The 56,039-nt window shown below is 66.8% G+C and carries 56 protein-coding genes and 1 tRNA gene (2 of these 57 running past the window's edge); 15 read left to right on the forward strand and 42 right to left on the reverse strand.

Annotation, left to right across the window (positions count from 1 at the left end; genetic code table 11):
- Together TS85_RS08740 and TS85_RS08745 are read right to left on the reverse strand one after the other, a co-directional pair.
- Nucleotides 1-270, reverse strand: partial view of a hypothetical protein gene (locus tag TS85_RS08740; protein ID WP_155006347.1) — the 5' portion only. 147 nt of this gene lie to the left of the window's left edge; only the first 270 of its 417 coding nucleotides appear in the window; it begins with the start codon at nt 268-270; the stop codon falls past the left edge of the window.
- Nucleotides 248-451, reverse strand: coding sequence for a helix-turn-helix transcriptional regulator (locus tag TS85_RS08745; RefSeq protein ID WP_044331664.1), 204 nt, complete (start codon nt 449-451; stop codon nt 248-250). The genes TS85_RS08740 and TS85_RS08745 overlap by 23 nt, the downstream gene beginning before the upstream one ends.
- A 168-nt stretch (nt 452-619) precedes the next feature.
- Here TS85_RS08745 and argJ point away from each other — a divergent pair, with 168 nt between their 5' ends.
- Together argJ and TS85_RS26405 are read left to right on the forward strand one after the other, a co-directional pair.
- Complete coding sequence (gene argJ / locus TS85_RS08750) at nt 620-1,846, forward strand: bifunctional glutamate N-acetyltransferase/amino-acid acetyltransferase ArgJ (protein WP_044331665.1); 1,227 nt, start codon at nt 620-622, stop codon at nt 1,844-1,846.
- A gap of 249 nt (nt 1,847-2,095) precedes the next feature.
- Nucleotides 2,096-2,380 carry an SEC-C metal-binding domain-containing protein gene (locus tag TS85_RS26405; RefSeq protein ID WP_227698792.1) on the forward strand — a complete coding sequence of 95 codons (285 nt, stop codon included), beginning with the start codon at nt 2,096-2,098 and terminating at the stop codon, nt 2,378-2,380.
- On the opposite strand, the gene trxA is transcribed toward TS85_RS26405, so the two are convergent.
- From trxA to TS85_RS08770, 4 genes are read right to left on the reverse strand one after another with little or no spacing between them, the layout of a single operon-like run.
- On the reverse strand, nt 2,263-2,583 hold the full coding sequence (trxA, locus tag TS85_RS08755; protein ID WP_044331666.1) for a thioredoxin: 321 nt from the start codon (nt 2,581-2,583) through the stop codon (nt 2,263-2,265). The two genes, TS85_RS26405 and trxA, sit on opposite strands and share 118 nt — an antisense overlap.
- Nucleotides 2,584-2,638: 55 nt before the next feature.
- Nucleotides 2,639-6,070, reverse strand: coding sequence for a double-strand break repair helicase AddA (addA, locus tag TS85_RS08760; protein ID WP_044331667.1), 3,432 nt, complete (start codon nt 6,068-6,070; stop codon nt 2,639-2,641).
- Complete coding sequence (addB, locus tag TS85_RS08765) at nt 6,057-8,993, reverse strand: double-strand break repair protein AddB (RefSeq protein WP_044331668.1); 2,937 nt, start codon at nt 8,991-8,993, stop codon at nt 6,057-6,059. Before addB ends, addA begins: the two co-directional genes overlap by 14 nt.
- Complete coding sequence (locus tag TS85_RS08770; protein WP_044331669.1) at nt 8,984-9,244, reverse strand: hypothetical protein; 261 nt, start codon at nt 9,242-9,244, stop codon at nt 8,984-8,986. Before TS85_RS08770 ends, addB begins: the two co-directional genes overlap by 10 nt.
- Nucleotides 9,245-9,537: 293 nt before the next feature.
- On the opposite strand from TS85_RS08770, the gene TS85_RS08775 reads away from it, so the two are divergent.
- Complete coding sequence (locus TS85_RS08775; RefSeq protein WP_162184708.1) at nt 9,538-10,923, forward strand: hypothetical protein; 1,386 nt, start codon at nt 9,538-9,540, stop codon at nt 10,921-10,923.
- A 9-nt stretch (nt 10,924-10,932) separates the two neighbouring features.
- The gene (locus TS85_RS08780) at nt 10,933-12,111 is read left to right on the forward strand and encodes a vWA domain-containing protein (RefSeq protein ID WP_044331671.1); all 1,179 of its coding nucleotides are present in this window, start codon (nt 10,933-10,935) and stop codon (nt 12,109-12,111) included.
- A gap of 23 nt (nt 12,112-12,134) precedes the next feature.
- Here the strand turns inward: TS85_RS08780 and TS85_RS08785 are convergent, their stop codons facing one another.
- Nucleotides 12,135-12,428, reverse strand: a complete 294-nt coding sequence (locus tag TS85_RS08785) for an Hpt domain-containing protein (protein ID WP_044331672.1) — start codon at nt 12,426-12,428, stop codon at nt 12,135-12,137.
- Nucleotides 12,429-12,517: 89 nt separating this feature from the next.
- On the opposite strand from TS85_RS08785, the gene TS85_RS08790 reads away from it, so the two are divergent.
- Nucleotides 12,518-14,812 carry a coiled-coil domain-containing protein gene (locus TS85_RS08790; protein ID WP_044331673.1) on the forward strand — a complete coding sequence of 765 codons (2,295 nt, stop codon included), beginning with the start codon at nt 12,518-12,520 and terminating at the stop codon, nt 14,810-14,812.
- A 123-nt stretch (nt 14,813-14,935) separates the two neighbouring features.
- Entirely contained in the window at nt 14,936-15,718 is a 783-nt protein-coding gene (locus tag TS85_RS08795; RefSeq protein ID WP_044331674.1) for an SDR family oxidoreductase, read from the forward strand.
- 214 nt (nt 15,719-15,932) lie between these two features.
- On the opposite strand, the gene TS85_RS08800 is transcribed toward TS85_RS08795, so the two are convergent.
- The 25 genes from TS85_RS08800 to TS85_RS08920 all read right to left on the reverse strand — a co-directional run bounded on the left by TS85_RS08800 (nt 15,933) and on the right by TS85_RS08920 (nt 38,230).
- Complete coding sequence (locus tag TS85_RS08800) at nt 15,933-16,193, reverse strand: DUF1467 family protein (protein WP_044331675.1); 261 nt, start codon at nt 16,191-16,193, stop codon at nt 15,933-15,935.
- Nucleotides 16,194-16,195: 2 nt separating this feature from the next.
- Nucleotides 16,196-17,830 (reverse strand): ribonuclease J, encoded by a 1,635-nt coding sequence (locus TS85_RS08805; RefSeq protein ID WP_044331676.1) that lies wholly within the window; start codon nt 17,828-17,830, stop codon nt 16,196-16,198.
- 115 nt (nt 17,831-17,945) lie between these two features.
- Nucleotides 17,946-18,743 carry a type III pantothenate kinase gene (locus TS85_RS08810; RefSeq protein ID WP_044331677.1) on the reverse strand — a complete coding sequence of 266 codons (798 nt, stop codon included), beginning with the start codon at nt 18,741-18,743 and terminating at the stop codon, nt 17,946-17,948.
- Between the two features lie 11 nt (nt 18,744-18,754).
- Entirely contained in the window at nt 18,755-19,453 is a 699-nt protein-coding gene (locus tag TS85_RS08815; protein WP_155006348.1) for a biotin--[acetyl-CoA-carboxylase] ligase, read from the reverse strand.
- Nucleotides 19,454-19,461: 8 nt separating this feature from the next.
- On the reverse strand, nt 19,462-20,907 hold the full coding sequence (gene nuoN, locus TS85_RS08820; protein ID WP_044331679.1) for an NADH-quinone oxidoreductase subunit NuoN: 1,446 nt from the start codon (nt 20,905-20,907) through the stop codon (nt 19,462-19,464).
- Entirely contained in the window at nt 20,907-22,481 is a 1,575-nt protein-coding gene (locus tag TS85_RS08825) for an NADH-quinone oxidoreductase subunit M (RefSeq protein WP_044331680.1), read from the reverse strand. Before TS85_RS08825 ends, nuoN begins: the two co-directional genes overlap by 1 nt.
- A gap of 7 nt (nt 22,482-22,488) precedes the next feature.
- Nucleotides 22,489-24,600: an NADH-quinone oxidoreductase subunit L gene (nuoL, locus tag TS85_RS08830; protein WP_044331681.1), complete on the reverse strand. Its 2,112-nt coding sequence runs from the start codon at nt 24,598-24,600 to the stop codon at nt 22,489-22,491.
- Nucleotides 24,600-24,905: an NADH-quinone oxidoreductase subunit NuoK gene (nuoK, locus tag TS85_RS08835; protein WP_044331682.1), complete on the reverse strand. Its 306-nt coding sequence runs from the start codon at nt 24,903-24,905 to the stop codon at nt 24,600-24,602. The genes nuoL and nuoK overlap by 1 nt, the downstream gene beginning before the upstream one ends.
- The gene (locus tag TS85_RS08840; RefSeq protein WP_044336083.1) at nt 24,902-25,513 is read right to left on the reverse strand and encodes an NADH-quinone oxidoreductase subunit J; all 612 of its coding nucleotides are present in this window, start codon (nt 25,511-25,513) and stop codon (nt 24,902-24,904) included. The genes nuoK and TS85_RS08840 overlap by 4 nt, the downstream gene beginning before the upstream one ends.
- Before the next feature lie 132 nt (nt 25,514-25,645).
- Entirely contained in the window at nt 25,646-26,131 is a 486-nt protein-coding gene (nuoI, locus tag TS85_RS08845; RefSeq protein WP_044331683.1) for an NADH-quinone oxidoreductase subunit NuoI, read from the reverse strand.
- A complete protein-coding gene (nuoH, locus tag TS85_RS08850) occupies nt 26,128-27,174 on the reverse strand; it encodes an NADH-quinone oxidoreductase subunit NuoH (protein WP_044331685.1) in 1,047 nt (348 codons plus the stop codon). The genes nuoI and nuoH overlap by 4 nt, the downstream gene beginning before the upstream one ends.
- 103 nt (nt 27,175-27,277) lie before the next feature.
- The gene (nuoG, locus tag TS85_RS08855; protein WP_044331687.1) at nt 27,278-29,290 is read right to left on the reverse strand and encodes an NADH-quinone oxidoreductase subunit NuoG; all 2,013 of its coding nucleotides are present in this window, start codon (nt 29,288-29,290) and stop codon (nt 27,278-27,280) included.
- A complete protein-coding gene (nuoF, locus tag TS85_RS08860) occupies nt 29,290-30,588 on the reverse strand; it encodes an NADH-quinone oxidoreductase subunit NuoF (RefSeq protein ID WP_044331689.1) in 1,299 nt (432 codons plus the stop codon). Before nuoF ends, nuoG begins: the two co-directional genes overlap by 1 nt.
- Before the next feature lies 1 nt (nt 30,589).
- Nucleotides 30,590-30,763, reverse strand: a complete 174-nt coding sequence (locus TS85_RS08865) for a hypothetical protein (RefSeq protein ID WP_155006349.1) — start codon at nt 30,761-30,763, stop codon at nt 30,590-30,592.
- Nucleotides 30,760-31,431 (reverse strand): complex I 24 kDa subunit family protein, encoded by a 672-nt coding sequence (locus TS85_RS08870; protein ID WP_044331691.1) that lies wholly within the window; start codon nt 31,429-31,431, stop codon nt 30,760-30,762. Before TS85_RS08870 ends, TS85_RS08865 begins: the two co-directional genes overlap by 4 nt.
- Nucleotides 31,431-31,769, reverse strand: a complete 339-nt coding sequence (locus TS85_RS08875; protein ID WP_044331692.1) for a nuclear transport factor 2 family protein — start codon at nt 31,767-31,769, stop codon at nt 31,431-31,433. Before TS85_RS08875 ends, TS85_RS08870 begins: the two co-directional genes overlap by 1 nt.
- On the reverse strand, nt 31,766-33,001 hold the full coding sequence (locus TS85_RS08880; RefSeq protein ID WP_044331695.1) for an NADH-quinone oxidoreductase subunit D: 1,236 nt from the start codon (nt 32,999-33,001) through the stop codon (nt 31,766-31,768). Before TS85_RS08880 ends, TS85_RS08875 begins: the two co-directional genes overlap by 4 nt.
- On the reverse strand, nt 32,998-33,807 hold the full coding sequence (locus TS85_RS08885; protein ID WP_044331697.1) for an NADH-quinone oxidoreductase subunit C: 810 nt from the start codon (nt 33,805-33,807) through the stop codon (nt 32,998-33,000). Before TS85_RS08885 ends, TS85_RS08880 begins: the two co-directional genes overlap by 4 nt.
- A complete protein-coding gene (locus TS85_RS08890) occupies nt 33,804-34,340 on the reverse strand; it encodes a NuoB/complex I 20 kDa subunit family protein (protein WP_044331698.1) in 537 nt (178 codons plus the stop codon). Before TS85_RS08890 ends, TS85_RS08885 begins: the two co-directional genes overlap by 4 nt.
- A complete protein-coding gene (gene ndhC, locus TS85_RS08895) occupies nt 34,331-34,705 on the reverse strand; it encodes an NADH-quinone oxidoreductase subunit A (protein WP_044331700.1) in 375 nt (124 codons plus the stop codon). Before ndhC ends, TS85_RS08890 begins: the two co-directional genes overlap by 10 nt.
- A 217-nt stretch (nt 34,706-34,922) precedes the next feature.
- On the reverse strand, nt 34,923-35,738 hold the full coding sequence (locus TS85_RS08900) for an inositol monophosphatase family protein (protein WP_044331702.1): 816 nt from the start codon (nt 35,736-35,738) through the stop codon (nt 34,923-34,925).
- A complete protein-coding gene (locus TS85_RS08905) occupies nt 35,738-36,055 on the reverse strand; it encodes a cupin domain-containing protein (protein WP_044331703.1) in 318 nt (105 codons plus the stop codon). Before TS85_RS08905 ends, TS85_RS08900 begins: the two co-directional genes overlap by 1 nt.
- Entirely contained in the window at nt 36,055-36,618 is a 564-nt protein-coding gene (gene efp, locus TS85_RS08910; RefSeq protein WP_044331705.1) for an elongation factor P, read from the reverse strand. The genes TS85_RS08905 and efp overlap by 1 nt, the downstream gene beginning before the upstream one ends.
- Nucleotides 36,619-36,661: 43 nt before the next feature.
- Complete coding sequence (locus tag TS85_RS08915) at nt 36,662-37,258, reverse strand: M23 family metallopeptidase (protein WP_044331707.1); 597 nt, start codon at nt 37,256-37,258, stop codon at nt 36,662-36,664.
- Between the two features lie 3 nt (nt 37,259-37,261).
- Complete coding sequence (locus tag TS85_RS08920; protein ID WP_173426269.1) at nt 37,262-38,230, reverse strand: L,D-transpeptidase family protein; 969 nt, start codon at nt 38,228-38,230, stop codon at nt 37,262-37,264.
- A 134-nt stretch (nt 38,231-38,364) separates the two neighbouring features.
- On the opposite strand from TS85_RS08920, the gene TS85_RS08925 reads away from it, so the two are divergent.
- On the forward strand, nt 38,365-39,447 hold the full coding sequence (locus TS85_RS08925) for a potassium channel family protein (RefSeq protein WP_044331712.1): 1,083 nt from the start codon (nt 38,365-38,367) through the stop codon (nt 39,445-39,447).
- On the opposite strand, the gene thiE is transcribed toward TS85_RS08925, so the two are convergent.
- From thiE to TS85_RS08940, 3 genes are all read right to left on the reverse strand, one after another.
- A complete protein-coding gene (gene thiE, locus TS85_RS08930) occupies nt 39,444-40,133 on the reverse strand; it encodes a thiamine phosphate synthase (RefSeq protein ID WP_173426221.1) in 690 nt (229 codons plus the stop codon). The two genes, TS85_RS08925 and thiE, sit on opposite strands and share 4 nt — an antisense overlap.
- Nucleotides 40,134-40,535: 402 nt before the next feature.
- Nucleotides 40,536-40,949 (reverse strand): putative quinol monooxygenase, encoded by a 414-nt coding sequence (locus tag TS85_RS08935; RefSeq protein ID WP_077228533.1) that lies wholly within the window; start codon nt 40,947-40,949, stop codon nt 40,536-40,538.
- Nucleotides 40,946-41,863, reverse strand: coding sequence for a class I fructose-bisphosphate aldolase (locus tag TS85_RS08940; RefSeq protein ID WP_044331714.1), 918 nt, complete (start codon nt 41,861-41,863; stop codon nt 40,946-40,948). Before TS85_RS08940 ends, TS85_RS08935 begins: the two co-directional genes overlap by 4 nt.
- A gap of 155 nt (nt 41,864-42,018) precedes the next feature.
- Here TS85_RS08940 and TS85_RS08945 point away from each other — a divergent pair, with 155 nt between their 5' ends.
- On the forward strand, nt 42,019-42,540 hold the full coding sequence (locus tag TS85_RS08945; protein ID WP_044331715.1) for a TlpA family protein disulfide reductase: 522 nt from the start codon (nt 42,019-42,021) through the stop codon (nt 42,538-42,540).
- A 36-nt stretch (nt 42,541-42,576) separates the two neighbouring features.
- Here TS85_RS08945 and TS85_RS08950 read toward each other — a convergent pair whose 3' ends face one another.
- The 4 genes from TS85_RS08950 to tkt all read right to left on the reverse strand — a co-directional run bounded on the left by TS85_RS08950 (nt 42,577) and on the right by tkt (nt 48,866).
- The gene (locus TS85_RS08950; RefSeq protein WP_227698730.1) at nt 42,577-44,349 is read right to left on the reverse strand and encodes a methyl-accepting chemotaxis protein; all 1,773 of its coding nucleotides are present in this window, start codon (nt 44,347-44,349) and stop codon (nt 42,577-42,579) included.
- A gap of 153 nt (nt 44,350-44,502) precedes the next feature.
- Nucleotides 44,503-45,693: a phosphoglycerate kinase gene (locus tag TS85_RS08955; RefSeq protein WP_044331716.1), complete on the reverse strand. Its 1,191-nt coding sequence runs from the start codon at nt 45,691-45,693 to the stop codon at nt 44,503-44,505.
- Between the two features lie 244 nt (nt 45,694-45,937).
- Entirely contained in the window at nt 45,938-46,945 is a 1,008-nt protein-coding gene (gene gap, locus TS85_RS08960; protein ID WP_044331717.1) for a type I glyceraldehyde-3-phosphate dehydrogenase, read from the reverse strand.
- A gap of 19 nt (nt 46,946-46,964) precedes the next feature.
- On the reverse strand, nt 46,965-48,866 hold the full coding sequence (gene tkt, locus TS85_RS08965; RefSeq protein WP_407082122.1) for a transketolase: 1,902 nt from the start codon (nt 48,864-48,866) through the stop codon (nt 46,965-46,967).
- Between the two features lie 204 nt (nt 48,867-49,070).
- Here tkt and TS85_RS08970 point away from each other — a divergent pair, with 204 nt between their 5' ends.
- The 4 genes from TS85_RS08970 (at nt 49,071) to TS85_RS24570 (ending at nt 50,507) form a co-directional block, all read left to right on the forward strand.
- Nucleotides 49,071-49,262 (forward strand): hypothetical protein, encoded by a 192-nt coding sequence (locus TS85_RS08970; RefSeq protein WP_044331719.1) that lies wholly within the window; start codon nt 49,071-49,073, stop codon nt 49,260-49,262.
- The gene (locus TS85_RS08975) at nt 49,262-49,564 is read left to right on the forward strand and encodes a cell division protein ZapA (RefSeq protein WP_044331720.1); all 303 of its coding nucleotides are present in this window, start codon (nt 49,262-49,264) and stop codon (nt 49,562-49,564) included. Before TS85_RS08970 ends, TS85_RS08975 begins: the two co-directional genes overlap by 1 nt.
- A gap of 182 nt (nt 49,565-49,746) precedes the next feature.
- Entirely contained in the window at nt 49,747-50,301 is a 555-nt protein-coding gene (locus TS85_RS08980) for a 5-formyltetrahydrofolate cyclo-ligase (RefSeq protein ID WP_044331721.1), read from the forward strand.
- Nucleotides 50,298-50,507, forward strand: a complete 210-nt coding sequence (locus TS85_RS24570) for a DUF2842 domain-containing protein (RefSeq protein WP_227698731.1) — start codon at nt 50,298-50,300, stop codon at nt 50,505-50,507. Before TS85_RS08980 ends, TS85_RS24570 begins: the two co-directional genes overlap by 4 nt.
- A gap of 135 nt (nt 50,508-50,642) precedes the next feature.
- Here the strand turns inward: TS85_RS24570 and TS85_RS08990 are convergent.
- Nucleotides 50,643-50,719: transfer RNA gene (locus tag TS85_RS08990), tRNA-Asp, on the reverse strand.
- A gap of 45 nt (nt 50,720-50,764) precedes the next feature.
- Nucleotides 50,765-51,952 (reverse strand): AI-2E family transporter, encoded by a 1,188-nt coding sequence (locus TS85_RS08995; RefSeq protein WP_044336088.1) that lies wholly within the window; start codon nt 51,950-51,952, stop codon nt 50,765-50,767.
- Between the two features lie 227 nt (nt 51,953-52,179).
- Here TS85_RS08995 and TS85_RS09000 point away from each other — a divergent pair, with 227 nt between their 5' ends.
- On the forward strand, nt 52,180-52,533 hold the full coding sequence (locus TS85_RS09000) for a hypothetical protein (RefSeq protein WP_044331722.1): 354 nt from the start codon (nt 52,180-52,182) through the stop codon (nt 52,531-52,533).
- Between the two features lie 3 nt (nt 52,534-52,536).
- On the opposite strand, the gene TS85_RS09005 is transcribed toward TS85_RS09000, so the two are convergent.
- Nucleotides 52,537-54,240, reverse strand: a complete 1,704-nt coding sequence (locus tag TS85_RS09005; protein WP_227698794.1) for a class I adenylate-forming enzyme family protein — start codon at nt 54,238-54,240, stop codon at nt 52,537-52,539.
- A gap of 212 nt (nt 54,241-54,452) precedes the next feature.
- Here TS85_RS09005 and TS85_RS09010 point away from each other — a divergent pair, with 212 nt between their 5' ends.
- Both TS85_RS09010 and TS85_RS09015 read left to right on the forward strand, forming a co-directional pair.
- Nucleotides 54,453-55,667 carry a serine hydrolase domain-containing protein gene (locus TS85_RS09010; protein ID WP_407082115.1) on the forward strand — a complete coding sequence of 405 codons (1,215 nt, stop codon included), beginning with the start codon at nt 54,453-54,455 and terminating at the stop codon, nt 55,665-55,667.
- Between the two features lie 18 nt (nt 55,668-55,685).
- On the forward strand, nt 55,686-56,039 hold the start of the coding sequence (locus TS85_RS09015; RefSeq protein ID WP_044331727.1) for a 3-hydroxyacyl-CoA dehydrogenase NAD-binding domain-containing protein. The gene runs 1,674 nt beyond the window's last position; only the first 354 of its 2,028 coding nucleotides appear in the window; its start codon is at nt 55,686-55,688; its stop codon lies off the right edge, out of view.

Here is a 56,039-nt window from a genome sequence, read left to right on the forward strand (position 1 = left end):
CGCCGCGGCATGGATCGCGCGGCGGCGTTCCAGTTCGTCGGTCTGGCGCCACAGCACCAGTCCGCCGATGAGGATCGCCACGGCATAGCCGAGCGAGAGCAGGAATTTGACCAGCGCGGCGTCCGGCCCCGGCGGCACCAGCCGGGGTGCAAACACCCCAAAACCGATCGCGCCCACCACCATCGCGGCGCGGATCGCCCGCCGCCGCCGGTCGCGCGCGCTCAGCCGGCGCTCGCCCCAATTCGCGTCATCCATTCTGGTGCTCGTCATCGAAAATCTCCTCGATCGGCAGCGCGAAGAGTCGCGCGATACGGAACGCCAGCGGCAGCGACGGATCGAACTTCCCCGTCTCGACCGCATTGATCGCCTGGCGCGAGACGTCGAGCCGGCCCGCCAGTTCGGCCTGGCTCCAGTTATGCTCGGCACGCAGGACCTTGAGCCGATTCTTCATCGCGAAAGTCGCTCCACACTGGTCAGGTAAACGCGACTCGATGTCATGTTTACCTGACCAACATGCCGATCCTGGCACAGGCTGTCAATAACACCTGACAAAAGGTCATGCAGACCTGTCTGCCGCACCCCCTTCCCCCCGGCGTCGTGCGCGCCTATTCGGGCGGCCATGTCGACCGATCGCTCCCCGCTCGCCCTTCCTTTCCCCGCGCTGCCCGCCATTGCCGGCGTCACGCCGCATGTCGCGCGCGCGCACTACAAGAGCTGGGACCGCTGCGACCTGACCTTCATCACGCTCGATCCCGGCACCGCCGTCGCGGGCGTGCTGACCCAGAGCAAATGCCCGTCGCCCGAAGTCGAATGGTGCCGCAAGGCGCTGGTGCTGGGGCAGGCGCGCGCGCTGGTGGTGAATGCGGGCAACAGCAACGCCTTTACCGGCAACCGGGGCCGCGCCGCCGTCGAGGCCATCGCCGCGCGCATCGCCGGGAGGATCGGCTGTTCGCCATCGGACGTGTTCGTCGCCTCGACCGGGGTGATCGGCGTGCCGCTGCCGATCGACAAGGCCGAGGCCGGGCTCGACGCCGCCTTCGCCGCCGCGCCGTGCAGGTGGGAAGACGCCGCCGCGACGATCATGACCACCGACACCTTTGCCAAGGGTGCAACGACGCAGGCGGTGGTCGGCGGGCGCACGGTCAACCTGGTCGGGATCATCAAGGGTTCGGGGATGATCGCGCCCGACATGGCGACGATGCTGGGCTTCATCTTCACCGACGCGGCGGTGGACTCCGCGTTCCTCCAGAGCGCGCTGGCGCATGCGAACAACCGCAGCTTCTCGTGCATCACCGTCGATGGCGACACGTCGACCAGCGACACGGTGCTGGCGTTCGCGACCGGCGCTGCGGGCAATGCCCCGATCGTCAGCGCCGAGGACGACGGTGCCGACGCCTTCTTCGCGGCGCTGGCGGATCTGTGCCGCCAGCTCGCGCTGCTGGTCGTGCGCGACGGCGAGGGCGCGCAGAAGCTGATCGAAATCACCGTCGAGGGCGCGACAAGCGACCGCAGCGCCCACCGCATCGCAATGTCGATCGCCAATTCGCCGCTGGTCAAGACCGCCATCGCGGGCGAGGACGCCAATTGGGGCCGCGTCGTGATGGCGGTGGGCAAGGCCGGCGAACCCGCCGAGCGCGATCAGCTAGCGATCCGCTTCGGCACGACGCAGGTCGCGCGCGACGGGCTGGCGGTGGAAGGCTATGACGAAGCGCCGGTGGCGGCGCATCTCAAGGGCCACGAGATCGAGATCGGCGTCGAACTGGGGCTGGGCGAGGGCCGCGCGACGGTGTGGACGTGCGATCTGACGCACGGCTATATCTCGATCAACGCGGATTATCGGAGCTAAGGGTATCGCTAGCCGGCACGGAAACTGCCGGTCAGCCCAGCCCACAAAGATGCTTGAACTCCGCCCGTTTCATGGCAGATACGCGCACCGCCTGTATTGGGCGGCAACTAAAGGAGGCTCACATGGCTAACCTTACGCATCGCGACGACCTCCCCTGCTTTCGAGACGACAAGTAAGCGTCGTAGGGGATACCCCTCTGAAACCAGAGTAAAGCGCGGCCTGCGCTTCGTGCATGGCGACGTGGAGCTGGTGGAAAAACTCGGTCGCAATGACCCGTGTCCGTGCGGGTCAGGAAAGAGCTTTCAAGCGCTGCTGCCTAAAATCCGGCCGGTTTCGACGGGCGGGAGCGGCATGACTATTGGCGCGAATAATGGACAAACCGGCCCGGACATGTTGCCCGGGCCGGTCAAACCGCATCAAAGCTCGCGTTCGATCCACTGCTTGATCGCGTTCTTCGGCATCGCGCCGACCTGGGTCGCCGCCTGCTGGCCGTTCTTGAACAGGATCATCGTCGGAATGCCGCGCACGCCATAGCGCGTCGGCGCATCGGGGTTCGCGTCAATGTCGAGCTTCACGATCTGGATCTTGTCGCCAAGCTCTTCGGCGATTTCTTCCAGCGCAGGCGCGATCATCCGGCACGGGCCGCACCATTCGGCCCAGAAGTCGACCAGAACGGGGGTGTTCGCCTGGAGGACGTCGGTTTCGAAGCTGGCATCGGTGGTCGCCTGGGTGGCCATGCAATTTCTCCTGAGAAGGTCTTGGGCTCTTATCTATGTGCGCAGCGCGCCCGGCTCAAGCGCGCAGGGCCAAGCTTTGCTCCGAAGGGGCCAAGCCGGGCTTGTGCGCCGCCAGCAGCGCCGGCGGCAGGATGTGGAGCACCGGCCCCGCGCTGTAGAGCAACGCTGCCTCCACCACCCGCCCCGGAAAGATCACCTCCAGCGCGGCGGCATAGGCCGCCATCTGGCGCAGATGATAGGCTGGGATCGCCTCGGGGCTCGCGGGGGCGCGGCGGCCGGTCTTGAAATCGACCACGCGCACCCGGTCCGCCTCGACCACCAGCCGGTCGACCGTTCCCGCCACCACCAGCCCGCCGACCACCGCTGCGATCGGTGCCTCGGCCAGCGACTCCGGCCCGAACAGCGCGGCGAAGCGCGCATCCTCGGTCACCGCCAGCGCCGCCGCGACCAGCGCGGCGCGCGCGCCCGCATCCGCCACGCCCGCCGATCCAGCGAGCCAGCGCTCCGCCGCCGCCGCGCGCTCCGCTGGCGCCACGGCGGGCAGCCGCTCGAACAGCCCGTGGAGCAGCCGCCCCCGCTCCGCCGCCGCGCGCATCGCCGGGTTGGGCGGCGGATCGGCGACGCTGTCGTCACCCAGCGACGACGGCGCGAGCGGACGCGGCGGGCGGGCCTCGAGCGGGGCGGGTCGGCGCGCCCAATCGGGCAGCGCGGCAACCGGCGCCGCCGCCTTCGCATCGCGCGCCTTCGCCGCGACCGGGGCCAGCATCATGCTGCCCCGAAACTCCCGCGCGCCTTCCTCCTGCGGCACGCCCAACGCATCGAGCGCCCGCGCGCAGGCGGCGTACCAGCTCTTCTCCGGCGGCACGCCCTTGGCCATCGGCCCCAGCGCACCCGCGACCACCAGCCGCTCCTCGGCGCGCGTGGCGGCGACGTAGAAGAGCCGCCAATGTTCCTGCAATTCGCGCGCGTCGACCGCCTCGACCACCGGATCGAGCGCCCCGCCCCGCTCGCTGGCGCGCGGGCGGAAGATCGGGAAGGCCGGGCCGTCATGCCCCGCGGGCGCCCAGAGCAGGAAATCGCGCGGGCTCCGCGTCGGGTCCACGGTCGCATCGGCAAGGATCACCAGCGGCGCCTGCAGCCCCTTCGCCCCATGCGCGGTCATCACCCGCACCGCGCCCTGCGGCTGCGCGGCGTCGCGCACGATCTCCACATCGCCGCGATCGAACCAGTCGAGAAAGCGCTGGAGCGACGGCGTCGCGACGCTTTCGAAATTGAGCGCGGCGTTGACCAGTTCCTCGATCGGGTCGCGCGCCTCTTCGCCCAGCCGGTGGAGCAGCTTGCGCCGCCCCTGCATCGGCCCCGACAGGATTTCCTCGAGGAAACGATGCGGCGTCGCGACATCCGCCCGGCGGAGCAGCTCGTACAGTGGCGCCAGCCGTTCCTCAGGCTGGGTCGCGCGCAGATGCCGCCACAACCCGCCGCGATCGCGCACCGCCGCCGCCATCAATTCGTCCTGGCTCCACCCGATCAGCGGCGATACCAGCAGCGACGCGAGCGACAGATCATCCTCGGGTTGCAACGCAAAGCGCATCGCCGCCAGCAGATCCTGCACCGCCAGCGGCGCGTTGAGCCGCAGCCGGTCGACCCCCGCCACCGGCACCCCCTCGGCATAGAGCCGCGCGACGATCAGCGAGGCCAGTTCGCCGCGCCGCTTGACGAGGATCATCACATCCTCGGGCGCGAGCGGGCGGCCCTTGCTCTCGAGCATCAGCCCCTGGTCGAGCCAGCCACGGATCGCGCGGGCAATGTCGCCCGCCAGCTTCCGCGTGGCGTCGCCGACCCATTCCTCTTCCTCGGCCTCGCTCCCGCCCTCGACCGTGACCGGCCACAGCGTGACGCTCCCCGGTCCCGGCACTTCGCTGGCGTGCGGCTCGAGGTCGGTCAGCGCGCCCATGCCGGGATCGGGCAGCGCCCCCAGCGCGGCGTCGACGAATTCGAGCACGGGCCGAGTCGAGCGGAAACTATGCGTGAGCGACAGCGGCTCCAGTTCGCCCATCTCGACATCGAACTCGGGCCGGATGCGCGACTTGGCGAGGAACCGCTCGAACGCCGCGCGGAAATAGATCGGGTCGGTGCCCTGGAAGCCGAAGATCGCCTGTTTGTAATCGCCCACGGTGAACAGCGTGCGGACCCGGTCGCCGCGTGCGCCCTGCCCGGCGAAGAATTCGTCGGCGATGGCGCTGACGATCGCCCATTGCTGGGGGTTGGTATCCTGCGCCTCGTCGATCAGGACATGCTCGGTCACCTGGTCGAGCTTGAAGCGCACCCATTCGCCCATGCCGGGCTGGCCGAGCAATTCGACGGTGCGGCGAATCAGGTCGTTGAAATCGACGGCGCCCACCCGCCTCTTGGCCTGGGCATAGGTCCGCGCATAGGTCCGCCCCGCCTCCAGCCCACGCGCCAGCAGGTCCGCGAACGCCGCCTGCACGCGCAGATTGACCAGCGCGGCGCAGTGCCCGTGGAGCCGCATCGCCAGCTCGGCATAATCGGGGTCCTTCGGCGCCTGCCCCTTGCCGAACGAGCGGGGTTCGCCCTTGGCGGTGGACCATACGCTGTGCAGTTCGCCCAGACGAAGCGCACGCTTCGCGGGCGACAGCGTCAGCCACATCGCGATTTCCTCGGCGCGCGCCAGCCCCGATTTGGTCCCCCAATCGGCGTTCATCCGCGCAATCTGTCGCAGCGTTGCGATGTCAAACGCATCGTCGCAGCACGCCGCCTCGACGGCCTCGCCAATGTCGCCGCTGGGCAGCCCCATTTCGCGGCGCAGGAACGGCTGGATGCCGATCGGCAGCGCATCCATCGCCTCCGCCGCGTGCGCGCAGGCCTTCAGGAACGCCTCCGCCTTGCCCTCGCCCAGCCTCAGGCTCAGCGCGCCGACCGCATCGATCAGCCCGCTGCGCCCCTCGCGCTCGGCATCGACCAGCATCTCGGCCAGCGCCTCGCGCGCCAGCACCGCCTCTTCGCGCTGGTCGAGCGGGCGGAAGCCGGGCACCAGCCCCGCCTCGACCGGGAAGGCGGCGAGCAGCGACTGGCAGAAGCTGTGGATCGTCTGGATACGGATGCCGCCGCCGGGCGCGTCGAGCACCTTGGCGAACAAGGTCCGCGCCCGCGACCGGCCCTCGGGCGAAATGCTTTCCCCCAGCGCGGTGAGGTCGGCGACCAGTTCGGCGTCGCTCGCACGCACCCAGCGCGCCAGCCGCCCGGTAATCCGCTCGGACATTTCCGCCGCGCCCGCCTTGGTAAAGGTCAGGCACAGGATCGCGCCGGGATCGGTCCCCGCGAGCAACAGCCGCCATACCCGCGCGGCCAGCACCTGCGTCTTGCCCGTCCCCGCCGATGCGGAGAGCCAGACATGGCGCGTGGGATCGCTGGCGCGCTTCTGGTTGCCCTTCAGCGCATGGAGCGCGCGGACTTCAGTCACGGCCATACCATTCGTCGCGGCGCATCAGCTGGTCATACTCGGCATAGGGCGCATAATCGGGGTGGAGCTTGGCGGTGAAGGGTTCGTCCCCCGTCAGCCACATCCGCGCCGCACCCTCGAACTGCGCGACCGCCGCATCGACGAAATCGTCGGCGGGCAGGTAATCGCGCCGCCGCGTGTCGCACGGACTCTCGACATAGCCAAATCCGCCGCGCGGGTTGCGCGACAGCGACCAATATTCGAACGCGCTCGCCCGCCCTTCGACCCCCTCGAACCCGCCGCGCTCGGCGATCAGCCCGAGCAGCCCGAGCTGGAGGCTGAACCCCTCGCGCACCGCTGCCAGGCTCGGCGGCTTGCCGGTCTTGTAGTCGACGATCGCCAGGCTGCCGTCCGCCAGCCGGTCGATACGGTCGAACGTCCCGCTCAGCTCGACCCCTGCAAACGGGATCACCCCGCGCGTCTCGACCGCAATAACCTTGCGCGAAGGATCGGCGGCGATCTGCGCGGCGATCCAGTCGATCGCCTCCATCAATCGCGGCTGCCACAGCGCGCGCATCATCGGGTGGGTGGGCTCATCGACCAGCATCGCCTCGGCACGGGCACGCAGCTTTTCGGGCGCGCAGCCGTCCAGCTCGAACCAGCGCTGGAGCACCGCATGGACCGCCGTCCCGCGCCACGCCGCGCTGGGATCGGCGTCCACGGGGTCGAGCGGCATCAGCCGCAGCATCCGGCGGGCGTAAAAGGCGTAAGGATCGGCCTTGAGCCGGTCGACCTCTGTCACCGACAGCGCCTTGGGCCGCGCCGCCACCGGGGGCGCGGGCGCGGGGCGCGGGGCAGGTTCAGCGACGCCGCCATCGTCGATCGCGCGCAGCCATGCGGCCAGTTCGCCCGCGCGCTCCAGCCCCCCCGACAATGCCTCCAGCCGCAGCCAGAAGCGCGAGGCAATCGTCGGCGCGCTCGCGTCGCGTCGGGCGCGGGTCAGCAGCACCTGCTTCGCACCCAGCGCACTCGCCAGATCATGCGCCGAAAGCCCGATCCGCCGCTCCAGCCCCGGCAGCCCCAGTTCGGCGCGGATGCGCGGCGCGAGCCACGGATCGGGCGCGGGCAGCCCCGGCCATACGCCTTCGTTGAGCCCGCCCAGGATCATCAGGTCGGCGGTCTGCAACCGCGCCTCGAGCAGCCCCAATATCGCCAGCCGGGGGTGCCCCCCCTGTGGCGGGCGCACCGCCGTCTCGGCCATCAGCGTGCGCAGCAGCGGCGCCAGCGCCTCGGGCTCGGCCAGCGCCGGGCCATGCACCGCCTCGCGCTCCAGCGCGTCGAGCAGGTCCGCCGCCGCGCGGCCATCGGCCCGGCTCCACAGCGCATCGCCGCCCAATGCCTGCGCCGCCTCGCGCAGCGCCGCCACCAGCGCGGGCAGCGGTGCGGGCCCACCCGCGAACAGCGCCTCCAGCGGCGCCAGCAGCGCGCGCGCGGTCGGCCACCAGCGCTCGGCGGCGGCGCGCAAATGCCCCTCGCGCCCGTCCTGCTCGGCCAGATGACGGTCGACTCCGGCCAACCCCGGCGCGGGGCGCGGCCCACGCAGCGCGCGGTCGAGCGTGCGCGCACCCTCCAGCCACGCGAGCCGAGCGTCGGGCATCACCAGCGGATGCTTGAGCAACGTCAGCAGCGGCAGCGGCGCAAAGCCCTGCGCGGCGGCATCGGCGATGGCGAGCAGCAGCGTGCCCGGCGGCAGCATCGATAGCGGCTGCCCCGCCGAATCGTCGATCACCAGCCCCCAGCGCGCGCAATGCGCCGCCACCCGCCGCGCGAGCACGCGGTCTGGAGTCACCAGCGCCGCAGTCCGCCCCGGCGTCTCCAGCGCCTCGCGCAGCGCCAGCGCAATCGCCTGCGCCTCCTCCGCCGGGGTCGCGACTTCGAGCGCGCGCACCCCGTCCAGCCGCCGCTCGGCGGCGGGCAGCGCGGTCCAGCCATGCGTCAGCTCGGGCGGCGCCATCGCGGAGGCAATCGCCTTGCTGCGCGCAGGCGGGGCGTCATGGTCGCTGGCGACGCGCCACGGGTCGAACTCGCTGCGGTGGACGCCCATCCGCTCCAGCAGCAGCTTGAGGTGGAATTGCGGATGGCTCTCGATATTGCGCCGCCGCCGACCGCTGACCGGATCGGGGGCGTGCGGGCCGAGCAAATCCCATTCGGCATCGCTGATCGCGGTCGACAGCCCGGGGAGCACGACCATCCCCTGCGGCAGCTCCGCCACCGCGCGCAGCAGCCGCGCAATCGCGGGCGCCGATCCGGTGACCCCCGCCGCGCAGACGAACCCGCCAGGTGGGGTGGCGCGCCAGCGTCGCTCGAGCCGGTCGATCAGGCGGATACGCCGCTCGACCATGTCGATCCGCCCCAGCCGCTCCAGCTCGGCGGGCCATGCGTCGAGCACCGCATCGAACAGCGCCAGCGACCGCTCCCAATGCGCGGATAATTCTTGTGCAATTTCAATGGTATGAAGGGTGTGCGGGGCAACCTCCTCGACCAGCAACTGGTCGAACGTCGTCGCCAGTTCGCCCGCCAGCCGCACCGCCTCCGCCGCATCCACCGGCGCCCCCGCCGCCTGGATCAGCCGCGCGAGGATCATCCGTCGCTGGAGCGGATCGATCGCGGGCGGCACCGGCGCCTCGCTCGCGGCATCGAACACCGCCTCGTCCAATTCGGGATCGCCCACCGCGACCAGCCGGGGCAGTAACAGCCCGCCGCCGCTGGCCCGCACGAACGCCTCCTGAATCGCCCGCTTGGCGCGATTATTGGGCACCAGCACCAACCCGCGCGCCAGCTTCAGCGGATCGCCCCCGAACCGCCGGATCAACCCGATCGCCAGCGCGTCGGCAAAGGCGCGATGCGGGGGGATGGTGTAGAGGTGGAGCGACCTGGGCACTATCGACATGCCCTGGCGAGCAGGCGTTCATAGTCCTGCACCGCCACTGCCAGTTCTCCGCGACGGCGGCGTAGGGCAGAAGCCAGGAACTCGTTCCGCAGCAGCAAAAGTGCGGCCAGGGCTCCAAGGATCAGGGACTGGCGCGCGCGATCTCCACTGTCACTGGTCGTGATCATGAAGCAGCCGATGAAGAACAGGGTCGCCGTCACCCGGGTGGTCCAAATCTCGAGCGAGAGGTTTCTCCAACTGTCGGGAGCCATTGGCTTTCCGCTCCGGGGATCGTGGGTATGGGGCGGGGGGAGGCCGAACACGTGACGAGCTTGCCACACTAGCGACGCGGCAAGCAACCGCCCCTGGCACCTCGGTCAGCATCGGGCGGGGCATTTAGCCGGCCTCGACTCTCTCTGCGTTTGGGAGAAGGCGTTGGGTAAGCGGCATCGTAAATAATCCTCACCCGCCAGGGAGGGGGGAAACCCATCGCCCGGCGGGCGCTTCCGCCCCCTTGTGCCCACATCGCCCGCGCGGCATCACGCCCGCGATGATGGGGGAAATCATGGAGCGTCGCCGCTGGTGGCTGTGGCTCGGCGTGATCGCCGCGGTCGGGTTCGGGTTGCGGCTGGCGGGGGCGCTGGGCGGGCTGTGGCTGGACGAGGCCGCATCGGCGATCCAGGCGCGCGACGCCGGGACCGCAATGGGCGTGTTCCTTCAGATCAACCACGACAATAACCATCACCTGAACTCGCTCTGGATGCAGGCAGTCGGCTTTGGCGCTGCCCCGCCGCTCGCGCGTGCGCTCTCGATCGCCACCGGTACCGCGATGATCCTCGTCGCCGGAGTGCTTGGCGCCCGGCGCGCGCCGCTGCTGGGCCTGATCACTGCGATTGCCTTCGCCCTCTCGCCGATCCTCGTCACGCTGGGCAGCGAGGCGCGCGGCTATGCGCCGATGGCGTTCGCAATGCTGGTCGCGATCCTCCTTACCGATCGCTGGCTTGCAGGCGATGCCGAACGCAGCCCCGCGACGGCGCTGGCGCTGTGCTTCTTCCTCGGCGCCTTCTCGCAACTCATCATGGTCTTCGGCTTCTGCGCGCTGGCGGGTTGGGTGTTCCTGGCACTTTGGCAACGCAAGGGACTGCGCGGCGCGCTCGCGGGATCGGCAAAGCTGCTCGCGCCCAGCGTCGTCGCCCTCCTGCTGGTCGCCGCGATTATCTGGGGCGCGGCGATGGGCACCCCCAGGGGGTTTACCTTCGGCGCCTGGTCCCCCTTCACCTGGACCCAGTATCTGCAAGGGTTGTCGGACATGGCGGGCTACACGCTCGGCGTTCCGGCTCTCGGAATCGCCTGGCTCGCCATCGTCCCGGCGCTGGTGATCGTGGCGCGGTGCATGGGTGCCTCGCGCTTTTGGTTCTCGGCGCTCGCGATCCTCGCCTTCCCCGCCGCGATCGCGCTGCTCCATCCGGGCAATGTCGTCTTTGCCCGCTATTATCTGCTCGTATCGCTGGCGCTGCTGCTGCTCGTACCCGAAATCGCGTGGATCGGGCTCATCGCGGGCGGATGGAAGCGCTGGGCGGCGGCATCTGGGCTGGCGGCCTTCGCCGTCGGCAGCCTCGCGTGCGACATCGACCTGATCCGCAACCAGCGCGGCGATCCCGGCGCGGCGATCCGCGCGCTGCAGGCGCGGGCACCCGCAGGCGCACGGGTGTTCATCGAACGCGAACAGGGGTTGCCGATCCTCGTCTATGCGGCGGCGGCGGCGCGGTTCCCGCTGGCCATCGCCAAGGCGGACTGCCCCGCGCCGCGCTTCCTGTTCATCGATCGCTTCGAGGGCCAAGACTTTCCCGCGACCCCCGTGCGCTGCGGCAGCCGCTATGTCCCGATCGCCCAGGCCCGCGCACGCGGCCTCTCCGGCAGCCACTGGACGCTGTATGAGGTACGGCCCTAGACTGGCGCGATGTTCCTGTCCTTCATCGACGCGCTTCGCGCCGCCGGCATCCCCGCCAGCCTGAAGGAGCATCTCGTCCTGCTCGAAGCGCTCGACCGCGACGTGATCGAGCGCACGCCCGAGGCATTCTACTACCTCGCCCGCGCGACCTTCGTGAAGGACGAAGGGCTGCTCGACCGCTTCGACCAGGTGTTCGCCAAGGTATTTCGCGGCGTCGCGACCAGCTATGGCACCGCCCCCGCCGACATCCCCGAGGACTGGCTGAAGGCGGTGGCAGAGAAATTCCTGACCCCCGAGGAAATGGCGCGGATCGAATCGCTGGGGTCGTGGGATGAGATCATGGCGACTCTCAAGCAGCGGCTGGAGGAGCAGCACGCCCGGCATGAGGGCGGCAGCAAATGGATCGGCACCGGCGGCACCTCCCCCTTCGGCAATGGCGGCTATAACCCTGAGGGCGTCCGGATCGGCGGCGAAGGCAAGCACGGCCGCGCGCTGAAAGTGTGGGAAGGCCGCGAGTTCCGCAACCTCGACAACAGCCGCGAACTCGGCACCCGCAACATCAAGGTCGCGCTACGCCGCCTGCGCCGCTTCGCGCGCGAAGGCGCGGCGGACGAGCTCGACATCGACGCCACGATCGCCGGCACCGCGCGCCAGGGCTGGCTCGACGTCCAGATGCGTCCCGAGCGCCACAACGCCGTCAAGCTGCTGCTCTTCCTCGACGTTGGCGGGTCGATGGACCCCTTCGTCAAGCTGTGCGAGGAGCTGTTCTCCGCGGCGACGGCAGAGTTCAAGAACCTGGAGTTCTTCTACTTCCACAACTGCGTCTACGAAGGCGTGTGGAAGGATAATCGCCGGCGCCATGCCGAACTCACCCCGACCTGGGACATCCTCCACAAATATGGCCATGACTATAAGCTGATCTTCGTCGGCGATGCGTCGATGAGCGCCTATGAGATCAGCCACCCCGGCGGATCGGTCGAGCATTTCAACGACGAGCCCGGCGCGGCGTGGATGCAGCGGCTGGTGAACACCTATCCCGCCGCCGTCTGGCTCAACGTGCTGCCCGAGGCGCATTGGAGCTATACCCAGTCGGTCCGGCTGATCCGCGAACTGATGCAGGACCGGATGTACCCGCTGACGCTGGCCGGGCTGGACGCGGCGATGCGCGAGCTTAGCCGGAAGCGTTAATTGTCGGCCAGCAGGACCGGCGCTTACAGCCTCTCGAAAGCGCGGTGCAATCGTCGCAAGACGGCGCTGTCATGCGGCTGCCCGGTCGCCGCCTCCGACGCCGCCGACATCAGCCGGATCGCGCCGAAGCTCGCCGCGAGGCCTTTCAGCCGAAGCGCGGACGTCGTCCAGGCATCGGCGTTGTCCGCAGACTTCATCGTTTCGAGACAGCGCCGCACGCCGTCCAGAAACGCCTCGCGCAACTCCGCGATCAGCGCAGGCTCGTCGCCGACTGCCGCGGCCAGTGTCGCATCGATAGCACCGGGATCATAAGCCATGCGACTCGGATAGCCGATTAGCCTTAATCCTTCGTTTCCATCGAGCGCCCCCCTGTTGGTGCGGCTGCAAACTGTGGTAAATGCATCCCATGATTGGGGGACAACCGGCGATATCCATTCGCGAAGCCACGCACGACGACGTGCCGCAGCTCCTTTCGGAGGCGGAAGCCTTTGGCGGCGCAGAGCCGTTGGATTTCACCTTCGACGAAGCGGAAGCGACTGCGGGCACGCTGCGCTGGATATTCCCGGCCCTCGCGTTGCTGGTCGCGATCGCGTGCATCGGCGGGATGCTCGCACTGGCCTGGCCCTCGCTCCAGGCGGGGCTTCCCCCCGTGGCGACGGTGCAACTGATCGGCGCGCTCTGCGTCCCGCCTGCGCTGATCGCGCTGCTCTACCTGATCGCGCTCCGAACCAGCCGCGCCGAAGCCCGCCGCTTCGGCGCCAGCGCCCGCGCGATGCGCGAAGAGGCGGCGATGCTCGAGCGCGTCGTCGGCACGCTGGCGCGCCGCATCGACGCAAACCGCGCGGCGCTGTCCGAACAGACCAACATCCTGATCGCAATGGGCGATCGTGCTGCCGAGCGGATCGAGGCGGTAACGCACAGCATCAGCGCGCAGTCGCGGGCCATCGACGCAAGCACCCGGGCGCTGGGCGACGCCACGACCGACGCCGAACGCCGCGTGGACGTCGTGCTGTCGTCGCTGCCCAAAGCGCAGGACGAGATGCGCGGGCTGGCCGAGCGCGTCGATACCGCCGGGCTGCTCGCCAGCCAGCACGCCTCGGCGCTCGACGCGCAATTGACGGCGCTGGCCGAGCGCGGGCGCGAGGCCGATGCAGTCGCTGGCGGCGCTGCCGAGCGGCTGGCCGCGCACATCGCGCGCATGGAAGCGACCAGCGAGACCGCGAGCGCGCGGCTGGAGCGCGTGACCGAGCAAATGTCCGCCGAGGTGGATATCGTGCTGGATCGCGCCGCCCATGCCGTCGACGAGGCGCGGCGGGGCATCGCCGCGCAGGGCGAGGCGATCCTGGCGATGCTCGGCGCCAACCAGGCCGCGCTCGATCGCGCGGGGCGCGACACCGCCGATGCGCTGGCCGAGCGGCTGCGCACGATCGAGGACGCGATCGGTCGCGTCGGCACCCGCCTCGCCGAGGAGCAGGGCCGCGGCGATACGCTGTTCGCCGGTCTGTCCTCGGGCGTCGACCGCCTCGACCGCGAGCTTCAGGCGCTCCACACTGCGGGCACGGGCCGCACCCGGGACCTTGCCGCCTCGATCAGCGCGCTCCACGGCTCGGTCGACGCCATGTCCGAAGCGATGGTGACGGGCGACACCCTGGCGCGGCAGGTGATCGGCACCGCCGACCATCTGCTGACCGCGCTCGACGCATCGGCGCGCGAGATCGACGAAACCCTGCCCGAGGCGCTGGCCCGGCTCGACGACCGGATCGCGGCGAGCCGCAAGGTGGTGGCGGGCGCCAAGCCCGAACTGCTCGCGCTCGTCACCGCCGCCGAGAGCACGCATGACGCGATCGAGGCGATTGCCGATGTCGTCGCCCAGCAACGCGATACCCTCGCCAAGACCCAGGCTTCGCTGCTCGATACGCTCGCGACCGGCGGCGAGCAGGCCGAGATGCTGGGCCAGATCGTCGACGAGACGATCGCGACGACGCGCAGCTTCGCCGACACTGCGGCACCGCAACTGGCGGAGGCGCTGCTCCGCGTGCGCGAGACCGCAACCGCCGCCGCCGAACATAGCCGACAGGCGTTGGTGGGCATCGTCCCCGGCGTCGCGCGCGCATTGGAAGAGGCGAGCGGGACCGCGCTCCAGCGCGCGATCGACAATTCGATCCGCCGCCAGCTCACCGAACTGGCCGACACGACCGAGGCAGCCGTCCACGCCGCCGCGCGCGCCTCCGAAAAGCTGGCCCAGCAGATGCGGTCGCTCGCCGAATCGACCGCGCAGGTCGAGGCGCAGATCGCAGCGGGGCGCGCCGAACGCGAAGCCGCCGACAGCGACCAGTTCGCGCGGCGCGTATCGCTGTTGATCGAAGCGATGAACTCGGCGTCGATCGACATCGCCAAGGCATTCTCGGTCGACGTCACCGACAGCGCCTGGTCGGCCTATCTCAAGGGCGATCGCGGCGTCTTCACCCGCCGCGCGGTGCGCCTGCTTGACCCCGGCGACACGCGCGAGATCGTCCGGCTATATGACGAGGACAGCGATTTCCGCGACAACGTCAATCGCTACATCCACGATTTCGAAGCGATGCTGCGCCAGATACTGACGCTGCGCGACGGCTCGCCGCTCGGCGTCACGTTGCTGTCGTCCGACATGGGCAAGCTCTATGTCGCGCTGGCCCAGGCGATCGAGCGGCTGCGGGGATAGGTCACGGCAGGGCCGTATCGCAGAAGAAGGAGTCTTTCGACGATGATCCAGCGGCACCGCTGAGGCGGAATCGGTAAACGCAGCCAACGGGTCGCGCCCCCGCACATCCTCTGAAAGACCAACATGCAAAGACTACAAGACAAGACCTGCGTCGTCACCGGCGCAGCGCGCGGCATCGGCCACGCCATCGCCGCCCGCTTCCATGCCGAAGGCGCGGAGGTGATCCTCACCGATAGGGACCAAGAAACCGGACACGCTGCCGCCGCGGCGATCGGCTGCTGCTTCGTCGCGCTCGACGTTGCCGAGGAACGCGACTGGGAGCAACTCGCCCGCCTCGTCCCCACTGCCGACGTCGTGGTGAACAATGCCGGGATCACCGGCTTCGAGGACGGCCCGGTGCCGCACGATCCCGAACATGCCTCGCTCGAACAGTGGCGCGCGGTGCATCGCGTCAACCTGGATGGCACCTTCCTGGGCTGCCGCTATGCGATCGGCGCGATGAAGGCCCGGCGGGCGGGCTCGATCATCAACATCTCGTCGCGCTCGGGGCTCGTCGGGATACCGATGGCCGCAGCCTATGCCGCGTCGAAGGCGGCGGTGCGCAACCACAGCAAGAGCGTCGCGCTCTATTGCGCGCAGCAGCGATGGCAGATTCGCTGCAACTCGATCCACCCCGCCGCGATCCTGACGCCGATGTGGGAGCCGATGCTGGGCACCGGGCCGGACCGCGAAGCGCGCATGGCGGCGCTGGTGGCCGATACGCCCTTGCGCCGCTTCGGACTGCCCGAAGAGGTGGCCGCGGTCGCCGCAATGCTGGCTGCGGACGAGTCCGCCTATGTCACCGGCGCCGAATTCACCATCGATGGCGGCCTGCTGGCGGGGTCGAGCGCGACGCCCGGCGGGTGAGGCAACGCCCTGGGCTGCGCGGAAGCGGAACCGCATATGGCGTTGGGCAACCCATAGACGCCGTCATCCCAGCGAAGGCTGGGATCCATTCAGCCGCTCCGCTCCTTGAAAAAGCGCAGACGGAGCCCCGAATGGATCCTGACTTTCGTCAGGATGACAATCTGTTCTCCCTATGCGATTGCCCCGCCCCTACGCGGCGAGGCGCACCCTATCCTCAATGCACCCAGTCGAGCATGTCCGCCGTCACCCAGCCAAACACATAATTGCAGTAGAAGATCAGGAACAGCACCGTCGCGACGATCGTGGTGCGCAGAAAAATCTTGCGCGCATTGAAACTGACCGGCGCGCTTTCGGCCTGGCCGGGGACCAGATCGGCCCCCGCTTCCTGCGCGGTGCGAACGCCGAACGGCAGCACCAGGAACACCGAAAACGCCCAGAACAGGATATAGATCGCCAGGATCGACTGCCACCGCACGCTTACACCTCCACGATCAGCACATCGACCACCGGCTTCTTGCCCGTATAGCGCGTGGCGACCCGGCGCACCGCGAGCCGCAACGTCTCGCGCAGCTTCTCGATGCTCTTGCCGTCCTTCGCCACGGCTTCTGCGGCAGCGCGCGCGGCTTCTTCGAGAAAGACTTCGCGATCCTCCTCGACCGGCACGCCCTGCACCCGCACCTGCGGCCGCCCGGCCAGCTTGCCGTTCCGAACCGCCACTGCGACCGAAAGCTGGCCATACAGCGCCAGCTTGCGCCGCTCGTTGATCGTCGAACCGTCGGCGGGCAGGATCACGTCGCCATCGAGGACAAGCCGGCCCACGGTCGCGTCGCCCAGCTTTTTGGGCTTGCCGGGGGCGAGGCGATAGATTTCGCCGTTCACCTGCGTAATCGCCTGCGGCACGCCCTGCGACAGCGCGAACCGCGCCTGTTCGTGCATGTGACGGATCTCGCCATGCACCGGCAGGATGATCTCGGGCCGGATCCATTTGTACATCTCGGCCAGCTCCGGGCGACCCGGATGCCCGGAGACATGGACGAACGCCTGGCGATCGGTGATCAGGATCACGCCCTTGTCGGCCAGCGTGTTCATGATCTTGCCGATCGCGATCTCGTTGCCGGGAATCTGGCGCGACGAGAAGACGACGGTATCGCCCTCATGCACCTTCAGGACATGGCTGCCCTCGGCAATGCGGTTCAGCGCGGCGCGCGGCTCGCCCTGCCCGCCCGTCGCGACGATCAGCACGCGCGACGGCGGCAGCCGCATCGCGGTGTCGAAATCGACCGTCTCGGGGAAATCGCGCAGATAGCCGGTCGCCTTGGCCACGCGGATGATCCGGTCGAGCGAGCGCCCGGCGACGCACAGCTCGCGCCCGGTATCGCGCGCGACGTCGCCCAGCGTCTGGAGCCGCGCCGCGTTCGACGCGAAGGTCGTGACCAGCACCCGCCCGGTGGCGGCGCCGATCACTTCGTCCAGCCCGACGCGCACGTCCGCCTCCGACCCCGAAGCCTCGGGATTGAACACGTTGGTCGAATCGCACACCAGCGCCAGCACGCCCTTGTCACCGATCGCGGTCAGTTCCGCCGCGGTCGATGCGCCGCCCAGCGACGGCGCCTCGTCCAGCTTCCAGTCGCCGGTGTGGAACACACGGCCATAGGGCGTGTCGATCACCAGCGCATTGCCCTCGGGAATCGAATGCGCGAGCGGGGCATAGGTGATCGTGAACGGCCCGATCTTGAACGGCCCTTCCTCGTCGACGACGTTCAGCGTGATGCGGTCGTCATTGCCCTCTTCCTCGAGCTTCCCCCGGATCAGCCCGGCGGTGAACGGCGTGGCATAGAGCGGCACGCCCAAATCGGCGGCGAGATAGGGCAGCGCGCCGATATGATCCTCATGCCCGTGCGTCAGCACGATGCCGAGCAGGTCGTCGAGCCGATCCTCGATGAACTGGAGGTCGGGCAGGATCACGTCGATGCCGGGATAGTTCGAGTCGCCGAAGGTGATCCCGCAATCGACCATCAGCCATTTGCCCTGGGTGCCATAGAGATTGACGTTCATGCCGATCTCGCCCGAGCCGCCAAGCGCGAGGAAAAGAAGTTCTTTTGCCGGAGTCACTGCATTCCAATCTTTGTTTCGCTTCCCCGTTCGAGCGGGGTCTCATCGCATCGCCGCCGCACGGATTGCGGGTAGGCGGTCAGTCCCCACTCGGGGGGTAATCTCGTGGTGGGCGTCAATTGCCGATTTGGGTCCGTTCCCACAGCATCGCCAACCCCTGAATCGTCAAGTCCGGTTCGATCACATCGAACGTATCGGTATGCTTCTCGAACAACACCGCAAGCCCGCCGGTCGCGATCACTTTCGATGGCCGTCCCACTTCGGCCTTCATCCGCGCGACCAATCCCTCGATCATCGCGACATAGCCCCAATAGATGCCGATATGCATCTGGTCGACGGTGTTGCGCCCGATGACGCTGGTACTGTCCGGCGCGGTGATCGCGATGCGCGGAAGCTTCGCCGCCGCGGTGACCAGCGCATCGAGCGACAAATTGATCCCCGGCGCGATGATCCCGCCCTTATAGGCGCCGCGATAATCGATCACGTCGAACGTCGCGGCGGTGCCGAAATCGACGATGATCAGGTCACCGGGATGCCGCGCATGCCCGGCGATCGCATTGAGCGCGCGGTCCGCGCCCAGATTGCCCGGCTCCTCGACATCGAGCGCAAAGCCCCATTCGGCGCCCTCCTGCCCCGCGATCACCGCCTCGGTACCGAAATATTTGCTGCTCAGCACCTGGAGGTTGTGCAGCGCGCGCGGGACGACGGTCCCAACGATCACTGCGCTGACGTCCGATCTGGAAAACCCTTCCAACACAAGGAGTTGGTTGAGCCACACCGCATATTCGTCGGCCGTCCGGCGCGGATCGGTGGCGATGCGCCAGCGCGCACGGATCTTCCCCCCCGCGGCGCCGCCGGTCTCGACCAGCGCAAAGACGATATTGGTGTTGCCGGCATCGATCGCGAGCAGCATGTGCGGACCCTTCAGAGCAGGAACACGTCGGCCGCGTGAATGACACGCTGCGCGCCATCGGCCAAGCGCAGGATGAGCGCGCCGCTCGCGTCGAGCCCGTGGAAAAGCCCGTCAATGGCCTCGCCATCGGCCAACCGGGCAGTCAGCGCAGTGCCGCGCGGATGGGCGCGGGCGAGCCAGCGATCGCGGACCGGAGCGATCCCCTCACCCCGCCACCGCCCCAGCCAGCGGTCAAAGCATTCGGCCAGCGTCTGGGCAACGATCGCCACGTTCGGCGCCGGAGCATGCGCGCCGACGCTGGTCGCGGGGCGCTCGAGGGACTCGGGATGATGCGCCAGATTGACTCCGAACCCGATCACCACGGCATCGCCGCTGCGTTCGAGCAGGATGCCGGAGAGCTTGGCGCCCTCCACCAACAGGTCATTGGGCCATTTGATCGTCACGCCCGCGCCGGGCAGGAACACCGCCACCGCCTCCTCCAGCGCGACCGCCGCGACCAGCGCCAGCGTGGCGGCGGGCGGGTCGCTGGGCCGCAGCCGGACGAGGGTGCTGATGAACAGATTGCCCGGCGGCGAGACCCATTCGCGCCCCTGCCGCCCGCGCCCGCCGGTCTGGCGATCGGCCCGCAGCCACAGCCCCTCGCCCGCGCCGTTCAGCGCGAGCGCGGCCATGTCCGCGTTGGTCGACCCTGTCTCGGCAACTGTACGGATCGTCGGCGTCAGAACAGCGCCTTCGCCGCGAGCATCGCCCAGCCGCCCAGGAACGGGATCAGCAAATAGCCGAGCGGCGACACAAACACCGCCGCCGCCGCGATCAGCCCGCCCTCGACCGCATCGGTACGCCCTTCGAACGCCGCTGCCGGCTCGTCAAAGTACATGGTCTTGACGATCCGCAGGTAATAATAGGCGCCGATCGTCGATGCCGCGATACCGACGACGGCGAGCGGGAACAGCCCGGCCTCGACCGCCGCTTCGAACACCGCGAACTTGGCATAGAAGCCGAACAGCGGCGGGATGCCCGCGAGGCTGAACATGAACATCGCCAGCGCCAGCGCCAGCAACGGCCGCGTCCGCGACATGCCCGCCAGGCTCGCGATGCTCTCGACCGGCTGGCCATCGGCACCGCGCATCTGGAGCACCACCAGGAAGCTGCCGAGCGTCATCACGACATAGATCGCGAGGTAGACCAGCACGCCCGCCACGCCCTGCGCCGTGCCGGCGGCGAGGCCGACCAGCGCGAAGCCGACATTGTTGATCGACGAATAGGCGAGCAGCCGCTTGACGTTCGACTGGCCGATCGCCGCGACCGCACCGAGCAGGATCGACGCGAGCGCCGCGAAGATCACGATCTGGCGCCAGTCGTGGATCGCCGGGCCCATCGCCTCGACCGCGGCGCGCACCGCGAGCGCAAGCGCCGCAACCTTGGGCGCCGATGCGAAGAAGGTGGTCACCGGAGTCGGCGCGCCTTCGTACACGTCGGGCGTCCACATATGGAACGGCACCGCGCTGATCTTGAACGCGATCCCGGCGAACACGAACACCAGCCCGACGAGCAACCCGATCGAGCGCGGCCCCGCATAGGCCTCGGCAATGCCGCCGAACAGCGTCGTGCCGCTGAACCCGTAGACCAGGCTGATGCCGTACAGCAGGATGCCCGAGGCGAGCGCGCCGAGGACGAAATATTTGAGACCCGCCTCCGCCGAGCGCGTGTCGCGGCGCATGAAGCTGGCGAGGACATAGGCCGCGAGGCTCTGGAGCTCGAGCCCGACATAGAGCGACATCATGTCGCCCGCCGACACCATCATCCCCATGCCCGTCGCGGACAGAAGGATCAGCACCGGATATTCGGGCCGCAGATCATCGCCCGAAGTGCGCTGGAAGAAGCGCGGTGCAATCAGGATCGCCACTGCCGAGGCGCCGAAGATCAGCACCTTGGCGAATGCGGCAAACATATCCGCGCGGTACAGCCCGTCAAACGCGGTGCCCCCCGCCGATGCCGGCCCGGCCAGCGCGATTCCCGCGCCCAGCAGCACCGCGACCGCAGCCCAGCTCACCAGCTTGGTCGATGCCTGCCCGCCCCATGCGGAGACGAGCATCAGGACGATGGCTCCCGCTGCGAGCACCAGCTCGGGCAGCGCCATCAGCAATTGCGTCGAATAATCCATCAGTGCGCCCCCTCGTGCGCGACAGGCGCTTCCCCATGGCCTTCGCCGTGCGCGGGCGCAGCCGGGTGGCCCGGGGTCGGTTGTGAATCGCCGGTCGGTGCGGCGCGCTCAAGGCGCTCGACCAGCCGGACGACGTCGGACCGCATCGGTGCCATGAAGCTTTCCGGGTAAACCCCCATCCACAGCGTGACTGCGGCGATCGGCGCGAGCAGCCACAGCTCGCGCGCCGACAGATCCGGCATCGCGCGGACATCGTCCTTGGTCAGCTCGCCGAACACCACGCGACGGTACAGGTACAGCATATACGCGGCGCCGAGGATGATGCCCGTGGTGCCGATCAGCGCCGTGACCGTCGAAATCCGGTAGACGCCCGCCAGCCCCAGGAACTCACCGATGAAGTTGCTCGTGCCCGGCAGGCCGATCGACGCCATCGTGAAGAACAGGAACAGCAGCGCATAGCGCGGCATGTTGATCGCCAGTCCGCCGTAACGGTCGATCTCGCGGGTATGCAGGCGATCATAGATCACGCCGACGCAGAGGAACAGCGCGCCGGACACCAGGCCATGGCCCAGCATGACCATCATCGCGCCTTCGATACCCTGCTGGTTGAACGCGAACAGCGCCATCGTGACGATCGCCATATGCGCGACCGACGAATAGGCGATCAGCTTCTTCATATCGCTCTGCACCAGCGCGACGAGGCTGGTGTACACCACCGCGACGCAGGACAGCGCCATGATCAGCCACATGAACTGCGCCGACGCTTCCGGGAACATCGGCAGCGAGAAGCGCAGGAAGCCATAGCCGCCGAGCTTCAGCAGCACGCCCGCCAGAATGACCGAACCCGCGGTCGGCGCCTGCACGTGCGCATCGGGAAGCCAGGTGTGGAACGGCCACATCGGCATCTTGACCGCGAACGACGCGAAGAACGCCAGCCACAGCCAGGTCTGCACCTGCGGCGGGAAGTCGTGCGCCATCAGCACCGGGATGCTCGACGTGCCCGCATCGACCACCATGTACAGCATCGCGATGAGCATCACGAGGCTGCCCAGCAGCGTGTACAGGAAGAACTTATACGACGCGTAGATGCGGTTCACCCCGCCCCAGATCCCGATGATCAGGAACATCGGGATCAGCCCGGCTTCGAAGAACATGTAGAACAGGAACAAATCCTGTGCCGCGAAGGTGCCGATCATCAGCACTTCGGTCGCCAGGAACGCGGCCATATACTCCGGCACGCGCTTCTCGATCGCGCGCCAGCTGGCGCCGATGCAGATCGGCATCAGGAAGACCGAAAGCAGGATCAGCAACAGCGCAAACCCGTCGATGCCCAGCGCCCAGGCAAAGCTGACGCCGTCGGGCTTGCCGAAGAGCGGTGCGAACTCAGTGAACTGCCATTGCGGGGCGGCGGGGCCGGACTGGAACTTCGTCCAGAGCAGGATGCCCAGCGCAAAATCGACCAGCGTCGCCGCCAGCGCGATCCAGCGCGCGCCCTGCGCCTTGGCGAAGAGGCAGGCCACTGCGGCGATCGCGGGGACCGCCAGCATGATCGAAAGGATCGGGAAACCGTTCATCGCGCCATTACCTCGCAATGATCCAGGTGAGCGCGGCGGTGAGCCCGATCAGCATGATGAAGGCATAGGTGTATAGATACCCGGATTGGAGCTTGCCGGCAGCGACGCTGCCCAGCCGGACCACCGCTGCCGAGCCATTCGGCCCGAAGCGATCGATAAGCCTCTCGTCGCCCGCCTTCCAGAACAGTCGGCCGATCGCGAATGCCGGCTTGACGAACAGGAAGTTGTAGAGCTCGTCGAAATACCATTTGTTGAGCAGGAACACGTAGATGACGTGGAACTGCGCGGCGAACTTGGCCGGGAATTCCGGCGCCTTGATATAGGCCAGCCAACCGATCGCCAGCCCGCTGAGCATCGCGATCGTGGCGCTCAGCTTCACCCACACCGGCACTTCATGCATCGCGTGCATCAGATGCTCGTTGAAGGCGACCGCGCCATGCCAGTAATGCTCGCCCGCTTCCGGCTCGATGAACGCACCGTGGAAGACGAAGCCCGCGAAGATCGCGCCCAGCGTCAGCAGGACCAGCGGGATCAGCATCACGACCGGGCTTTCATGCGGGTGATAGCCCGCCGTGCCTTCATGGACATCGTCGTGCCCTGCAGTGTGCGACGAGGGCTCGTGCCCGGCATGTTCCTGCGCGGGTGCATTCTCTTCCGCATGGCCGTGGCCGTGGGTGTCGTGTGCGTCATGGCCATGGCCGTGCGCGTCGTGCACCGCGTGCTGGATATGCTCGGAGCCCGCCCAGCGCGGCTTGCCGTAGAAGGTCAGGAACACCAGCCGCCACGAATAGAAGCTCGTCAGCAGCGCGACGAACACCCCGACCCAGAACGCGCTCGGCACGCCCGCGGCCCAGCTCGCCTCGATGATCGCATCCTTCGAGTGGAAGCCCGCGAAACCGAATGCCGTGTTGCCGAAAATGCCGGGGATACCGACGCCGGTGATCGCCAGCGTACCCGCCATCATCGTCCAGAAGGTCACCGGGATACGCTTACGCAGGCCGCCATAATAGCGCATGTCCTGCTCATGGTGCATTGCATGGATCACCGAGCCCGCACCCAGGAACAGCAGCGCCTTGAAGAAGGCGTGCGTGAACAGGTGGAACATCGCCGCGCCATAGGCGCCGACGCCCGCCGCGAAGAACATATAGCCGAGCTGCGAACAGGTCGAATAGGCGATCACGCGCTTGATGTCGGTCTGCACGGTGCCGACCGTCGCCGCGAACAGACAGGTTGCCGCCCCGACAAAGGTGATGACGCCCAGCGCGACCTGGCTCGTTTCGAACATCGGCGACAGGCGGCACACCATGAACACGCCCGCCGTGACCATCGTCGCCGCATGGATCAGCGCGGAGACCGGGGTCGGCCCCTCCATCGCGTCGGGCAACCAGGTGTGGAGCCCGAGCTGCGCCGACTTGCCCATCGCGCCGACGAACAGCAGCAGGCACAGCACGGTCATCGTATCGAAGCGCGCGCCGAGGAAGCCGATCGTCGACCCTGCCATGTTCGGCGCCGCGGCCAGGATCTCGGGGATCGAGACCGTGCCGAATACCAGGAAGGTGCCGAAAATGCCGAGCATGAAGCCGAGATCGCCGACGCGGTTGACGACGAACGCCTTGATCGCCGCAGCATTGGCGCTCGGCTTGCGGAACCAGAAGCCGATCAGGAGGTACGAGGCGAGCCCCACGCCTTCCCAACCGAAGAACATCTGCACCAGATTGTCCGCGGTCACGAGCATCAGCATCGCGAAGGTGAACAGCGAGAGATAGGCGAAGAAGCGCGGCTGATCCGGCTCCTCGCTCATATAGCCCCAGCTATAGAGGTGGACGAGGAACGACACGCTGGTGACCACGACCAGCATCACCGCCGTCAGCGAATCGACCCGCAGCGCCCATTCGACGTGCAGGTCGCCGCTGGTCATCCAGTTGAGCACCGGCACCACGGTCGCCTCGGCGCCGCCGCTGAGATAGCTCAGGAAGATCGGCCAGGACAGCGCGCACGCAGCGAACAGCGCGCCCGTGGTCACGACCTTGGGCAGCGTGCTTCCGAACGACTTGTTCGCAAAGCCGGCGATCACCGCCGCGAGCAGCGGCAGGAATACGATGAGGAGAATGGACGACATCAGCCCTTCATCCGATTGACGTCGTCGACCGAGATCGTGCCGCGACCGCGGAAATAGATGACGAGGATCGCGAGTCCGATCGCACTCTCGCCGGCGGCTACCGTCAGCACGATCATCGCGAACACCTGGCCCACAAGGTCACCCAGCGCCGCCGAGAAGGCGACGAGGTTGAGGTTCACCGCGAGCAGGATCAGCTCGATCGCCATCAGGATGACGATCAGGTTCTTCCGGTTCATGAAGATGCCGAGCACCCCCAGCGTGAACAGGATCGCGGAGACGACGAGATAATGGGCGATGCCGATCACAGCTCGACCCCCTGCCCGACTGGCGGATTCATGTTGCGCGTCGCGTCCTTCGAACGGCGGTTGATCTGGCGGCTGATATTCTGCGGACGAACCCCGCTGCGTTCGCGGTGCGTCAGGACGATCGCGCCGATCATCGCGACCAACAGCACCAGTCCGGCGGCTTCGAACACGAACAGGTAGCGCGTGTAAAGCAGCTCCCCGACCGCCTCGATATTGGGCACGGCCGGGTCGACCGGCGCGATGCGGCGACCGAGCTGGAGCCCGCCCGCGCTGTAGGCGCCGACCGCGATGATGATTTCCGCCGCCAGCGCCACGGCCAGCGCCAGCCCGACGGCGGCATAGCGCATCACCCCGGCGCGCAGCTCGGCGAAGTCGATGTTGAGCATCATCACGACGAACAGGAACAGCACCGCGACGGCACCGACATAGACGATCACGAGCAGCATCGCGATGAACTCGGCGCCGACGATCACCATCAGCCCCGCCGCGTTGAAGAACGCGAGGATGAGCCAGAGCACCGAATGCACCGGATTACGCGAGAGGATCGTCAGCGCACCGGAGGCGAGGACGACGATCGCGAACAGATAAAAGGCGAGAAGCTGGATCATCACTTCCCCGTCACCCCGGCGCGAGCCGGAGCCTCAGGCGATGGAGCCGCGCGCTTGCGGCACGAGATCCCGGCGCGCGCCGGGATGGCGGAGTAGCTGTGAATCATCATGCGTCCCACTGTTGGCGCGCGCTTAACGGTACGGTGCATCGGCGGCAAGGTTCGCGGCGATTGCGCGTTCCCAGCGATCGCCGTTCGCGAGCAGCTTTTCCTTCTGGTAGATCAGCTCTTCGCGCGTTTCGGTCGAAAATTCGAAATTCGGCCCCTCGACGATCGCATCGACGGGGCACGCCTCCTGGCAAAGCCCGCAATAGATGCACTTGGTCATGTCGATGTCATAGCGCGTCGTACGGCGGCTGCCGTCCTCGCGCGGCTCGGCCTCGATCGTGATCGCCAGCGCCGGGCACACCGCTTCGCACAGCTTGCACGCGATGCAGCGCTCTTCGCCATTGGCATAGCGACGCAGCGCGTGCTCACCGCGGAAGCGGGGCGAGATCGGGTTCTTCTCATACGGGTAGTTGATCGTCGCCTTGGGCTTGAAGAAATACTGCAAGGTCAGCCAATGCGCCTTGAGGAATTCCCACAAGGTGTAGGAGCGGATGATCTGGGCGACGCTCATGCGGGAACTCCAACGCGGGTCAGCATCAGGAACCCGGAGACGAGGAAGACGAAGACCAGCGACAACGGCAGGAAAATCTTCCAGCCCAGCCGCATCAGCTGGTCATAGCGGTAGCGCGGGACCGTCGCCTTCACCCAGCTGAACAGGAAGAAGAAGAACAGGATCTTGGCGAACAGCCACAGGATGCCGGGGACCATGTACAGCGGCGCCCAGTCGAACGGCGGCAGATACCCGCCCCAGAACAAGGTGGCGTTGAGCGTGCACATCAGCAGGACGTTGGCATATTCGCCGAGCCAGTAGAGCGCGAAGGCCATCGACGAATATTCGGTCTGGTAGCCCGCGACCAGCTCGCTCTCGGCCTCGGTCAAGTCGAACGGGGCGCGCTGCGTTTCGGCGAGCGACGAGATGAAGAACACCACCGCCATCGGGAAGAGCAGCGGGTTGAAGCCATAGCCGTTGATGAAGCCGTAAAGCCCCTTTTGCCCCTCGACGATGCCGCCCAGATTGAAGGTGCCGGCCCACAGCACGACCGAGATCAGCACGAAGCCGATCGACACTTCATAACTCACCATCTGCGCCGCCGCGCGGATCGCCGAGTAGAACGGGTATTTCGAGTTCGACGCCCAGCCCGCCAGGATGATCCCGTACACGCCCAGCGACGATGCCGCGAGCACGTAGAGCAGCCCGACATTGATGTTCGCCAGCGTCACCCCCGCCTGGAACGGCACCACCGCCCATACGATCAGCGCCACCGTGAAGGTGATGATCGGCGCGAGCAGGAACAGCACCTTGTTCGCGCCAGAGGGAATGATCGTCTCTTGCAGGAAGACCTTCAGACCGTCGGCGAACGACTGGAGCAGCCCCAGCGGCCCGACCACGTTCGGCCCGCGCCGCAGCGCCATCGCCGCCCAGATCTTGCGGTCGGCATAGATGATCATCGCCACCGCGAGCATCAGCGGCAGCGCGATGACGAGGATGTCAATCAGCGTCGCGACGAACCACGCAAAGCCATAGGGCAGGAAACCAGTGAACCAGGAGGTCATGCGGCCATTCCCGTCATCCCGGCGAAAGCCGGGATCTCGCAATTGTTGAGCGTGCCCTCGCGGCACGAGATCCCGGCTTTCGACGGGAGGACGACCTTATCCATCATTCCGCCGCCTCCGCGAAATCCTCGCCATGGACCAGTTCGGCCGAACAGCGCTGCATCGTCGGCGATGCGCGGCAGATGGCGTTGGTGAGATAGAAGTCAGCGATCGGATAGGTCACCCCGCCCGATGCCGCGCTATCCAGGCTGGGCGGTGCCCAGTCGTAGCGGACCAGCCCTTCCTCGCCCAACGCCGGAACGTCGCTCGCCATCGCGGCGCGCAGTTCGTCGAAACTGTCGAACGGCAGCGTCGCACCCAGCGTGTCGGACAGCGCGCGCAGGATCGTCCAGTCCTCACGCGCGTCGCCGGGGGCGAACACCGCGCGCTCGGCCCGCTGCACGCGGCCCTCCAGATTGACATAGGTCCCGTGCTTCTCGGCATAGGTCGCGGCGGGCAGGATCACATCGGCATGATGCGCGCCCTTGTCGCCGTGATGGCCGATGAACACCTTGAAGCTGCCTGCGAACGCCGAGAAATCGACTTCGTCGGCGCCGAGGAAGAATGCCAGCTTCGGCGATGCCGCGACGATATCGGCGATCCCGCCGGGCTGCGCGAAGCCGAGCATCAGCGCGCCCATCCGGGCTGCGGCGGTGTGGACGACATTGAAGCCGTTCCACGTCGGCGCATCTTCGGTCGCGGCGCGCAGGAAGCTGCCCGCAACCGCCAGCGCCGCGCCATGGCCGCCCTTGAGCGCGCCTGGTCCGAGGATGAGCAGCGGCTTCTTCGCCGCCTCGATCGTCTCTGCGACCTCGCCGGGCAGCTTGCCCAGCAGGCCAAGATCGTCGCCCAGCCACTGGACCTTGTAGGTCAGGTCGGTCTCGGGCCCGATCGCATAGACCTTGGCGCCCTTCTTGATCGCCTTGCGGATGCGCGTGTTGATCAGCGGCGCTTCCCAGCGCAGGTTCGTGCCCACCAGCAGGATCGCGTCGGCATCCTCGACCGCGGCAATCGTGCTGTTGAACGCGACGGCGCCCAGATTGGTCACGTCATAGGCCATGCCGGTCTGGCGGCTTTCGATCAGCGACGATCCCAGCCCCGCGAGCAGCGCCTTGGCCGCATACATCGTCTCGCAATCGAGCAGGTCACCCGCGATCGCCGCGACGCTCGATCCGGCGTTGACCGCTGCGATCGCGGCGAAAGCCTCGTCCCAGCTCGCCTCGACCAGCTTGCCGTCCTTGCGGACGAACGGGCGGTCGAGCCGGCGGCGGACCAGCGCGTCGACATGGTAGCGCGTCTTGTCGTGCGCCCATTCCTCGTTGACGTCCTCGTTGATCCGCGGAAGCACGCGCATCACCTGACGACCCCGGCTGTCGAGGCGGATGTTGGTGCCCACGGCATCCATCACGTCGATCGACAGGTTCCGCTTCAGCTCCCAGGGGCGGTATTCGAACGCTACCGGCTTGTGCGTCAACGCGCCGACCGGGCAGAGATCGACGACATTCCCCGACAATTCGCTGTGGAACGCCTTTTCCAGATAGGTCGTGATCTGCATGTTCTCGCCGCGATAAATCGCGCCGATGTCCTCGACGCCCGCCACTTCCTCGCCGAAGCGGACGCAGCGGGTGCACTGGATGCAGCGAGTCATCACCGTCTTGACGATGGGACCCATATATTTCTCGGTCACCGCGCGCTTGTGCTCGGTGTAGCGGCTATGGCCCTTGCCATAGGCGACCGACTGGTCCTGCAGGTCGCACTCGCCGCCCTGATCGCAGATCGGGCAGTCGAGCGGATGGTTGATCAGCAGGAACTCCATCACGCCCTCGCGCGCGGCCTTCACCATCGCGCTGTCGGTGCGGATCTCCTGCCCCTCGGCAGCCGGAAGCGCGCACGACGCCTGTGGCTTGGGCGGCCCCGGCTTCACTTCGACCAGGCACATGCGACAATTGCCCGCGATGCTCAGCCGTTCGTGGTAGCAGAAACGCGGAATTTCCTTGCCCGCGGCCTCACAGGCCTGGAGCACAGTGGCGCCCTGCGGCACCTCCACTTCGATTCCGTCTACTTTGACCTTGGGCATTACTCTGCCGCCTCTTGCATCGGTGCGTTGCCGCCGCGTTCGTTGATCCGCCGCTCCATCTCGGGGCGGAAATGCTTGATCAGGCCCTGGATCGGCCATGCCGCCGCGTCGCCGAGCGCGCAGATCGTGTGGCCTTCGACCTGCTTGGTGACCTGATACAGCGTGTCGATCTCGGAAATGTCGGCGTCGCCGGTGCGCATCCGCTCCATCACGCGCCACATCCAGCCGGTGCCCTCGCGGCACGGGGTGCACTGGCCGCAGCTCTCATGCTTGTAGAAGTACGAAAGCCGCGAAATCGCGCGCACGATGTCGGTGGACTTGTCCATCACGATCACCGCCGCGGTGCCGAGACCCGAGCCGAGCGCCTTGAGCCCGTCGAAGTCCATCGGCGCGTCCATGATCTCCTTGGCGGGGACCAGAGGCACCGAGGAACCGCCGGGGATTACCGCAAGCAGATTGTCCCACCCGCCGCGAATGCCGCCGCAATGCTTTTCGATCAGTTCGCGGAACGGGATGCTCATCGCTTCCTCGACCACGCAGGGCCGGTTCACATGGCCGCTGATCTGGAATAGCTTGGTGCCCTTGTTGTTCTCGCGCCCGAAGCTGGCGAACCATTCGGGGCTGCGGCGCAGGATCGTCGGGGCGACTGCGATCGACTCGACGTTGTTCACCGTCGTCGGGCAGCCATAGAGGCCCGCACCCGCCGGGAATGGCGGCTTGAGCCGGGGCTGGCCCTTCTTGCCCTCCAGGCTCTCCAGCATCGCGGTTTCTTCGCCGCAGATATAGGCGCCGGCGCCACGATGGACGAACACGTCGAAATCATAACCCGACCCGCAGGCATTCCTGCCCACCAGCCCGGCGGCATAGGCTTCCGCCACCGCCGCGAACAAAGTCTCGGCCTCACGGATATATTCGCCGCGAATATAGATATAGGCCGCCCGCGCGCGCATCGCGAAGCCCGCGACCAGCGCGCCTTCGATCAGCAGATGCGGGTCGTGGCGGATGATCTCGCGGTCCTTGCACGAGCCAGGCTCGGACTCGTCGGCGTTGATGACCAGGAAGTTCGGGCGGTCCGCGCGCGGCTCCTTGGGCATGAAGCTCCACTTCATGCCGGTGGGGAACCCTGCCCCGCCGCGACCCCGCAGGCCCGATGCCTTGATGCGATCGATGATCGTGTCCTGGCCGAGCGCCAGCAGCGCCTTGGTATTGTCCCACGCGCCGCGCGCCTGCGCCGCCGCCAGGTTCCATGGCTGGTAGCCATAGACGTTGGTGAAGATGCGATCCTTGTCGTCGAGCATCTTAGCGGCCCTGCTCCACAAGCTTCTTGATAACCAGATAGCCGCCGACCGCGATCGCCAGCACGATGAACAGCCCGATCAGCTTGAATGCGATCTTCAGCACCCAGCCCAGCACGACGAACCCGCCGACCACCGCGAGGATGATGAAGAGCAGGTTCTTGGTATCGGCGTTCATGCCCATTCCCCGCGATAATCGTGGTTCTCGGCCTTCATCGCCGCGAGGTTGGTCGGTTCGCCGACCGGCTCGACGGTGTGGCGACCGGGCTCCTGCGTGCCCGCCTTGGGGCTCTCGCCCTTGGCCAGCGCGTCGAGGATCGCGACGGTGCGATCATAGGTCAGGTCTTCGAAATTATCGTCGTTGATCTGCACCATCGGCGCCGACGCGCAACTGCCCAAGCATTCCACCTCGGTGAGCGTGAACAGCCCGTCCGCGGTGGTGTGGCCCTTCTTCAGGCCACGGCTCTTGCACGCCGCCAGCACGTCGTCGGACCCGCGCAGCATGCACGGCGTCGTGCCGCAGACCTGCACATGGTAACGGCCGACCGGCACCAGATTGAACATCGTGTAGAAAGTCGCGACTTCGAACACGCGGATATAGGGCATGGCCAGTTCGCGCGCGATGAACTCGATCACCGGAACCGGCAGCCAGCCTTGGGTGTTGGTCTCCGCGCCCACCTGGCGCTGCGCCAGGTCGAGGAAGGGGATGGTGCACGACATCTGCCGGCCCGCCGGATAGCGGCCCATAATCTCGCGCGCCTTTTCGGCATTTGCCTCGGTCCAGGCGAAATTGCCCCAGCGTACGCGGGTTTCGGTGTCGTCTGGGAGTTGGGGTGCGTCAGCCATCAGCGGATAAACTCCACCCGATCGACCTTGTCGTCGGAGAACGTATAAATGGACATCACTTCAAAAGGCTCGGCGTCGGGCGAGCGCGAGACCTTCTCGTGGAGCACGACCGTCTCGCCCAGCGCATAGCTGGTCAGGATGTCGGCGCGATTTTCGGGAAACTCGGCGAACATCGCCTTAAGCCCCGAACGCACGCCTTCGCGCCCCTCGCGCAGCACGGCGCCGCGATAGGTCGCCTCGCACGCGCCCTCGGTCATCAGTTCAACATAAGCATCGGCATCCTGCGCGTTGTAGCGCGCGATCATTTCGTGCGTCGTGGCAATCCGATCGGCGCTCACCGGTCACACTCCCCGAACACGATGTCCATCGCACCCAAGATAGCGGTGATGTCCGCCAGCATGTGCCCGCGCGTCATGAAATCCATTGCCTGAAGATGGCTGAACGCCGTCGGGCGGACCTTGCAGCGATACGGCTTGTTGGTGCCGTCGGCGACCAGATACACGCCGAACTCGCCCTTGGGGCTCTCGGTCGCCACGTACACTTCGCCGGCAGGCACGTGATAGCCTTCGGTGAACAGCTTGAAGTGATGGATCAGCGCTTCCATCGAATGCTTCATCTCGCCGCGCTTCGGCGGCGCGACCTTGCGGTCGAGCGTCAACACCGGGCCTTCGGGCATTTCGTTGAGGCACTGCTTCATGATCCGCGCCGACTGGCGGACCTCCTCGACGCGCACCATGAACCGGTCATAGCAATCGCCGCGCGTGCCCACCGGAATGTCGAATTCCATGCGGTCATACACGTCATAGGGCTGCGACCGGCGCAGGTCCCATGGGATGCCGGCAGCGCGGATCATCGGGCCGGAAAAGCCCCATTTGATCGCGTCGTCGCGGCTGACCACGGCGATGTCGACGTTGCGCTGCTTGAAGATGCGGTTCTCGGCCACCAGGCTGATCGCATCCTCGAACAGGCGCGGGAGCCGCGTGTCGAGCCAGTCTGCAATGTCGGTCAGCAGCTTGAGCGGCACATCCTGCCGCACGCCACCGACGCGGAAATAATTGGAGTGCATCCGCGCACCCGAGGCGCGCTCGAAGAAATTGAGGCAATCCTCGCGGATTTCGAACAGCCACAGGTTCGGCGTCATCGCGCCGACGTCCATCACGTGCGAACCCAGGTTCAGCATGTGATTGCAGATGCGCGTCAGCTCGGCGAAGAACACGCGCAGATACTGGCCCCGCAGCGGCACTTCGAGGTCGAGCAGCTTTTCGACCGCGAGCACATAGCTGTGCTCCATCGCCAGCGGCGAGCAATAATCGAAGCGATCGAAATAGGGCAGCGCCTGGGTATAGGTCTTGTATTCGATCAGCTTTTCGGTGCCGCGATGGAGCAGGCCGACATGCGGATCGATCCGCTCGACGATCTCGCCGTCGAGTTCGGTGACGAGACGCAGCACGCCGTGCGCCGCAGGATGCTGCGGGCCGAAATTGATCGTGTAGTTCGCGATCTGGGTATCGCCCGACTCCAGCTTGTCGCCGTCGGTGCGCCCCGCGATCTCGTCGAGATACTCGCTCATTGGTTCTGCCCCTTGCCCGGGCCGACATCGGGGTCGGCGGGCTTTTCATCGGCCTTGTTGCCGGGGTGCGGCTGGCCGGAGCCGGTGGTCGCGGTGCTTTCGCTGGTCTTGGGGACGTCGGCCTTCGGCTCTACCTTCTGCGCGGGCGCAGGGGCTGCGGGCGCCGGCGTCGGAGCGCCAGCCGCTTGCGGCGCGGCCTTTTCGTCGCCGGGGAGCACATATTGCGCGCCCTCCCACGGGCTCATGAAGTCGAAGGTACGGAAGTCCTGCGCCAGGCTGACCGGCTCATAGACCACGCGCTTGGCTTCTTCGGAATAGCGCAGCTCGACATAGCCGGTCTGCGGGAAGTCCTTGCGCAGCGGATGCCCCTGGAACCCGTAATCGGTCAGGATGCGGCGCAGGTCGGTGTTGCCGTCGAAAAGCACGCCGTACATGTCGTAGACTTCGCGCTCCAGCCAGCCTGCGACCGGCCAGATGCCCGTCACCGACGGCACCGGCTTTTCCTCATCGGTGGTCACGCGCACGCGGATGCGATGGTTCCGGGTGAACGACAGGAGCTGGTACACGACGTCGAACCGCTCGGCCCGCTCGGGATAATCGGCGCCAGCAATCTCGCTGAGCTGCTGATATTCGAGGCCGGGCGTATCGCGCAGCGCGATCATCGCGGCGACCAGCGAGTCGCGCGAAACCGTCAGCGAAACCTCGCCCACGGCGTCCTTGCTCTCGATCAGCAGATCGCCGAGCGCGGCCTGCGCCGCCTCGATCACGCCGTCGTTCAGCGCATAACGGGGAGCAGGCGCCCTCACCGTTCCATCGTCCCGATGCGGCGGATCTTCCGCTGGAGCTGCATCACGCCATAGAGCAGAGCCTCGGCAGTTGGCGGGCAGCCGGGGACATAGATGTCCACGGGCACGATCCGGTCGCAACCGCGCACGACGCTGTAGCTATAGTGATAATAGCCGCCGCCATTGGCGCAGCTGCCCATCGAAATCACGTATTTCGGCTCGGACATCTGGTCGTACACGCGGCGGAGCGCCGGTGCCATCTTGTTGCACAGCGTACCCGCCACGATCATCACGTCCGACTGGCGCGGAGAGGCGCGCGGCGCGGCGCCGAAACGCTCCATGTCATAGCGCGGCATGTTGACGTGGATCATCTCGACCGCGCAGCACGCCAGGCCGAAGGTCATCCACCACAGCGAGCCGGTGCGTGCCCACTGGAACAGCTCCTCGGTCGAGGTGACCAGGAAACCCTTGTCCCCCAGCTCGGCATTGATGTCGTCGAGGAACGCAACGTTTGGCAGCGTTCCCGGAGGCGGAGGACTCAGCTCTACTCCCACTCCAGCGCACCTTTCTTCCATGCGTAAACCAGACCGAGCGCAAGCTCGGCAATGAAGATCATCATCGAGAACCAGGCGGTCCAGCCGAGTTTGAACACCGACACCGCCCAGGGAAACAGGAAGGCAGCTTCGAGATCGAAGATGATGAACAGGATCGCGACCAGGTAGAAGCGAACGTCGAACTGGCTGCGCGAATCCTCGAACGCGGGGAAGCCGCATTCATATTCGGACAGTTTCTCCGGAGTCGGCTGGTGCGTACCGGTCAGGCGCCCGACGGCCATCGGCAGGAACACGAAGGCGCTCGAGAGCACCAGCGCGACGCCGAGGAACAGCAGGATCGCCAGATATTGGGAAAGATCGATCAAGATGCCTTCTCGCAGATGCGGAATCTGAGGCGGCTTCTAGGACTATGCCCCCTGTGCGGCAAGGCCCGGAGGCTGTGAGAATCACTCGCAATAAGTGGGTCGTTCTTTGGCCAAGGCGCGGGCCCACAGCGCGACAGGGAGCTACGCCCCGCGAGCAAGAAAAAATCACCTTTCTCGACCGCGGGAACGGGCCACCGCTCCCCTGGCGTGCTGCCGATCAGCGCAGCGCGTTGGCGACGAGCTTGTGCAGCTTCGAGTGGATCGAATCGTTCGCCGCGAGGAACTGGTTGCGCTCGCGCGCCATGTCCTGCCCGCGGAAATCGGTGACATAGCCACCGGCTTCCTTGACCAGCAACAGCCCCGCCGCGACGTCCCACGGCTTCAGGTGCGATTCCCAATAGCCATCGAACCGCCCCGCCGCGACCCAGGCGAGATCGAGCGCCGCCGCGCCCAGCCGGCGGATGCCCGCAACCTCGGGCGCGACTGCGCCGAAGATGCGGCTCCATTCGACAAAATCGCCATGCCCCATGAAGGGTATGCCCGTGGCGATGAGCGACTCGAACAGATCGCGCCGCGCCGACACGCGCAGGCGCTGGTCCTGCAACCAGGCACCCCGACCCTTTTCGGCCCAGAAGCTCTCATCGGTCAGCGGCTGATAGACCAGCCCGCTGGTGATCTCCGTCCGCCCGCCCGCGCCCATCGGCTCCTCGACAGCGATCGAGATCGCGAAATGCGGGATACCGTGCAGGAAGTTGCTGGTGCCGTCGAGCGGATCGATGATCCAGCGCGGCTTGTTCGGATCGCCCGCAATCTCGCCGCCCTCTTCGAGCAGGAAGCCCCAGTCGGGCCGCGCCTTGCGCAGTTCCTCGACCAGGGTGTCCTCGGCGCGCTTGTCGGCCATCGAGACGAAGTCCGCCGGCCCCTTGCGGCTGACCTGGAGGTGCTGGACTTCGTTGAAGTCACGCCGGAGCCGCGGCGCGGCCTTGCGCGCGGCGCGGTCCATGACGGTGAGAAGGCCGGAGTGGGAAACCATTATACAGAGCCTTTGCGCTCGAAAACCAGGATGCGGGCTTCGCCCACGGGGTGTGCGACATGCGCGTCGCCGACATCGGCCACGAAGATGTCGCTGGGACGCAACCGAACGACATGCTCTGCGTCGCCGATGCGATACCGCATATCGACTTCGCCATCGAGCACGCAGAACAGCTCGGCGCCGTCGTTGACGTGCCAGCGATAGGGCTGGTCGGTCCAGTGCAGCCGCGCAGTCGCGCCCTCGATCTCAACCAGGTCGCGCGCGCCCCATGCCGCATCGGCGCGGAAGCTGCGCACGTCCTGGACGATACGCGCCATCAGTCGGCGCGCTTGACGTAGGTCTGTTCGTAGACGTCCACCACGATCCGCGTGCCGGCGGCGATATGCGGCGGGACCATGATGCGCACGCCATTGTCGAGCACGGCGGGCTTGTAGCTGGACGAAGCGGTCTGGCCCTTCACCACGGCATCGGCCTCGACGATCGTCGCTTCGATCGTATCGGGCAGCTGGACGCTGATCGGACGCTCGTCATACAGTTCCATCACCACGTCCATGCCGTCCTGAAGGAACGCCGCGGCGTCGCCCAGGATGCCCGCGTCGAGCGTGATCTGGTCGTAGGTCACCTTGTCCATGAAGGTCAGCGCATCGCCGTCGCGGAACAGGAACTGGAAATCGGTGGTGTCGAGGCGAACGCGCTCGACCGTTTCCGCCGAGCGGAAGCGGACGTTGTTCTTGCGGCCGTCGATGAGGTTCTTCATCTCGACCTGCATGTACGCGCCGCCCTTGCCGGGCTGGGTGTGCTGAATCTTGACGGCTTTCCAGATGCCGCCTTCATATTCGATGATGTTGCCGGGACGAATGTCCACGCCGCTGATCTTCATGGATCGAGACCTGTTTGCCTGAGAAAGAGCGAAGGCAGCGCCTTTAGCTGCGGTCGCCGATCCTAGCAAGCAGCGGATAGGGGTTAACGTTGACGCCCTGCCACCAGCGTTCGCCGGGCTGCATCGTCTTGATCTCGAAATGGAGGTGCGGCGCGCCGCCCGATGCGCTGCCGGTGCTGCCCACGGTGGCGATCCGGTCGCCCGCACGCACCGCCTGCCCTTCGTTCACGCCATAGGTGGCCAGATGCGCATAATAGTGCACCGTGCGACCGTCGCCGGTGCGGATATAAAACGTGTTCCCGCCCGCCTCGCTCTCAAACCGCTTCTCCACAATGCCCGCTGCGGCGGCCCGTACCGGCGTGCCTTCCGGAGCGAGAATGTCGATCGCGCGGTGCGATCGCATCCCCCCGCCCCGTTCGTCGCCCCAGCTGTCCGCCAGTTGCGACGCGCGCACGCCCTCGACCGGTATGATGAGCGGGCCCGAGGGCGAGCGTGCGCCGACGGTCTCCGCCCGATCAACGGGCGCCGCTGGTTGCGGCGCCGGATCATTGAAGGTGATCCGCACCATCGAAGCAAACGCCACCGCGAGCAGCACCAGCAACGCCGCCACTCCCCAGCCGAGACGCTTCACCCACAGCATCGCCTATTCCTGGAACACGGCCTTGGTGCCGGGCTTGACCATCAGCGCCAGCCGCGCGGCGTCCCAGTTGGTCAGCCGGATACAGCCATGGCTCTCGCTGCGCCCGATCGTCTGCGGCTCGGGCGTGCCGTGGATGCCGTAATGCTCCTTGGACAGGTCGAGCCACACCACGCCCACCGGCCCGTTCGGCCCCGGCGGCAGCATCGCCTTTTCGTCACCCGGCTTGGCATCCCAGAACAGGTCCGGGTTGAAATGAAATTTGGGGTTGGTGTCCGCCCCGTTGATCTTCCAGGTGCCGATCGGCAGCGGGTCGTGCTGGCTTCCCATCGTCGCGCTGAACTGCGCGACCAATTTGTCGTTCTTGTCGAGGACGCGCAGCACCTTGTCCGACTTGTCCACGACGATATGGTCCGCCTCGGGCTGCGTCGCGTCGACATTGAGTTCGGCCAGGGTCTTGCGCCATTCAGGCTTCAGGTCGGCGGCATAATCGCGCGACACCGGAATGGCGTTCGGGAAGACGAACTCGGCGCCCGAGGCGATCGCCGCGCCGCCGGGATTGAGTTCGACCAACACCTCGGGAGTCGTGTGGAACATCTCGGCCAGCTTCTCGAGCGGGCGGGTATAGCCCAGCGTCGACAGCTTTGCCTGTTCGGCGGGGTCCTTGGGCATCGGGTTGATGAAGGGCCCCTCCAGCGCCTCGAGCGGGACCGCCATCCGCTTCACCGGGCGCCAGTCGCGATACTGGCGCAGCGCACTCAGTGTCGGCGCGTCGAGCGTCCCGGAACGCTTCAACCCGCGCGCCTCCTGAAACCCTTTCAGCGCGGCGACGAGCGACTGGCCCTCGCGCCCATCGAGGATGCCGGGCGAAAAGCCGAGATGGTCCAGAATGACCTGCGCGTGGAGGATCGAGAAATCGATCGGCGGCTTTGCGTCCACGCGCGGTTGAGCCTGCGAAATACCCGCGCCAAGCATAAGAAAACAGGCTGCAATTCCGGTACGCATAAGCTCTTCTCCGTCCACTCCGCCAGATAACGAGCCGCGCCGGGATTGTTTCCTTACGGAAACGATATGGACAGGTGCCGCGCCGCGCTGCACCATCCGCGGCCATGCGGGGGATGTTCGGAAACTCGGATGGGGTGCTGGGGTCGCCGACGCGCAACCTCGTGTCGATCCTGCTGTTCGTCGGCGCGGTCATCCTGGGCGCGACGACCGCCTATATGGCGGCGGGCTGGAGCCTGATCGACGCATCGTACATGGTTGTCCTCACGGTGTTTTCGGTCGGCTATGGCGAGGTCCATCCGATCGATACGACCTATCTCCACACGGTCACGATGCTCACGATGGTGCTCGGCTGCACGGGCATGATCCTGTTCACCGGCGCGCTCGTCCAGTTCCTAACGGTCATGCAGATTCGCCAGATTTTCGGAGCCACGCGCATGCACAGTCGGATCGAGAAGCTGTCCAACCACGTCATCGTCTGCGGCTATGGGCGGATCGGGGTGATGCTGGCGGAGGAACTGGGCCGCGCCGGCGTGCCGCTGGTCGTGCTGGACCGCAACCCCGCGCGGTTGGCGGAGGCCGAGGCCATGGGCTATCTGTGCGAGCCCGGCGACGCGACCGAGGAAGAGGCGCTGGTCAACGCCGGGATCGCGCGGGCGCGGGTGCTGGCCACGGTGCTGCCCAACGACGCGGCGAATGTTTTCATCACGCTATCCGCCCGCAACCTCAACGCCGGGCTGGAGATCATCGCGCGCGGCGAGGCGCCCGCAACCGAGCGCAAGCTGCGCCAGGCGGGCGCCAACCATGTCGTGCTGCCAACCCATATCGGCGCGGAGCGGATCGCGCGGATGATCCTGTTCCCGGCCAGCGCCGACCTGATCGACGATGCGCGGATGACCCGCGCGCGCGGCGAACTGAGCGAACTGGGACTCGATCTGGAGAAGATCGCGGTGCTCAAGGGGGCGGCGATGTGCGGGATCACCGTTGCGGATGCCGAGCGCCGCGCGGCGGGGGCGCTGCTGATCGTCCAGATCAACCGCGGCCAGGACGGCCGCATGGTCCGCCCCGCCCCCGACGAACGGATCGAAGCCGGCGACGAAGTGGTGGTCGTGCTGCGCGACACCTCGCGCGCGGCAAAGGCATTGTTCACCGCCCGCGAGGAAATCCGCGCGGGACGGAACCGGTTTTAGCGCGCCATCAGCGCATTGAAGGCCCGCACCGCCGCCACTTCGTCGCCGCCCCACACCCCGTTGCTCACCGCGAGAAAATCGGCGCCCGCAGCGATCAGCGGTGCCGCATTGTCCGGCGTAATCCCGCCGATCGCGACGCACGGAATCTCGAACAGCGCGCTCCACCAGCTCAACAGCACCGGCTCGGGGCGATGTTCGGTCGCCTTGGTCGTGGTCGGATAAAAGGCGCCGAATGCGACATAATCCGCTCCCGCCTCACCCGCTTCCATCGCGAGATGGCGGCTGGCGTGGCAGGTCACGCCGATCTGGGTCGTCGGGCCGAGCGCGGCGCGGGCATCGCGGGCATCGCCATCGTCCTGCCCCAGATGGACGCCATCGGCGCCGAGCCGCTTGGCCAGCCCGACGCTGTCGTTGACGATAAACGCGACATCGGCATCGGCGCAGATGCGCTGAAGCGGTTCGGCGAGGCGCGCGGCCTCATGCTGATCGACGTCCTTGACGCGAAACTGGAACGCCGCGACCGGCCCAGCATCAAGCGCGCTGCGCAGCCGATCGGCGAATCCGCCGGTCACGTCGAGCGGCGACACGAGGTAGAGCTGGCACGGCGGCCGGCGGTCATCGCGGCGGAACTGCTCGGCGAAATTGGGGTCGAGCGGCGGCAGGCCGTCATCTTCGAGTTCGATCATACCTGGCCTTTAGCGAAAGCGTCTAGCATTCACCACCATCCGCAGTCGGGTAGTGTCGCAGTTTCAGTTTCCCGGCGATTAGGAATTCAAATCCCCGGTGGTTTCGCGGCTCTCCTCCCTATATGATTGGTGGAAAGCATGAGGGCCGACATGTCCAAGCGACCAACCAAGAAGGAAGACCTCGCTCTAATTCGTGCCGCGCTCCAAAAGGAAACGGCGGCGGGCGCATCACCGGAACAGGCGTTTGCGAAGGTTTGGGAAGACCTTCCTGACGTCGCCGGACGCGTAACCAAGGGCAGAAGGAATGCCTAGGAGCCCTTAGCATCTGGCAGAATTCCAGCCTCATCGTGGGAAGCACCGCATTGCGCAAGGCTCCGGCGAGCCAGCCTGATCAGGCGCCTATCATGCGCCGAGCCTCGTGCGATCACCGACGAAGCTCGCGCCCGCCACGGGCCGGGTCTCGGCGCTGAGTTCGAACCCGGCGATCATCGGGCGGCCCTTGGCGATCGCCGCGCGCACCGCGGGCAGCGCGAGCGACGCGGCGTGGCTTGCCTGAGTGTCCCAGATTTCGGTGATCCAGATCGCGTCGGCATCCTTGGCATCCTCGGCGATCAGATAGGCCAGGCACCCCGGCATCGCGCCAGTGCCCTCGCCCAGTATTGCGATCAGCTCGGCGCGCTTTCCCGGCTGCGCCTTGATCTTGCCGATCATCCCGAAGGACGCAGCCGCATCGTCCCCTGCCGAGCGCGTGGCAAAAGCCGGGCCGCCCAGCATCGCGAGCGCAAGACCCGCGAGTGCCGGGCGGCGCGCGATCATGCTTCTTCGCCCTTGTAGATGGCGACGATCTTGTCGAGCATCGCGAGCGCTTCGGCGCGGGGACGCTGGAAGGTGTTGCGGCCGATGATCGAGCCGTTGCCGCCGCCGTCGCGGATGTCGCGCGCGTCCTGATAGACCGCGTCCGCCCCCTTGGCCGCGCCGCCCGAGAACACCACGATGCGGCGCCCGTTGAAGCAGCTCTTCACGACGTGCCCGACTCGCGTCGACTGCGCCGACCAATCGGTGCCCTCATAGGCCTTTACTGCGTCCTTCTGCTCGATATGCGCGGTCGGGAGCTTCACCTTGATGATGTGCGCGCCGAGCAGCGCCGCCATGTGCGCGGCATAGGCACCAACGTCGAGCGCCAGTTCGCCTTCCTTGGTCAGCAACCCGCCGCGCGGATAGGACCAGAGCACAGTCGCGATGCCGACGGCCTTGGCCTCGGCGGACAGTTCCTTGATCTCCTCCATCATGTCGAACACGTCATCGGCGCCCGGATAGATGGTGAAGCCGATCGCCGAGCAGCCGAGCCGCAGCGCGTCGTCGACGCCGCCGGTCACGGCCTGGTTGATGCCGGTCGCCCAGCTGTTCGAGCTGTTGACCTTCAGGATCGTCGGAATCTGGCCGGCAAAAGTGTCTGCCCCGGCCTCGATCATGCCCAGCGGCGCGGCATAGGCGCTGAGCCCCGCGTCGATCGCGAGCTGATAGTGATAATGGGGATCATACGCATCGGGATTGACTGCGAAGCTGCGCGCCGGGCCATGTTCGAAGCCCTGGTCGACCGGCAGGATCACGAGCTTGCCGGTGCCGCCCAGGCGGCCCTGCATCAGGATACGGGCAAGATTGGCCTTCACGCCCGGGTTATCGGACTCATAGTTCGCAAGAATAGCCTTGACGGCGGGCGTGATGCTCATGGTGTCCCCTGATTCGATGGCTGCTTCGAGGCCTCTACCGCAGCGCGGCAAGGGTAGAAACCGCTGACAACGCTTACCGGGTGCAAAGCTGCTTCTGCTTGCGCTTGACCCCGGAACGTCATTGGCACACCCTCGGTGCAGGGGGGAATATTTGCATGGCCAGCAGGATCGCGCGAATTATCCGCATCGCGTTACTCGCGCTCTTGCCGATGGTCCTTCTCGGCGCGGCTCCCGGCAAGAAGCCTGTTATCGGGCAACCCGCGCCACCCGCCGAACTGACGCTGCTGGACGGAACCAAAATCTCGCTCGATCAGCTTCGCGGCGAAGTCGTGGTGCTCAATTTCTGGGCGACCTGGTGCGGGCCCTGCCGCACCGAAATGCCGCTGCTCGACACCTATTACCGCATCCAGAAGCGCGCGGGTCTTCGCGTATTCGCCATAGCCACCGAAGATTCGGTGCCGATCTCCAAGCTCAGGCCGTTTCTGGACAAGCTGGCGATCGACTCGGCGCGGCGGATCAAAGGCCCCTATGGTCCGATCGAGCGCGCCGTTCCCACGTCGTTCATCATCGATCGGGCAGGAACGCTGCGCTATGCCAAGGCGAGCGCGCTCGACCTTGACGACCTGAACCGCGAGCTTGTTCCGCTGTTGCGCGAGCCGAGGCCGACGCTGCCCTAACGCGGCAACGCCTGCGCTTTCTCGACAGGGATGGGCTCAGTGCAACGTCACGCCGGCGCTCTGCCGCGCCGGCACGCCGCCCACGCTACCCTCCAGCCGGAACCGCGCGGCTTGACCGGCCAGCACCTCCACTTCGGTATTGAGCGCGCGCGCGGCGGCCGACGTCTCCTCGACCATCGCGGCATTCTGCTGGGTCGCCTGGTCCATCACGCCGATTGCCTGGCTCACCTGGCTGACTGCCATCGCCTGCGCGCCATTTTCCTGGGCAATATCGCCGATCAGGCCATGAACCTGCTCCACCCCGCCGCGGATCGAGGCGAGAGCGCCGTCCACCTTCTGCACGGCGCCTACCGCGACGCTGATGTCGGCCTGCGTTGCGCTCAACTGGTCACGCGCGCGCTTCGCCTCTTCCTCGGCGCGCATCGCCAGCGCGGAGACGAGGTCGGCGACGACGGCGAAGCCCCGCCCCGCCTCACCGGCGCGCCCTGCCTCGACCGCCGCGTTCATTGCCAGCACGCGCGTCTGGAACGCGATCTTGTCGAGCCCCTCGATGACGCCGTCGATGCCCTTGGCGCTTTCCGCGACCCGGCACATGGCCTGGACCGCGTCGTCGGTGATCGTACGCCCGTCCCGCACGACTTCGATCGCGTCGTCGGCGCTGCCCGAAGTGGTGACGGCGGTCTGCGCGGTGGCGCGGACCCTTTGGTCGATCTGCGTGATGGCCGCGGTCGTTTCCTCGAGACTGGCGGCGTTGCTCTGCGTGCGTAGCGCAAGCGTTTCGGATGCGGAGGCGATCTCTGCCGATCCGCTGCGAATCGTTTCCGCGCTGTCGCGCACGGCGCCGATGAGCATGCGGAGCCGGTCGATCGCGTCGTTGAAGTTCTGGCGGATGCGCGCATAGCTTCCGGGAAAGTCCGGCCCGATTTCGGTGGTGAGGTCGCCTTCGGCCAGCGCGCCCAATCCCGCGGCAAGCGTATCCACAACCTGCGCCTGTTCGGCATCGGACTGCGCCTTGGCGCGATCGGCGGCCTCCTTGGCGACGGCGGTATCGCGAAACACGATCACCGCCCGCGCCATATCGCCGATTTCGTCCCCGCGCTCGGCATCGGGCACCTCGATCCGGTTCTCCCCGCTCGCCAGCCGCCGCATCAGCGCAGTAATCGCGACGATCGGGCGCGCCAGCAACTGCCGCAACGCCGCCCAGAGCAGCAGCGAGACGATTGCGATCACGACGCCGCCCGCCACCACCGCAAACTCCTGCTCGTGCGCGGCCAAATCGATCGCCTCGAGGTTTCGTTCGACTTGCTCATGCTTGCTGATCCGAAGCTGCTCGGCGCCTTCCTGCAGGAGGAGGAGGTCATCGCCCGCATTGGTCGACTCGGCGAGCGCGCGGGCGCGCTCGCGATCGTTGGCGGACATGCCGGCAAGGACCGGATCGACCGTGCGCCGGCGCCAGTCGCGGAAGCGCACCAGCGTCGACTCCAGTTCGGCCTTGTCCTCCGGCGAGTCGAGCATTGGGCGCAATTTGGCCACGGCGGCATCGAACCGGTCGATATTGCGCGTGAAGGCCGCCATATCGGTGGGCGCATCGCTGACCGTCTGCCCGCGCACTGCCGCGACTGCTGCGAGCAGTGCATTCTCAAGCTCGGCAGCCAGCGCCTGCTCGGTATCCGCGATTTCGTTGATTTCACTCATTCGCGAAACCTCGACGGACTCGTAATAGACGAAGCCCATCGTCAGCGTCGCCACCAGCATCACGATCCCGAAAGACCCCGCGAGCTTTCGAGAGATCGTTATCGACTTGAGCATGGTGCGCGGGTGCTCCTGAACAGGTAGGCACCGTTCCGGGCGCTACCTGTTCTTTATAGAGCCACTACGGGCGGACCATGCATGCGGGTGTGCGGTTTTTCGGAACAGAGGCAAGCATTAACGACGATCACGGCGCCCCTGCGGCACGAGCAATCAGCGGGTCAGCGCGGCGACCCCCGGCAGTTCCTTGCCTTCCATCCACTCCAGGAAGGCGCCGCCCGCGGTCGAGACGAAGCTGAAGTCGTCCGCCACGCCCGCCTGATTGAGCGCGGCCACCGTGTCACCGCCGCCGGCGACCGACACGAGCGAGCCTTCCTTGGTCAGCGCCGCCGCGGTGCGCGCCAGCGATACCGTCGCCACGTCGAACGGCGGAGTCTCGAACGCGCCCATCGGCCCGTTCCAGACCAGCGTGCGGCACGTCTTGAGCACATCGGCCAGCGCCTCGGTCGCGGCGGGGCCGACGTCGAGGATCATTTCGTCCGCCGCGACTTCGTGGACGTTGACAGTGCGGGTGTCCGTGTTCGGCTTGAATTCCTTCGCGACCACCACGTCATAGGGCAGATGGACGGTGCAGTTGGCGCGATCGGCGGCGTCGAGGATTTCCTCGGCGGTGCCGGTCAGGTCATGCTCGCACAGCGACTTGCCGACATCGACTCCGCGCGCGGCGAGGAAGGTGTTGGCCATGCCGCCGCCGATGATCAGGTGATCGACCTTCTCGACCAGGTGGCGCAGCACGTCGAGCTTCGACGACACCTTTGCGCCGCCGACCACGGCAGCCACCGGATGCTCGGGATTGCCCAGCGCCTTGTCGAGCGCGTCGAGCTCCGCCTCCATCTGCCGCCCGGCAAAGGCGGGGAGCCGGTGGGCCAGCCCCTCGGTGCTGGCATGGGCGCGGTGCGCCGCCGAGAAGGCGTCGTTGACGTAGAGATCGCCGAGCGACGCGAAGCGCTCGATCGTCTCGGGCGCGTTCTTTTCCTCGCCCGGATCGAAGCGGGTATTCTCCAGGATGCCGATTTCGCCGTTCGCCATCTGGGCAATGGCATCAACGGCCTGGCTATCGTCGATGAAACGCACGGGGCGACCGATCACCAGTTCGAACGGCTTGGTAACGAGCGCGAGGCTCATTTCGGGGTTACGCTGCCCCTTGGGGCGCCCGAAATGCGCGAGGATGACAACCTTGGCGCCGCGATCGGACAGCTCAGCGACGGTGTCCACGGCGGCGCGCAGCCGGGTGTCGTCGGTGACGGCGCCATCGGCCATCGGCACGTTGAGGTCCTCGCGGACCAGCACGCGCTTGCCCGCGATATCGCCCATGTCGTCGAGTGTCTTGAAATTGCGCGCCATCCGGTCCTCGCTCGAAAATATGTCCGTCGCTAGCGACGTGCGCTCCCCTCCCGCTTGCGGGAGGGGTCGGGGGAGGGCCTGCTCGTGCGCAAAAACGCACCGCGGCCAACTCCCCTCCCAGTATCAGGTCGGCCATGCCCCCGGCATGGCCTGAACAGCGCGGGGCGCTGTTCACCTGCTACTCCCCTCCCGCAAGCGGGAGGGGAATTTAGCTGGGCTCCTGCTTTCGCAGGAGCACAACAGATCAGCCGAACTTCGCCATCACGCCGGCGGTGTCGACCATGCGGTTCGAGAAGCCCCATTCATTGTCGTACCAGCTCACGACGCGCACCAGCTTGCCGTCGAGCACTGCCGTCTCCAGGCTGTCGACGGTCGACGAGGCCGGGGTATGGACGATGTCGATCGAGACCAGCGGCTCGTCCGAATAATAGAGCACGCCCTTGAGCGGGCCTTCTTCCGACGCGGCCTTGAGGATCGCATTCACTTCGTCGCGCGTCGTGTCGCGCTTCGGGGTGAAGGTCAGGTCGACCAGGCTGCCGTCGGGCACGGGGACGCGGATCGCCGAGCCGTCGAGCTTGCCCTTCAGTTCGGGAAGCACCTCGCCCACGGCGCGCGCGGCGCCGGTGGTGGTGGGGATGATCGACATCGCGGCGGCGCGGGCGCGGCGCAGATCCGGGTGGATCTGGTCGAGGATCTTCTGGTCGTTGGTATAGGCGTGGACCGTGGTCATCAGCCCGCGTTCGATCCCGATCGAATCGTTCAGCACCTTGGCGACCGGCGCCAGGCAGTTGGTGGTGCACGATGCGTTCGAAACGATCGTGTGCCCGGCTTCCAGCTTGTCGTGGTTGACGCCGTACACGACGGTCAGGTCGACATTCTTGCCCGGCGCCGAGATCAGCACCTTCTTCGCGCCGGCATCGATATGCTTTTGCGCGCTGGCGCGGTCGGTGAAGAAGCCGGTGCATTCGAGCACCAATTCCACGCCGTTCTCGGCATGCGGCAGGTTCGCCGGATCACGCTCAGCGGTCACTTTGATGCGCTTGCCGTCGATGACGAGGTCATTGCCCTCGGCAGTGACGGTGCCGGGATATTTGCCGTGGACGCTGTCGCGCGAAAAGAGCCAGGCGTTGGACTTGGCGTCGGCGAGATCGTTGATCGTCACCAGTTCGAGCCCGCTGTCCGGACGCTCGAGAATCGCGCGCGCCACCAGACGACCGATGCGCCCGAATCCGTTGATCGCAACCTTCGTCATATGCCTGGTTCTCCTGTCGTTACTTGAGCTTTTCAAGGATTTGCGGGGCAATCGCCGCAGCGGTCAGCCCGAACTGATCGTACAGCCCCAGATAGGGGCCCGACGCGCCGAATACATCGACGCCGAAGTTCAATCCGTCGCCGGTATAGCGCTCCCAGCCGGTCGTCACGCCCGCCTCGATCGAGACGCGCAGCGCATCCTTGGGCAGCAGCTCGGCCTTGTACGCGGCAGGCTGCGCATCGAAGCGCGACCAGCACGGCATCGACACGACATCGGCGCCGATCCCCTGTTCCTCGAGCGCGGCGCGGACCGCGACGGCGACTTCGACTTCGGAGCCGCTGGCGAGCAGCACGACCTTGCGCGGCGCCTCTGCCGAGGCGAGGCGATAGCCGCCCTTGGCCGCGCCACCGGGGCTGAGCTGCGGCAGGTTCTGGCGCGAGAGCGCGAGCAGCGCCGGGCCGTCCTTGCGCGCGACGGCAGCGCCCCAGGCCTCGGCGGTCTCTACCGCGTCGCACGGGCGCCAGACTTCGAGATTGGGGATCAGCCGCAGCGACATGACATGCTCGATCGGCTGGTGCGTCGGGCCGTCCTCGCCCAGCCCGATCGAATCATGCGTCATCACATAGACGACGCGCGCGCGCTGGAGCGCCGAGAGACGAATTGCTGGCCGCGCATAGTCGGAAAAGACCAGGAAGGTGCCGCCATAGGGCAGCACGCCGCCGTGCAGCGCCATGCCGTTCATCGCCGCCGCCATGCCGAATTCGCGGATGCCGTAGCGGATATAGCGGCCACCGTAATTGTCGGCGGTCAGGTCTTCCAGACCTTTGGTCAGCGTGTTGTTCGAGGGCGTGAGGTCGGCGGAACCGCCCACCGTCTCGGGCAGGCCGGCGTTGATCGCGACCAGCGCCATTTCGGAGGCCTTGCGCGTCGCGACCTTTTGCGGCGCGGCAAGCAGATCGGCGATGTGTGCGTCGAGCGAGAAGCCCTCGGGCAGGTCGCCCGCCATGCGGCGTGCCAGCTCGGCGCCCTGCGGCGCGGCGGCGAGCCGTTCCTTCCACGCAGCGTGCGGGGCGGCGCCGCGCGTACCGGCCTTCAGCCATGCCTCGCGAATGCCCTCGGGCACTTCGAACGGGGGATAGTGCCAACCCAGCGTCTCGCGCGCGGCGGCGACTTCGGCGGCGCCCAGCGGCGAGCCGTGGGTCTTGGACGTGCCCTGAAAATTGGGTGCGCCCTTGCCGATGATCGTGCGGCAGCGGACCAGTGAGGGGCGCTCGTCGGCAATCGCGGCATCGAGCGCGGCAGCGATGCTGGCGGGATCATGCCCGTCGCATTCGACGACATGCCAGCCGGTCGCGGCATAGCGCGCGGGGATGTCCTCGCTCGACGACAGCGACACCGCGCCGTCGATCGTGATCCTGTTGTCATCCCACAGCACGACCAGCCGCCCGAGCTTTAGATGCCCGGCGATCCCGATCGCCTCATGGTTGATGCCCTCCATCAGGCAGCCGTCGCCGGCAATGGCCCAGGTGCGGTGATCGACCAGCGCGTCGCCGAATTCGGCGTTCAGGTGACGCTCGGCAAGCGCCATGCCCACCGCCATCGCAACGCCCTGCCCCAGCGGGCCAGTGGTCGCCTCGACTCCGGGGAGCTCGAAATTCTCGGGGTGGCCGGCGCAGGGGCTGCCGACCTGGCGAAACGCCTTGATGTCGTCGAGCGTCGGACGGGCATAGCCGGTAAGGTGGAGCAGGCCATAGAGCAGCATCGAGCCATGGCCGGCGGACAGGACGAAACGGTCGCGATCGGCCCAATAGGGTGCCGCGGGGTCGAACTTCAGATAGTCCTGAAAGAGCACCGTCGCGACATCGGCCATGCCCATCGGCATGCCGGGATGGCCCGAATTGGCGGCCTCCACTGCGTCCATGGCCAGCGCGCGGATCGCATTGGCGCAGTCGGTGAAGGTTACGGTCACTGGTAGTCCCCTGTGCGGTGCGGCCTGCCCCTCGGCATGACCGGTTCGTGCGGGCACGCCTTTGGGGCGCATGCGCCCGCACGTCAACCGGCTCACCGCAACCGGCACTGTACGGGGTTGCCGCCCGCTGCATCGAGTCCTATCCGAACTGTCACAATGTCAGACACATCGGCAGACCGTATCGAACGGGCGCTGGCGCGGATCGAAGCCGCGGCGGCGGCGCGTGCCTTCAGCACCGAGCGACTCGCGCGGCGCCATGCCACGCTGCGCGCACGGATCGAGGACGCAGTGACCACTCTGGACGCGCTGATCGCGCGCGAGCGCGCTGCGGCAGAGGAGGAAGATTGATGGCGGAGATCACGCTCACGATCGCCGGCCGCAGCTATTCGATCGCCGCGCGCGAGGGCGACGAGCCGCATCTGCGCCACCTGGAAGCGATGATCGCCCGCCATGCCGAAGCGGCGCACCGCGCGTCGGGCGGGCTCAATGCGGAGCGGACCTTGGTCTATCTGCTGCTGATTCTCGCCGACATGCTGGACGAGAGCGAACGCAATCCGCCTGCCGGGGTTTCCCCGGTGCTGCTCGACCGAATCGCCGATCGTCTCGAAGCCGTCGCCGCAGCCCTTGAGGAAGACGCCGCGAGCGCCTAGATAGGGGGTGGCGGGCACTGCCCGGTACGCGCTCTCAGATATCCCTGAGGCTATTCATCATCCAAGGGAGCTGTCCCTGTGCAGATCTTGGTCTGTCGCACATGGTTCCCACCTGACGTACCGCGCGTCAGAGGATATTCGAGCCAACGGCCATGGCGGTCCCGCCACCCCGCCCCCATCCGATGACCCAGGAAAAGCACGCGCTGCGCGCACGGCTTCGAGCCGACCGCGACAAATTCGCCGCCGAAGCGAGCGCCGCGATCTGCGCGCCCGACGCATTGCTGGCGAAGTTTCATCCCGGACGGGTGGTCACCAGCTACATGCCGGTCGGCAGCGAGGCCGATCCGTCGCTTCTGGCCGCCGCTGCGCTGGAGCGCGGGTGCAGGATCGCGTTGCCGCATGTCGTCGACCGCGCGACGCCGATGCGGTTCCTGGCGTGGCAACCGGGCGATGTGCTGGTGGCCGGCGCCTTCGGATTGCTCCAGCCGGACGCCGCGATGCCCGATTGCATTCCCGACATCATCCTCACCCCATTGCTGGGCTTCGATCGCCGACTCAACCGAATCGGTCAGGGCGCGGGCTTTTACGACCGCGCCTTTGCCCGATTCGAAAACGCGCTGCGCATCGGCGTGGCATGGTCGGTGCAGGAGGCGCCCGCTATCCCCGCCGACATCTGGGACGTGCCGCTGCACGCCGTCATCACCGAAAGGGGCATGATTTGCCACGAGGAACCGTGAACGCATCGTGGCGCAAGCCCGTGGGGATGCTGGCCATCCTGGCGCTGATCCTGGTGTGGGTCGTCATCGTGGCGAGTTTTTCGGCGTGGATCGCCGCGCTGCCCGGCGTGGTCCAGTTGCTGCTGTACGTGGTCCTGGGCGTGGTGTGGATCGCGCCGCTCAAGCCGATGCTACGCTGGATGGAAACGGGCGTCTGGCGCGACTGAGCGCGCCTGTACCGCTATGCCGGGGTGCGCACTAGCGCCCTCGGCCCCATCCCTGTTCATCGCGGAAACCCCGCTTCGGTGGCGTATCGCCACCTTCCTGATCCCACCACGCAACCCCTTCAAAATAGGGGCGCGTGGCGCGAGTGACGGGGCTCGAACCCGCGACCTCCGGCGTGACAGGCCGGCGCTCTAACCAACTGAGCTACACCCGCTTGCTCAAGCGAGGAGGCGGGCACTAGCCGCACGATTCCGGGGTGTCAACCGGATTGATCGCGACTTTCTCGCCGATGCGATCTTGCCTCGCCGGGATCGGCGACGAGGGTGCCGTGTTCGAACAGGAAACCGGCGATGTCGGGCTTGCCGGCAGCGTTCACGACGGTCTGGATGATGATCAGCAGCGGCACGGCCAGCAGCGCCCCCGTGGTGCCCCACACCCATCCCCAGAAGCTGAGCGAGATGAGAATCAGGATCGGGCTGATCGTCAGCCGGTGCCCGACCACCAGCGGCGTCACCACATTCGCCTCGATCAGATGCGCGCCGATCATCAGCGCGGCGGGCACCATCGCCCAGCCGATCTCTGCAAAGCTCATCAGCCCGCCGATCGCGAGCAGGAACGCCGCCAGCACGGGGCCGATATACGGAATGTAGTTGAGCAGCGCGACGATGCCGCCCCACATCAGCGGCGTGGGCATCCCGATCGCGTACAGCGCGCCTGCGACGATCAGGCCCAGCGTCATGTTGATCAGCGTGATCGTGCCCAGATAGGCCGAGGTGTCGTCGACCACGTCCTGGATCACGCGCGCGGTGGCCATCGCGCCGCCGAAGCTGGAGCGCGAGGTGATCGCCCGGCGCCGCAGCCGGGTCCAGCCCGAGAGGAAGAAATAGATGACGAGGATCGCGAAGAACATCTCGATCAGCGCCGATGGCGCCGACGTGGTGAACAGATCGAGCAGCGAGCGCGGCGGCGCCGCAGCGATCGTCGTGGGCTGGCGCACTGGTGCGGAGGCAAAGTTGAGCAGCGTCTTGTCGACGAACTGCTCCAGATTCGCGTAAAATTGAATCAGCGGCTCCAGATTGTGCTGGATCTGCGGCACGCTGTCCGGAAGCCGCTGTACCCATTGCCAGGCCGGGACCACGATCGAGGCGAGCGCGACGTTCGCCGCGACGAGGAACAGCAGTACGCAGATCAGCGCCGCGATCGGCGCCGGCACGCGGTGCCGCTCCAGCCATTCGAGCAACGGCACGAGCGCGATCGCGATCACCAACGCGGCGGTGAGCGGAAGGAAAAACTGCGAGCCCGCCTGTAGCGCGAACGGCACTGCCAGCAGCAGGCCGATACCCGCGATCAGCGTGAACGCCGCCAGCAACCGATCGCGCTTCTGCGATTCCGCGGGCGTCTCGTCTGGATGGGGCGCAAATCCTGCGCCGGACGCGGCAAAGGGCAGCCCACCCTCTTCCGCTGCCCCGCCGCCACTCACTCCCGAATGCTCGCTCACCCGCTGTCCCCTTATGCGCAGACACTAGCGCGCTTCGCGCTCCGTTGTAATACCGAGTGGACCGGTGCCGAGCCGCTTGTCATCACCTGTTGACTAGCATCGCCGGGAGCGCGAATGTTTCGGACACGGACCGCCAACCGGGGCACCAACGCCCGGCACGACAGGAGAATTGCACGATGGATCCAAGCGAACGCGAACTGGCGCTGCGGCGTCACGAGAGCCTGGAATATATCGGCCTCCGCGCCCAGGCGACCGTGGTCGGACTCTCGCAGCTGTGCACCGAGTTGGTAGCCGCGGGCGTGCTCAACGACGCGGCGATCGGGCGGATCAAGAAGGCGATCCAGCAGGACATTTCGGTATCGCGCCCGCGCACGCGCAACTATCTCGAGTTCGAACGGGCGATGCAGGCCCGGCTCGACGCGATCTTCCCCCAGGCGCGCGATCCCGAACGCACCGCGCCGATCGGAACCACCACCGACATGGAAGACCAGATCGGCACCCCGCCCGAGGACATCGACGCGGGTTCCTGACGCTCAGGCGGCGCCGCGTTCCTCAAACAGCGCGCGTAGTTCGGTCTTCAATATCTTGCCGTTGGCGTTGCGGGGAAGCACGGTCGGCGAGAAGTGCACGCGCACCGGCACCTTGAACCCCGCGAGCCGCTCGCGCACCCATGCCTGGATCTCGGCCTCGGTCGCCGCGCTGCCGGGAGCGAGATGGACCACCGCCGCCGGCTCCTCGCCAAGCGTCTTGTGCGGGATGCCGACCAGCGCGGCGTCGGTTACCGCAGGGTGCGCATAGAGGACGTCCTCGACTTCGATCGAATAGATATTCTCGCCGCCGCGGATGATGATATCCTTGGCCCGGTCGACGATATACAGGAAGCCCTCCTCATCGAGCCGCGCCAGGTCGCCGGTGCGCACCCATCCGTCGACGAAGGTTTCCGCCGTCGCTTCGGGCTTGTTCCAATAGCCTTTGACGATCATCGGGCCGCGCGCCCAGAGTTCGCCGACTTCGCCCAGCGGCAGTTCGCGGTCGCCCTCGATGCTCATGATCCTGAGGTCGGCGGTCGCGACCGGCGGGCCGGCGCTGTTCGGCCGGTTGAGATAATCCTCGCCCGAATGGGTGGTCACCGTCGCCGTGGTCTCGGTCATGCCCCAGCCATTGCCGGGCAGCGCGCCGAACTCCTCATAGATGCGGCGAACCAGTTCGGGCGCCGACGGGGCGCCGCCATAGGCGATGGCCTCCAGGCTCGACAGGTCATAGTCCTTGCGCGCGGGGTGTTCGAGCAATTGCCACGCGATCGTCGGCACGCCGCCGGTTCCCTGCACCTTTTCGCGCTCGATCAGCGCCATCGCCTGCTCGACGTCCCATTTGCGCATGAACACCATCGTTGATCCCGATGCGACCACGCCCATCATCGCGGCGCTGCACGCAGTGACATGGAACAGCGGGATGACGAGCAGCATGACCTTCGCATCGGGCACCGCGGGCGGCGTCTCGCCCCGGCGCAGCATCGTCCGGGCGGCGACATAGCCACTCGAGAGGATATTGGTCGCGAAGTTGCGATGCGTGCCCAGCGCGCCCTTTGGGTTGCCGGTGGTACCGCTGGTGTAGAAGATCGTGGCATCATCGTCGGGCGCGATCTCCGCATCGGGGAACGCTGCATCGGGAAGCGACTGCCAACTGCCCGGCGCCCCGATCAGCGCCTCGAGCCGGACGACATCGCCCTCCACCTCGCCCCGGGCGCGGCTGACGACGACTCGCTCCAGCGCGGGCAGCCGGTCGTAACAGCCCTTCAGCCGCTCATGCCGCTCGCCGTCGACGAACAGGATTTTCGCGCCCGAGTCGTTCATCGCATATTCGATCTCGCCGCCGGTCCACCATGCGTTGAGCGGGACCGCGATCGCCCCGATGCCGACGATCGCGAAGAAGATCGCCGGCCATTCGGGCAGGTTGCGCATCGCCATCGCGACGCGATCGCCCTTCCCCACCCCCATCTCCACCAGTTGCGCGGCGATATGCGCGGTCGCGCGGTAATTGGCGTCGAAGGTGACGCGTTCGTCCTCATAGATCGTGAAGACCCGCGGACCATAAGCGCGCACCATCTGGGCAAGGAGCCGGAGCGAGGGTGGCGCGTTCTTCCACACGCGGGTGGATACGCCGCCAATCTCAGCCGTCGCCATCTCGAACTTGGCGCCGGGCGCGGTCAGCAAATCCTGTGTCTGCGCCAGCGTCATGCGGGGCCATTGCGGATCGAGCGGAACGATGGGTTCGGGGGCCAAGCGGGGTCTCTCCATCTTCGTTCTGAATTTTGGGTTTGGCTGGTAATGCCACCTTTGTAGCAACGTTAGTGTTGATTCGCGCGCCACTCAAGGCAATAGGGGAACCGCGCCCGAAAGAAGGCGCCATTATCGGGATTCGAACACAAGGTATGCAAACCGACGTGAGAATGACTCCGCCCGAGTCGCACGGATTCGACGCGGGAAGGCTGGCCCGGATCGACGCGTTCGTGCGCGATCGCTACCTCGATACGGGCAAGCTGCCGCACGCCCAACTGCTGATCGCGCGCGACGGCGATATCGTCCATTTCTCGCACCAGGGCGCGGCGCGCGACAAGGGGGCGCCGGTCGATTCGACCACCTTGTTCCGAATCGCGTCGATGACCAAGCCAATCACCAGCCTCGCGTTCATGATGCTGGTGGAAGAGGCGAAGGTCGGCCTGGATACCCCGGTCCACCACGTCCTGCCGGAGTTCAAGGGTTTGGGCGTCTATGCCGGCGGCGGCAGCGGAGCGCCGTTCGCGACGCGCCCGACCGCCCAGCCGATGCGGATGATCGACCTGCTGCGGCACACCTCGGGGCTTACCTACAGCTTCCAGGAGCGCACGCCGGTCGACGCCGCCTATCGCGAGAGCAGGATCGAGAGCTGGCACGGCAATCTGACGCTCGACGAATTCGTCGCCGAAGTGGCGAAACTGCCGCTGGAATTCTCCCCCGGCGATGAATGGAATTATTCGGTGTCGACCGACGTGCTGGGCGCCGTCGTCCAGCGCGTGTCGGGGATGCCGCTCGAACGCTTCTTCGCCGAACGCATCTTTGCGCCGCTGGGGATGCACGACACCTTCTTCCAGGTGCCCGAGGACAAGATCGATCGCCTGGCCGATTGCTGGGCGCTCGGCCCGGACAAGACGCGCATATTGTATGACCGCGGCGCCGAATCGGCCTGGGCGAAGTTCCCGCGGCTGGTGTCCGGAGGCGGCGGGCTCGTCTCCAGCGCGCTCGACTATCACCGCTTCGCCACCTTCTGCCTGAACGGCGGCACGCTCGGCGGCACGCGGCTGGTCAGCCGCAAGACGATCGCGTTGATGACGATGAACCACCTCCCCGGCGGTTCGGACCTGGCGACGATGTCGCGCGCGTTGTTCAGCGAGACCACCAACGCGGGCACCGGCTTCGGACTCGGCTTCGCGGTCACGCTCGACGTCGCGAAAACCCTTATCCCCGGCTCGGCGGGCGAATATTATTGGGGCGGGATGTTCTCGACCGCCTTCTTCGTCGATCCGGTCGAACGCATCTCGATGGTGTTCATGACCCAATTCTCGCCGTCGATGCTCTACCCCATCCGCCGCGAACTCAAGACGCTGATCTACTCGGCGCTCAACTGATCCCCACAGGAGATACGAATGTCCGTCATCACTACCAGCCGCCAGGGCGACGTCCTGATCCTCACTTCCGACAATCCGCCGGTCAACGCGCTCGGCGCTGCGGTGCGTCAGGGGCTCCAGGCGGGGATCGAAGAGGCTGCGGGCGATGACGCAATCAAGGCGGTGGTGATCGCCTGTGCCGGCAAGACCTTCTTCGCGGGCGCCGACATTACCGAATTCGGCAAGGCGATGCAGGAGCCGTCGCTCCCGACTCTGGTCGACGCGATCGAGGCGCTGGGCAAGCCGGTGGTCGCCGCGATCCACGGCACCGCGCTGGGCGGCGGCTGCGAAGTCGCGCTGGCGTGCCATTACCGGATCGCTGTGCCGTCGGCG

The organism is Sphingomonas hengshuiensis (genome assembly GCF_000935025.1).
In the GTDB taxonomy this organism is placed as follows: domain Bacteria; phylum Pseudomonadota; class Alphaproteobacteria; order Sphingomonadales; family Sphingomonadaceae; genus Sphingomonas; species Sphingomonas hengshuiensis.

What these genes read in the sequence shown, in the direction of transcription:
- TS85_RS08940 (WP_044331714.1), bottom strand. Translation starts at nt 41,863, where the DNA reads ATGAGCATCACGCCCGCCGTCAAGGCTATTCTTGCGAACTATGAGTCC.
- TS85_RS08920 (WP_173426269.1), bottom strand. Translation starts at nt 38,230, where the DNA reads ATGCTTGGCGCGGGTATTTCGCAGGCTCAACCGCGCGTGGACGCAAAG.
- TS85_RS08795 (WP_044331674.1), top strand. Translation starts at nt 14,936, where the DNA reads ATGCAAAGACTACAAGACAAGACCTGCGTCGTCACCGGCGCAGCGCGC.
- TS85_RS08770 (WP_044331669.1), bottom strand. Translation starts at nt 9,244, where the DNA reads ATGGCTCCCGACAGTTGGAGAAACCTCTCGCTCGAGATTTGGACCACC.
- TS85_RS08880 (WP_044331695.1), bottom strand. Translation starts at nt 33,001, where the DNA reads ATGAGCGAGTATCTCGACGAGATCGCGGGGCGCACCGACGGCGACAAG.
- TS85_RS08745 (WP_044331664.1), bottom strand. Translation starts at nt 451, where the DNA reads ATGAAGAATCGGCTCAAGGTCCTGCGTGCCGAGCATAACTGGAGCCAG.
- TS85_RS08810 (WP_044331677.1), bottom strand. Translation starts at nt 18,743, where the DNA reads ATGCTGCTCGCGATCGATGCCGGCAACACCAATATCGTCTTTGCGCTG.
- trxA (WP_044331666.1), bottom strand. Translation starts at nt 2,583, where the DNA reads ATGGCCACCCAGGCGACCACCGATGCCAGCTTCGAAACCGACGTCCTC.
- gap (WP_044331717.1), bottom strand. Translation starts at nt 46,945, where the DNA reads ATGACGAAGGTTGCGATCAACGGATTCGGGCGCATCGGTCGTCTGGTG.
- TS85_RS09005 (WP_227698794.1), bottom strand. Translation starts at nt 54,240, where the DNA reads ATGACGCTGGCGCAGACACAGGATTTGCTGACCGCGCCCGGCGCCAAG.
- tkt (WP_407082122.1), bottom strand. Translation starts at nt 48,866, where the DNA reads ATGGACGCAGTGGAGGCCGCCAATTCGGGCCATCCCGGCATGCCGATG.
- TS85_RS08955 (WP_044331716.1), bottom strand. Translation starts at nt 45,693, where the DNA reads ATGGCGCGCAATTTCAAGACACTCGACGACATGGGCGATATCGCGGGC.
- TS85_RS08975 (WP_044331720.1), top strand. Translation starts at nt 49,262, where the DNA reads ATGGCGGAGATCACGCTCACGATCGCCGGCCGCAGCTATTCGATCGCC.
- TS85_RS08785 (WP_044331672.1), bottom strand. Translation starts at nt 12,428, where the DNA reads ATGGCTTATGATCCCGGTGCTATCGATGCGACACTGGCCGCGGCAGTC.
- TS85_RS08980 (WP_044331721.1), top strand. Translation starts at nt 49,747, where the DNA reads ATGACCCAGGAAAAGCACGCGCTGCGCGCACGGCTTCGAGCCGACCGC.
- TS85_RS08790 (WP_044331673.1), top strand. Translation starts at nt 12,518, where the DNA reads ATGATTGGGGGACAACCGGCGATATCCATTCGCGAAGCCACGCACGAC.
- TS85_RS08865 (WP_155006349.1), bottom strand. Translation starts at nt 30,763, where the DNA reads ATGAACGCCGATACCAAGAACCTGCTCTTCATCATCCTCGCGGTGGTC.
- nuoG (WP_044331687.1), bottom strand. Translation starts at nt 29,290, where the DNA reads ATGCCCAAGGTCAAAGTAGACGGAATCGAAGTGGAGGTGCCGCAGGGC.
- TS85_RS08935 (WP_077228533.1), bottom strand. Translation starts at nt 40,949, where the DNA reads ATGATCGCGCGCCGCCCGGCACTCGCGGGTCTTGCGCTCGCGATGCTG.
- argJ (WP_044331665.1), top strand. Translation starts at nt 620, where the DNA reads ATGTCGACCGATCGCTCCCCGCTCGCCCTTCCTTTCCCCGCGCTGCCC.
- TS85_RS08870 (WP_044331691.1), bottom strand. Translation starts at nt 31,431, where the DNA reads ATGGCTGACGCACCCCAACTCCCAGACGACACCGAAACCCGCGTACGC.
- TS85_RS08915 (WP_044331707.1), bottom strand. Translation starts at nt 37,258, where the DNA reads ATGCTGTGGGTGAAGCGTCTCGGCTGGGGAGTGGCGGCGTTGCTGGTG.
- TS85_RS08900 (WP_044331702.1), bottom strand. Translation starts at nt 35,738, where the DNA reads ATGGTTTCCCACTCCGGCCTTCTCACCGTCATGGACCGCGCCGCGCGC.
- thiE (WP_173426221.1), bottom strand. Translation starts at nt 40,133, where the DNA reads ATGATCGAACTCGAAGATGACGGCCTGCCGCCGCTCGACCCCAATTTC.
- addA (WP_044331667.1), bottom strand. Translation starts at nt 6,070, where the DNA reads ATGGCCGTGACTGAAGTCCGCGCGCTCCATGCGCTGAAGGGCAACCAG.
- nuoF (WP_044331689.1), bottom strand. Translation starts at nt 30,588, where the DNA reads ATGCTCGACGACAAGGATCGCATCTTCACCAACGTCTATGGCTACCAG.
- TS85_RS08840 (WP_044336083.1), bottom strand. Translation starts at nt 25,513, where the DNA reads ATGATCCAGCTTCTCGCCTTTTATCTGTTCGCGATCGTCGTCCTCGCC.
- efp (WP_044331705.1), bottom strand. Translation starts at nt 36,618, where the DNA reads ATGAAGATCAGCGGCGTGGACATTCGTCCCGGCAACATCATCGAATAT.
- nuoI (WP_044331683.1), bottom strand. Translation starts at nt 26,131, where the DNA reads ATGAGCGTCGCCCAGATCATCCGCTCCTACACCTTGTGGGAATTCCTC.
- TS85_RS08945 (WP_044331715.1), top strand. Translation starts at nt 42,019, where the DNA reads ATGGCCAGCAGGATCGCGCGAATTATCCGCATCGCGTTACTCGCGCTC.
- TS85_RS08970 (WP_044331719.1), top strand. Translation starts at nt 49,071, where the DNA reads ATGTCAGACACATCGGCAGACCGTATCGAACGGGCGCTGGCGCGGATC.
- nuoH (WP_044331685.1), bottom strand. Translation starts at nt 27,174, where the DNA reads ATGACCTCCTGGTTCACTGGTTTCCTGCCCTATGGCTTTGCGTGGTTC.
- nuoL (WP_044331681.1), bottom strand. Translation starts at nt 24,600, where the DNA reads ATGTCGTCCATTCTCCTCATCGTATTCCTGCCGCTGCTCGCGGCGGTG.
- TS85_RS08775 (WP_162184708.1), top strand. Translation starts at nt 9,538, where the DNA reads ATGGAGCGTCGCCGCTGGTGGCTGTGGCTCGGCGTGATCGCCGCGGTC.
- nuoN (WP_044331679.1), bottom strand. Translation starts at nt 20,907, where the DNA reads ATGGATTATTCGACGCAATTGCTGATGGCGCTGCCCGAGCTGGTGCTC.
- TS85_RS08925 (WP_044331712.1), top strand. Translation starts at nt 38,365, where the DNA reads ATGCGGGGGATGTTCGGAAACTCGGATGGGGTGCTGGGGTCGCCGACG.
- TS85_RS08780 (WP_044331671.1), top strand. Translation starts at nt 10,933, where the DNA reads ATGTTCCTGTCCTTCATCGACGCGCTTCGCGCCGCCGGCATCCCCGCC.
- TS85_RS08825 (WP_044331680.1), bottom strand. Translation starts at nt 22,481, where the DNA reads ATGAACGGTTTCCCGATCCTTTCGATCATGCTGGCGGTCCCCGCGATC.
- TS85_RS09010 (WP_407082115.1), top strand. Translation starts at nt 54,453, where the DNA reads ATGACTCCGCCCGAGTCGCACGGATTCGACGCGGGAAGGCTGGCCCGG.
- TS85_RS09000 (WP_044331722.1), top strand. Translation starts at nt 52,180, where the DNA reads ATGGATCCAAGCGAACGCGAACTGGCGCTGCGGCGTCACGAGAGCCTG.
- TS85_RS08905 (WP_044331703.1), bottom strand. Translation starts at nt 36,055, where the DNA reads ATGGCGCGTATCGTCCAGGACGTGCGCAGCTTCCGCGCCGATGCGGCA.
- TS85_RS08950 (WP_227698730.1), bottom strand. Translation starts at nt 44,349, where the DNA reads ATGCTCAAGTCGATAACGATCTCTCGAAAGCTCGCGGGGTCTTTCGGG.
- addB (WP_044331668.1), bottom strand. Translation starts at nt 8,993, where the DNA reads ATGTCGATAGTGCCCAGGTCGCTCCACCTCTACACCATCCCCCCGCAT.